General features: G+C 65.1%; 53 protein-coding genes (1 of these 53 only partly in view). 22 read left to right on the top strand and 31 right to left on the bottom strand.

All coding sequences use genetic code 11. From position 1 onward, the window contains the following. The 3 genes in view from VSX60_RS09875 to VSX60_RS09865 are tightly spaced (at most 12 nt apart) and all read left to right on the top strand, a layout consistent with a single transcriptional unit that may run on beyond the window. Positions 1 to 258 carry the 3' portion of an S-adenosylmethionine decarboxylase family protein gene (locus tag VSX60_RS09875; protein ID WP_327623988.1) on the top strand. Its footprint begins 96 nt before the window's first position, so 258 of the gene's 354 nt are visible here — the last part of the coding sequence; its start codon lies beyond the left edge, outside the window; its stop codon occupies positions 256 to 258. A gap of 12 nt (positions 259 to 270) precedes the next feature. Then, on the top strand, positions 271 to 2,019 hold the full coding sequence (locus VSX60_RS09870) for an HAD-IIIC family phosphatase (protein WP_327623987.1): 1,749 nt from the start codon (positions 271 to 273) through the stop codon (positions 2,017 to 2,019). Beyond that, on the top strand, positions 2,016 to 2,312 hold the full coding sequence (locus tag VSX60_RS09865; RefSeq protein WP_327623986.1) for an acyl carrier protein: 297 nt from the start codon (positions 2,016 to 2,018) through the stop codon (positions 2,310 to 2,312). The genes VSX60_RS09870 and VSX60_RS09865 overlap by 4 nt, the downstream gene beginning before the upstream one ends. Positions 2,313 to 2,335: 23 nt before the next feature. Here the strand turns inward: VSX60_RS09865 and VSX60_RS09860 are convergent, their stop codons facing one another. Beyond that, positions 2,336 to 2,938: a TetR/AcrR family transcriptional regulator gene (locus VSX60_RS09860; RefSeq protein ID WP_327623985.1), complete on the bottom strand. Its 603-nt coding sequence runs from the start codon at positions 2,936 to 2,938 to the stop codon at positions 2,336 to 2,338. 197 nt (positions 2,939 to 3,135) lie between these two features. On the opposite strand from VSX60_RS09860, the gene VSX60_RS09855 reads away from it, so the two are divergent. Genes VSX60_RS09855 through VSX60_RS09845 form a run of 3 tightly spaced genes read left to right on the top strand, consistent with a single transcriptional unit; the run spans position 3,136 to position 4,902 of the window. Beyond that, positions 3,136 to 3,690: a carboxymuconolactone decarboxylase family protein gene (locus VSX60_RS09855; protein ID WP_327623983.1), complete on the top strand. Its 555-nt coding sequence runs from the start codon at positions 3,136 to 3,138 to the stop codon at positions 3,688 to 3,690. A 55-nt stretch (positions 3,691 to 3,745) separates the two neighbouring features. Continuing rightward, positions 3,746 to 4,165: a hypothetical protein gene (locus VSX60_RS09850; protein WP_327623982.1), complete on the top strand. Its 420-nt coding sequence runs from the start codon at positions 3,746 to 3,748 to the stop codon at positions 4,163 to 4,165. A 35-nt stretch (positions 4,166 to 4,200) separates the two neighbouring features. Then, positions 4,201 to 4,902, top strand: a complete 702-nt coding sequence (locus VSX60_RS09845; RefSeq protein WP_327623981.1) for a haloacid dehalogenase type II — start codon at positions 4,201 to 4,203, stop codon at positions 4,900 to 4,902. Between the two features lie 33 nt (positions 4,903 to 4,935). On the opposite strand, the gene VSX60_RS09840 is transcribed toward VSX60_RS09845, so the two are convergent. From VSX60_RS09840 to VSX60_RS09795, 10 genes are all read right to left on the bottom strand, one after another. Next, complete coding sequence (locus VSX60_RS09840; protein ID WP_327623980.1) at positions 4,936 to 7,233, bottom strand: bis-aminopropyl spermidine synthase family protein; 2,298 nt, start codon at positions 7,231 to 7,233, stop codon at positions 4,936 to 4,938. Further along, positions 7,230 to 8,684: an AMP-binding protein gene (locus tag VSX60_RS09835; RefSeq protein ID WP_327623979.1), complete on the bottom strand. Its 1,455-nt coding sequence runs from the start codon at positions 8,682 to 8,684 to the stop codon at positions 7,230 to 7,232. Before VSX60_RS09835 ends, VSX60_RS09840 begins: the two co-directional genes overlap by 4 nt. Positions 8,685 to 8,689: 5 nt before the next feature. Continuing rightward, positions 8,690 to 9,910, bottom strand: coding sequence for a DegT/DnrJ/EryC1/StrS family aminotransferase (locus VSX60_RS09830; protein WP_327623978.1), 1,221 nt, complete (start codon positions 9,908 to 9,910; stop codon positions 8,690 to 8,692). Positions 9,911 to 9,960: 50 nt separating this feature from the next. Beyond that, positions 9,961 to 10,812, bottom strand: coding sequence for an ROK family protein (locus VSX60_RS09825; RefSeq protein ID WP_327623977.1), 852 nt, complete (start codon positions 10,810 to 10,812; stop codon positions 9,961 to 9,963). Beyond that, positions 10,809 to 11,849, bottom strand: a complete 1,041-nt coding sequence (locus tag VSX60_RS09820; RefSeq protein WP_327623976.1) for a Gfo/Idh/MocA family protein — start codon at positions 11,847 to 11,849, stop codon at positions 10,809 to 10,811. The genes VSX60_RS09825 and VSX60_RS09820 overlap by 4 nt, the downstream gene beginning before the upstream one ends. 20 nt (positions 11,850 to 11,869) lie before the next feature. Then, entirely contained in the window at positions 11,870 to 13,624 is a 1,755-nt protein-coding gene (gene asnB, locus VSX60_RS09815) for an asparagine synthase (glutamine-hydrolyzing) (protein ID WP_327623975.1), read from the bottom strand. Between the two features lie 6 nt (positions 13,625 to 13,630). Beyond that, on the bottom strand, positions 13,631 to 14,320 hold the full coding sequence (locus VSX60_RS09810; protein ID WP_327623974.1) for a fatty acid desaturase: 690 nt from the start codon (positions 14,318 to 14,320) through the stop codon (positions 13,631 to 13,633). Then, the gene (locus VSX60_RS09805; protein WP_327623973.1) at positions 14,317 to 15,936 is read right to left on the bottom strand and encodes a hypothetical protein; all 1,620 of its coding nucleotides are present in this window, start codon (positions 15,934 to 15,936) and stop codon (positions 14,317 to 14,319) included. Before VSX60_RS09805 ends, VSX60_RS09810 begins: the two co-directional genes overlap by 4 nt. 20 nt (positions 15,937 to 15,956) lie before the next feature. Continuing rightward, positions 15,957 to 16,148 (bottom strand): hypothetical protein, encoded by a 192-nt coding sequence (locus tag VSX60_RS09800; protein ID WP_327623972.1) that lies wholly within the window; start codon positions 16,146 to 16,148, stop codon positions 15,957 to 15,959. 98 nt (positions 16,149 to 16,246) lie between these two features. Then, on the bottom strand, positions 16,247 to 16,450 hold the full coding sequence (locus tag VSX60_RS09795; protein WP_327623971.1) for a hypothetical protein: 204 nt from the start codon (positions 16,448 to 16,450) through the stop codon (positions 16,247 to 16,249). A 192-nt stretch (positions 16,451 to 16,642) separates the two neighbouring features. Between VSX60_RS09795 and VSX60_RS09790 the strand changes: the two genes are divergently transcribed. Continuing rightward, positions 16,643 to 17,509, top strand: coding sequence for a DMT family transporter (locus tag VSX60_RS09790; RefSeq protein WP_327623970.1), 867 nt, complete (start codon positions 16,643 to 16,645; stop codon positions 17,507 to 17,509). 115 nt (positions 17,510 to 17,624) lie between these two features. Here the strand turns inward: VSX60_RS09790 and VSX60_RS09785 are convergent, their stop codons facing one another. The 3 genes from VSX60_RS09785 to VSX60_RS09775 all read right to left on the bottom strand — a co-directional run bounded on the left by VSX60_RS09785 (position 17,625) and on the right by VSX60_RS09775 (position 20,656). Beyond that, positions 17,625 to 19,430 carry a TadE/TadG family type IV pilus assembly protein gene (locus VSX60_RS09785; protein ID WP_327623969.1) on the bottom strand — a complete coding sequence of 602 codons (1,806 nt, stop codon included), beginning with the start codon at positions 19,428 to 19,430 and terminating at the stop codon, positions 17,625 to 17,627. Positions 19,431 to 19,509: 79 nt separating this feature from the next. Continuing rightward, the gene (locus tag VSX60_RS09780; protein ID WP_327623968.1) at positions 19,510 to 20,004 is read right to left on the bottom strand and encodes a TadE/TadG family type IV pilus assembly protein; all 495 of its coding nucleotides are present in this window, start codon (positions 20,002 to 20,004) and stop codon (positions 19,510 to 19,512) included. A gap of 82 nt (positions 20,005 to 20,086) precedes the next feature. Further along, positions 20,087 to 20,656, bottom strand: coding sequence for a TadE/TadG family type IV pilus assembly protein (locus VSX60_RS09775; protein ID WP_327623967.1), 570 nt, complete (start codon positions 20,654 to 20,656; stop codon positions 20,087 to 20,089). Between the two features lie 276 nt (positions 20,657 to 20,932). Between VSX60_RS09775 and VSX60_RS09770 the strand changes: the two genes are divergently transcribed. Beyond that, positions 20,933 to 22,453 carry a phosphomannomutase/phosphoglucomutase gene (locus tag VSX60_RS09770; RefSeq protein ID WP_327623966.1) on the top strand — a complete coding sequence of 507 codons (1,521 nt, stop codon included), beginning with the start codon at positions 20,933 to 20,935 and terminating at the stop codon, positions 22,451 to 22,453. Positions 22,454 to 22,527: 74 nt separating this feature from the next. After that, positions 22,528 to 23,343 carry a 3'(2'),5'-bisphosphate nucleotidase CysQ family protein gene (locus VSX60_RS09765; RefSeq protein WP_327623965.1) on the top strand — a complete coding sequence of 272 codons (816 nt, stop codon included), beginning with the start codon at positions 22,528 to 22,530 and terminating at the stop codon, positions 23,341 to 23,343. Here the strand turns inward: VSX60_RS09765 and VSX60_RS09760 are convergent, their stop codons facing one another. Both VSX60_RS09760 and VSX60_RS09755 read right to left on the bottom strand, forming a co-directional pair. Continuing rightward, entirely contained in the window at positions 23,344 to 24,879 is a 1,536-nt protein-coding gene (locus VSX60_RS09760; RefSeq protein WP_327623964.1) for an undecaprenyl-phosphate glucose phosphotransferase, read from the bottom strand. 211 nt (positions 24,880 to 25,090) lie between these two features. Beyond that, entirely contained in the window at positions 25,091 to 25,651 is a 561-nt protein-coding gene (locus tag VSX60_RS09755; RefSeq protein ID WP_327623963.1) for a polysaccharide biosynthesis/export family protein, read from the bottom strand. Between the two features lie 300 nt (positions 25,652 to 25,951). Between VSX60_RS09755 and VSX60_RS09750 the strand changes: the two genes are divergently transcribed. Further along, complete coding sequence (locus VSX60_RS09750; protein WP_327623962.1) at positions 25,952 to 26,557, top strand: hypothetical protein; 606 nt, start codon at positions 25,952 to 25,954, stop codon at positions 26,555 to 26,557. A 15-nt stretch (positions 26,558 to 26,572) separates the two neighbouring features. Here VSX60_RS09750 and VSX60_RS09745 read toward each other — a convergent pair whose 3' ends face one another. Then, a complete protein-coding gene (locus VSX60_RS09745; protein WP_327623961.1) occupies positions 26,573 to 26,782 on the bottom strand; it encodes a DUF2842 domain-containing protein in 210 nt (69 codons plus the stop codon). 152 nt (positions 26,783 to 26,934) lie between these two features. On the opposite strand from VSX60_RS09745, the gene VSX60_RS09740 reads away from it, so the two are divergent. Both VSX60_RS09740 and VSX60_RS09735 read left to right on the top strand, forming a co-directional pair. Next, entirely contained in the window at positions 26,935 to 28,023 is a 1,089-nt protein-coding gene (locus tag VSX60_RS09740) for a COX15/CtaA family protein (protein ID WP_327623960.1), read from the top strand. 70 nt (positions 28,024 to 28,093) lie between these two features. Next, a complete protein-coding gene (locus tag VSX60_RS09735) occupies positions 28,094 to 29,476 on the top strand; it encodes an HD-GYP domain-containing protein (protein WP_327623959.1) in 1,383 nt (460 codons plus the stop codon). A gap of 25 nt (positions 29,477 to 29,501) precedes the next feature. On the opposite strand, the gene argC is transcribed toward VSX60_RS09735, so the two are convergent. From argC to VSX60_RS09700, 7 genes are all read right to left on the bottom strand, one after another. Next, positions 29,502 to 30,557, bottom strand: a complete 1,056-nt coding sequence (argC, locus tag VSX60_RS09730) for an N-acetyl-gamma-glutamyl-phosphate reductase (RefSeq protein WP_327623957.1) — start codon at positions 30,555 to 30,557, stop codon at positions 29,502 to 29,504. 150 nt (positions 30,558 to 30,707) lie between these two features. Continuing rightward, positions 30,708 to 31,850, bottom strand: coding sequence for a DegT/DnrJ/EryC1/StrS family aminotransferase (locus VSX60_RS09725; RefSeq protein WP_327623956.1), 1,143 nt, complete (start codon positions 31,848 to 31,850; stop codon positions 30,708 to 30,710). 157 nt (positions 31,851 to 32,007) lie between these two features. Further along, on the bottom strand, positions 32,008 to 32,970 hold the full coding sequence (gene speB / locus VSX60_RS09720; RefSeq protein ID WP_327623954.1) for an agmatinase: 963 nt from the start codon (positions 32,968 to 32,970) through the stop codon (positions 32,008 to 32,010). 160 nt (positions 32,971 to 33,130) lie between these two features. Then, a complete protein-coding gene (locus VSX60_RS09715; RefSeq protein ID WP_327623953.1) occupies positions 33,131 to 34,519 on the bottom strand; it encodes an O-antigen ligase family protein in 1,389 nt (462 codons plus the stop codon). 158 nt (positions 34,520 to 34,677) lie between these two features. Continuing rightward, positions 34,678 to 35,154 carry a 30S ribosomal protein S9 gene (gene rpsI / locus VSX60_RS09710; protein ID WP_442873077.1) on the bottom strand — a complete coding sequence of 159 codons (477 nt, stop codon included), beginning with the start codon at positions 35,152 to 35,154 and terminating at the stop codon, positions 34,678 to 34,680. Then, entirely contained in the window at positions 35,154 to 35,618 is a 465-nt protein-coding gene (rplM, locus tag VSX60_RS09705; protein ID WP_327624030.1) for a 50S ribosomal protein L13, read from the bottom strand. Before rplM ends, rpsI begins: the two co-directional genes overlap by 1 nt. 200 nt (positions 35,619 to 35,818) lie before the next feature. Next, positions 35,819 to 36,265 (bottom strand): PaaI family thioesterase, encoded by a 447-nt coding sequence (locus tag VSX60_RS09700; RefSeq protein ID WP_327624029.1) that lies wholly within the window; start codon positions 36,263 to 36,265, stop codon positions 35,819 to 35,821. Between the two features lie 138 nt (positions 36,266 to 36,403). Between VSX60_RS09700 and VSX60_RS09695 the strand changes: the two genes are divergently transcribed. The 6 genes from VSX60_RS09695 (at position 36,404) to VSX60_RS09670 (ending at position 40,453) form a co-directional block, all read left to right on the top strand. Next, positions 36,404 to 37,222 (top strand): enoyl-CoA hydratase, encoded by an 819-nt coding sequence (locus VSX60_RS09695; RefSeq protein ID WP_327623951.1) that lies wholly within the window; start codon positions 36,404 to 36,406, stop codon positions 37,220 to 37,222. After that, entirely contained in the window at positions 37,219 to 37,749 is a 531-nt protein-coding gene (locus tag VSX60_RS09690; protein WP_327623950.1) for a CoA-binding protein, read from the top strand. Before VSX60_RS09695 ends, VSX60_RS09690 begins: the two co-directional genes overlap by 4 nt. 87 nt (positions 37,750 to 37,836) lie before the next feature. Continuing rightward, entirely contained in the window at positions 37,837 to 38,187 is a 351-nt protein-coding gene (locus VSX60_RS09685; RefSeq protein ID WP_327623949.1) for a type II toxin-antitoxin system RelE/ParE family toxin, read from the top strand. Then, positions 38,184 to 38,477: an XRE family transcriptional regulator gene (locus tag VSX60_RS09680; protein ID WP_327623948.1), complete on the top strand. Its 294-nt coding sequence runs from the start codon at positions 38,184 to 38,186 to the stop codon at positions 38,475 to 38,477. Before VSX60_RS09685 ends, VSX60_RS09680 begins: the two co-directional genes overlap by 4 nt. A 207-nt stretch (positions 38,478 to 38,684) precedes the next feature. Continuing rightward, the gene (locus tag VSX60_RS09675) at positions 38,685 to 39,962 is read left to right on the top strand and encodes an O-acetylhomoserine aminocarboxypropyltransferase (RefSeq protein WP_327623947.1); all 1,278 of its coding nucleotides are present in this window, start codon (positions 38,685 to 38,687) and stop codon (positions 39,960 to 39,962) included. Between the two features lie 143 nt (positions 39,963 to 40,105). Further along, a complete protein-coding gene (locus VSX60_RS09670) occupies positions 40,106 to 40,453 on the top strand; it encodes a cupin domain-containing protein (protein ID WP_327623946.1) in 348 nt (115 codons plus the stop codon). 141 nt (positions 40,454 to 40,594) lie between these two features. Here VSX60_RS09670 and VSX60_RS09665 read toward each other — a convergent pair whose 3' ends face one another. Together VSX60_RS09665 and VSX60_RS09660 are read right to left on the bottom strand one after the other, a co-directional pair. Next, entirely contained in the window at positions 40,595 to 41,611 is a 1,017-nt protein-coding gene (locus tag VSX60_RS09665; RefSeq protein WP_327623945.1) for an SOUL family heme-binding protein, read from the bottom strand. Between the two features lie 391 nt (positions 41,612 to 42,002). Next, the gene (locus VSX60_RS09660) at positions 42,003 to 42,806 is read right to left on the bottom strand and encodes a metallophosphoesterase (RefSeq protein WP_327623944.1); all 804 of its coding nucleotides are present in this window, start codon (positions 42,804 to 42,806) and stop codon (positions 42,003 to 42,005) included. Positions 42,807 to 42,948: 142 nt separating this feature from the next. Between VSX60_RS09660 and VSX60_RS09655 the strand changes: the two genes are divergently transcribed. Then, positions 42,949 to 44,556, top strand: coding sequence for a putative bifunctional diguanylate cyclase/phosphodiesterase (locus VSX60_RS09655; protein ID WP_327623943.1), 1,608 nt, complete (start codon positions 42,949 to 42,951; stop codon positions 44,554 to 44,556). A 30-nt stretch (positions 44,557 to 44,586) separates the two neighbouring features. Here the strand turns inward: VSX60_RS09655 and VSX60_RS09650 are convergent, their stop codons facing one another. Beyond that, positions 44,587 to 45,483 carry a LysR family transcriptional regulator gene (locus VSX60_RS09650; RefSeq protein WP_206453460.1) on the bottom strand — a complete coding sequence of 299 codons (897 nt, stop codon included), beginning with the start codon at positions 45,481 to 45,483 and terminating at the stop codon, positions 44,587 to 44,589. 59 nt (positions 45,484 to 45,542) lie between these two features. Continuing rightward, complete coding sequence (gene trxB, locus VSX60_RS09645) at positions 45,543 to 46,514, bottom strand: thioredoxin-disulfide reductase (RefSeq protein ID WP_327623942.1); 972 nt, start codon at positions 46,512 to 46,514, stop codon at positions 45,543 to 45,545. A gap of 257 nt (positions 46,515 to 46,771) precedes the next feature. On the opposite strand from trxB, the gene VSX60_RS09640 reads away from it, so the two are divergent. Together VSX60_RS09640 and VSX60_RS09635 are read left to right on the top strand one after the other, a co-directional pair. After that, positions 46,772 to 48,169, top strand: a complete 1,398-nt coding sequence (locus tag VSX60_RS09640; RefSeq protein ID WP_327624028.1) for a TrkH family potassium uptake protein — start codon at positions 46,772 to 46,774, stop codon at positions 48,167 to 48,169. A 62-nt stretch (positions 48,170 to 48,231) separates the two neighbouring features. Beyond that, complete coding sequence (locus tag VSX60_RS09635) at positions 48,232 to 49,041, top strand: glycosyltransferase family 25 protein (RefSeq protein WP_327623941.1); 810 nt, start codon at positions 48,232 to 48,234, stop codon at positions 49,039 to 49,041. On the opposite strand, the gene VSX60_RS09630 is transcribed toward VSX60_RS09635, so the two are convergent. The 3 genes from VSX60_RS09630 to carB all read right to left on the bottom strand — a co-directional run bounded on the left by VSX60_RS09630 (position 49,005) and on the right by carB (position 54,314). Next, a complete protein-coding gene (locus tag VSX60_RS09630; RefSeq protein ID WP_327623940.1) occupies positions 49,005 to 50,060 on the bottom strand; it encodes a glycosyltransferase family 4 protein in 1,056 nt (351 codons plus the stop codon). The genes VSX60_RS09635 and VSX60_RS09630 overlap by 37 nt on opposite strands. Before the next feature lie 164 nt (positions 50,061 to 50,224). Next, positions 50,225 to 50,698 (bottom strand): transcription elongation factor GreA, encoded by a 474-nt coding sequence (greA, locus tag VSX60_RS09625; protein WP_327623939.1) that lies wholly within the window; start codon positions 50,696 to 50,698, stop codon positions 50,225 to 50,227. A gap of 184 nt (positions 50,699 to 50,882) precedes the next feature. Then, a complete protein-coding gene (carB, locus tag VSX60_RS09620; RefSeq protein ID WP_327623938.1) occupies positions 50,883 to 54,314 on the bottom strand; it encodes a carbamoyl-phosphate synthase large subunit in 3,432 nt (1,143 codons plus the stop codon). Positions 54,315 to 54,882: 568 nt separating this feature from the next. Here carB and VSX60_RS09615 point away from each other — a divergent pair. Then, the coding region (locus VSX60_RS09615) for a pentapeptide repeat-containing protein (protein WP_442873076.1) at positions 54,883 to 56,049 on the top strand (1,167 nt) is incomplete at its 3' end.

The raw sequence follows: 56,049 nt of genomic DNA, 5'->3' as shown, positions 1-56,049 counted from the left end.
GCCGGCGGCGCGACGATCATCGGCGAGCATGCCCAGCGCTATGTCCCGCACGGCATCACGCTGGTGGTGTTCCTGGCCGAGTCGCACATCATGCTGACCACCTGGCCGGAATATAAAATGGTGCTGGTCGACGTGCTCCTGTGCAATCCGGACATGTCCGAGGACGCGACGATCGACGAGATCGCGCGGCTTCTTTGCCCGGACGGGCTGGTCGAGCGCAGCTACGTCACCCGGCAGATCGAGCCGCTCCAGCCGTGACCGCTCACCGCGATGCCGAGGGATAGCCAAGGCTGGTGGTCGTTCGCGCCGACCGCCGAACCGCCCGACGCTGGCGCCATCATCCGCGCGGCCGATGCGGGACGCGGCGCCCTGTCGCGGGTCCTGCGCGAGGAGCGTCATCGTCTCGGCACCGCCCGCGCCGCGAGCCTGCTCCGGGAGGCCGGCGTCGGCGCCGCGCTGCGCCCGGTGCGGCTCTTCCTCGTCACCTCCTACCAGCCGCGCGCCATCGACGACGCGCTGCGGCTTGCCTTCGCGATCGCCGGCTTCGACCTCGAGACCGTCACGGTCGAGGGGCTGGCCGAGGCCGCTGGCCGGGCGCGGGAGGAGATCGGGCAGGGGCGTTTCGATGGCGCCATCCTCTCCATCGCTGCGACCGGCGAAGCCCAGGTTGTCCGGGCCGTTCACGACGAAACCGCGCGGGTCGCGGCCAGCCTCGCCGAAATACTGCAATGTCCGGTCGCGATCATCGGCGAGACCGATGCGGCCGGGACGGGCGACGCCGGCGCGGGCGTCTTTGCCTGTGCGGTCGCGGCGGAACTCGCCGACAACATGCCGCTGTTCGATGAGCGCTTTGCCGCCAGCCTCGGCACCATCCCCTCTCAGAGCGGCGCTGACGCCATCGCCGACACCGCCGCCGGCTTTGCCGCCCGGATCGCGGGCACCGCGCCAAAACTGCTGATCACCGATCTCGACGACACGCTGTGGCGCGGCGTCGCCGGCGAAACCGGCGATCTGGCCTTGCACGCGACTTACGCGGCGGCGCTCGTCGCCCTCGCGGCGCGCGGTCTGGTGCTTGCGGCGGCGAGCCGCAACGATCCCGACGTCGCGCGGGAAGCGCTTGCCGATCTCGCCCATGACGCGCCGTCCGGCGTTCCGCGCTTGTCCGCCCTCGCGGCCGACTGGGCCGACAAGGCGGATCTGGTCGCCGCCCTTCTCGACCAGCTCGCTCTGGCGGCGGAGCACACGCTCCTCATTGACGACGACCCGGTCAATTGCGCGCGGGTCGCGGCGCGGTTTCCGGCGATGGACGTGCGGCGCTTCGCCGACGCGGATGGCTTCGCGGCGATGCTTCTCGCCGATCCGCTGCTGGCCGCCGGAGAACGGCCGGTGCCCTCCGAAACCCGCGCCGCGCACTACCAGCGGCGGGCGGACGTGGAACGCCTGCGCGCGGCCGAGACCGACGTGGCGGCGTTCCTCGAACGCCTCGAAACCCGGCTCACCATCCTGCCGCTCGATGCCGCCAGCCGGGCGCGCGCGGCGGAACTGGCGCGGCGGGTCAACCAGTTCGTGCTCACCGCCGAGCGGCCCAACGAGATCGAACTCAGCCGGCGAAGCAATTCCCTCGATTTTCTGGTGCGGCTCGACGATGTCTTCGGCGCCCACGGCATCGTCGGGCTACTTCTCGCCGATCGGGACGGCGACGCGTTCGTCATCCGCAATCTCTATCTTTCCTGCCGGGCATTGCAGCGGCGCGTCGAGACGGCGATGCTCGCCGTGCTCAGCCGGCGCGCGGCGGCGGCGGGCGCGCGGCACATCGTTGGGACGGTCGAGACGATGGAACGCAACCGCCCGGCGCGGGGCCTCTTCGCCGAGGCCGGGTTCGGCCAAGAGGGTAACCGCTGGGTGCTCGACCTCGACCCGGCGGCCGAGGCGCCTGGCGTGGCGGCTCCCACGGGGCTGACGATCGTCGACGGGGCGCGCGGGATCATGACGGACACGAGCGACGGCGAGGCATCATGACTGAGACGAGGGACGAGGCAATCGTGACGATCATGACCGACAGCGACATCGAATCCCGCGTCGCCGCGATCGTTGCCGAGGTGCTCGGCGTCGATAAGGGGGCGATCACGCCCGCGACCCGCACTGAGGAGGTCGCGGCTTGGGATTCCTTTGCCCTGGTGCGGATCGTCTTCGCGCTGGAGGCCGAATTCGGCATCCGGCTGACCATGGCCGAGATCGAGGCGATCGACGGCGTCCCGGCGCTGGCCCGGGCCGTCGGGATAGATCGTTTGCCCGACGCAGCAGGCCGCTAGAGGACGGCGGCGCGCTGCCGGGATCAATTCGGCCGAAGGCGCAGTTGCTCCAGTGCCCGCGCCATATCCTCGGCGAGGGTAGCCAGTTCGCCCGGATCGGTGCCGCGATGGGCCTCGATCCGGAGCGAGGCGATGTCCAGCTGATAGCGCCGCGCCAGCCGGTCGCAATCGGCATCGGCGGGAAGCTCGCCGCTCGATTTCGCGCGCTCGAAAGTAGCGGCGAACTCCGCCCTTAGCGCATCGAGATAGCGCCGCGCCGCCGCCGCGATCGTGGCTTCCGATGCCGTCGTGTCGAGCAGCGTCTTGACCAGCATGCAGGCGCGGCACTCCGAATCGCCCTCAAGCGTCCCACCCAGCTTCCGCAGATGATCGGCCAGCCCTTGAAGCGGCGAGGCCGCCGCGTCGACCGTCGCCCGGAAGGCGTCTCGGTTCCGGAGGAAATACCGTTCGAGCGCAGAGAGGTAGAGCGCTTCTTTGCTTGAGAAGGCCGCGTAGATGCTGCCCGGCTTCATCGTCAGGGCGGCCTCGAGGTCCTTGAGCGACGTGGCGTGATAGCCCTTCGTCCAGAAAAGGTTCAGCGCCGCATCAAGTGCGGTCTCGCGGTCATAGGGTCGTGCGCGTGTCATGGTTTGCTAGATAAGGCCGTTTTCCGTTCTTGTCGCGGGCTGTCGTGCAGTCATTCATCAAGTTTGAGTGATCGCTCAATTTTCTATTGAGTAATCACTCAAATACCGATTATCTGCAGCGGACCCGATCAAGGGTCCAACGACAGGGCTCTCGTTCCATCCACGGGCACAACGCGATCATGAACCAGGAGATGATGATGACCGACTTCACCTTGCACGACGAGACCACCGCCCCCGACGACAGCAAGCCGCTGCTCGCCAAATCGAAGGCCGCCTTCGGCCGGATCCCGGGGCTGCACGCGGTCATGGCCGAGGCGCCCGGCCTGCTGGAGGCCTACCAGAAGGTCCACGAGCTGTTCGTGAACTCCAGCTTCGACAAGGACGAGCTCACCGTGGTCTGGCAGACGGTCAATGTCGAGAATGCCTGTCACTACTGTGTTCCCGCCCATACGGGCATCGCCAAGAACATGGGCGTGGACGATGCGATCAGCGACGCGCTGCGCAACAAGACGCCCCTGCCGAACGCGCGGCTTGAAGCGCTGCGGGACTTCACGCTCAGCGTCGTGCGCGACCGCGGCAACGTCGACGACAGCAAGGTGCAGGCGTTTCTCGACGCGGGCTTCACCAAGCGAAATATCCTCGAGGTGATCCTCGGCTATTCGCAGAAGGTAATGTCGAACTACACCAACCATCTCGCCGATACGCCGGTGGACAAGCCGATGCAGAAGTTCGCGTGGCCGCAGGCGGCATAATCGAGCCGGGCGGTCGCGCAGGGTGCGCGGCCGCCATTCCAGGAAGGAGACCACCATGGCGCATATGACCGACGCTCGAGGCGCTTTGTTCGCCGATATCTGGCAGTCTTACAGATCGCTGCCCGGATGGGTGCAGATCTGGGTGGGAGTCTGGCTGGCCCCGATCAACATGGTCAGCCTGTTTTTCCTGAGCGAGCCGATGGGCGTCTGGATCGCGCTCCTGGCCAATATCGCGATGCTGCTCAATCTGCCGGTGATCCTGCACGACCGCGGCTTCTCCAAATTGATGGCGTTGCCGCATCTCATTCCGTGGACCTTGCTGGTCCTGCTTCTGATCCTCGCCCGGCCCCAGGCGGTGGGTGTTCATGATGCGTATCTGTGGGTCCTGCTCGCGACCAATGTGGTGTCGTTGGTCTTCGACTATCCGGATGCGATCAAATGGCTGAAGGGTGACCGGAAAGCGGCCGGACGGTAGCCGCCTCGCACCCGTCAAATTGAAAGGAAAACTCCATGCGCGACGACAATCCCGCTTCGATCATCGTGTTCGACGTGAACGAGACGCTTCTCGATATCACCACTCTCGAGCCCCTGTTCGCGCGCCTCTTCGGCGACGGTGCCGTTCTGAGGGAGTGGTTCGCGCAACTCATCCTCTATTCGCAGACGATGACGCTCTCCGGCCTCTACACACCATTCGGCGCGCTGGCGGTCGGGACCTTGCACATGGTCGGGACGATCCGGGGCGTGCCCATTGCGGACGCTGACATCGACGAGTTGACGGAGCGGATGGGCACGATGCCCGCGCATTCCGACGCCCTGCCGGCGCTGAGCCGACTCCGCGATGCAGGCTTCCGTCTGGTGACCCTGACGAATTCGGCAAGCGGGGGCTCTCCCACGCCGCTCGAACGTGCCGGGCTTGGAGAATTCTTCGAACGCTCCTTCAGCGTCGAGGCGGTTCGCAAATTCAAGCCGGCACCCGAAACATATCGTCTGGTAGCAGAGAACTTGGACGTGGAGACCTCGGACCTTTGCCTCGTCGCCTGTCATCTGTGGGATACGATCGGTGCCCAGGCGGCTGGCTGCCGGGGGGCACTGATTACCCGTCCCCACAACGCTATTCTGCCTGCCGCCGAAGTGCCGACCCCTGATCTTGCCGCATCAGACCTGACCAACCTTGCCGATCAGATCGTCCAGCGCTGGCAAGTATCCCGATAGCGCGTCTTGGGAGCCAGCCACGCTCGCACCAACCTACCCGCCGCGGCCCTTCTTGCCGCCGCGCTGGCGCTCGAAGGTTTTCGCGCCGCATTGCGGGCAGCCGGCTTCTTTCAGCGCCTCGATGGTGGTGACAGCCTGATCCGCGCCGACCGGCACCAGCGCAGCGCAGGCCTTGCAGCGATAGCGGCGCAGGCGCGGGCGGATTTCGCCGGTATAGATCGCGCCGTCGAAGCGCTGGCCGGCGAGCGGCGAGGCCGTGCGGCTGGTGGTCGACAACTCGATCAGCTGCCCGACCGAGCCGAGGATCGACGCGCCGCCATAGCGGTTGAAGGACGGGCGCATGCGGAGCACCGCCAGGCCGAGTTCGGTCAGCCGCGCCTGCAGGTCGAGCCGGTCGTTGGGGCCGAGATCGGCATAGGATAAAAACACCGGCAGGCCGGGGCCGGCCGCCAGCGCCTCGATGCCGCGCGCAACGAACAGCGCCATGCCGGGCAGCGTATAGGGCGGGTCGGTCGCCAGCACGTCGAAGCCGCCTTGCAGCGCCTCCGGCATCGGCTCGCGCATGTCGTGGGCGATCCGCTCGAAGGCGAACTCGTGGCGCGTGGCGCCTCGCTCCAGATGGGCAAGGCGGTCGGGGTCGATCTCCAGCACGGTCAGCCGGCGGGGTGGGGCGGAGAGCGCGCCGGCGACGAGGCCGATGGCGATCGACAGGGAATCGTCGTCGCCGATCAGGAGAATGCGCCGGCCGGCGAGAGCGCCCGCCTGATGCATGGCGAAAGCGCGCCGGAGCGCCGTTTCGGCGGTGCAGGGCGCCTGGTCGAGCGTGACGTCCACCTTCGGCCCGTCGGCGAGATGGGCCTCCATCGCCGGCAGCAGCGGCGCGAGGATTGGATCGAGCGTGTCGCCGGCATCGTTCGCCGGACGCTGCGGACGGGGCGAGCGGCCGGGCGCGGCGGGTTCGGGTTGCAGTGCTTCGAGGCCGAGCTGTTCGCGGGCGAAGAGGCGTCCGGAGTCGGACAGCGCGACGCCGTGGCCGCGCTCCAGAAGCTTCAGGGTTTCCAGCTCGCGGCGGATGGCGCTGACGACGGGCAGCGGCATGCGCACCAGCCGCGCCAGATCGCGCAGCGCCAGCGGGCCGTCGCTTGCCACGATGCGCAGAATTGTGGCGACGCCCTCGCGGCCTTCGCGCAAGCTCGTCGCCTTGGCGACATCGGCGAGGAGGTCGCCGGCGGGAGGGTTCGGATCGGCGCGGGGGTGATCGTCACAGGTCATGGGGCCATAGAGCCGAGCGCGGCGTTTCTGTCCATCGCTGCGGCGTGTCTCCGTGTGCCGCAATGGCGAAAAAACCCGTTCCGCCGCGCCGTTTTCGCCCGCGATGAGAACCGCGTGCCGGCCGCACAGCGCGATCTGCGGGCCGCGCAGCCGAGTCTGGAAGACCTGCAGCGCGGCGAGCTTGGCGGCGAGGGCAGGAGGGTCCAATGCACGGAGCGCCGGGGCGAAGCCGGTCGGCGCGTTCGGGCCGGGCATGCTGGCCGCCGCGTAGGGCAGATCCTCGTAGAATTGCGTCGTCTCGGGGTCGAGCGCGCCGTCGGCGAGGAGGTCGCCAACGGCAAGCCGGACCAGCATATGGTCGAGATGTCCGCCGATGCCGGCCGGTGCGAACAGCCGGATATTGCCCGTCGCAGGCTCCGCTGCAACGAGGTCCAGAATGCGCGCCGCGAGGTCGGCGATCTCCCGGCAAAACGTCGGCTCGGCCCGGACGCTTGCCTCCGTCCAGCCGAGCGTGCGGCTGAGCGGCAGGCGGTGGCGGTCCTGCGCGCCGGCAAGGCTCCAGTCGCGGATCTCATAGCCAAGAATGCGTCCGGCCAGCCGGTCCTCCGCCCTGGCGAGCGCGGCACGCGCGGCGGCCGGTGCCCGCAGCCCGCTCTGATAGGCTTGGTCGGAGAAGATGTTGCAGACGACGCGGCGCCGTCCGTCGCCGCGCTGGTGGGCGAGCGTGCCGCCGAGCGACAGCGCCGCGTCGTCGACATGCGGCGATAGGATGAGATCGATGCCGGCGGGAGGGGCCGCTTCGACCGGCGGCGGCAGGATGATGGCGAGGCCGCTTCGGACGAGATCGGCAAGGACGCGATCGGCGCCGGCCTCTGTGTCGGGCAGATCGTCGAGCAGTGTTTCGACCACCAGCTTTGCGGCGAATGCCGTCCTGTCGGGATTTAGCCGCACGATCCGGCCCCCGACGGTCCGCACGCCGTCGGGGGCCGGCGAAAAATGCGGCAGCAGCAGCGCCGTCGCGCCGGGCGGGCTCGGCGCCGCGGCGTCGGTGCCGGTCATTTGATCCCGGCCGGTACGGGGTCATCCGGCAAGCGGGCGTTCGGCTGGCGGTGCTCGGCGGACGGGCACGCGATCCGCCGCGCCTTGCCCGAGACCACCGCCGCTGCGAGCGCCGCGCGATCCGGCTTGCCGGCGGCGGTGCGGGGAAAGCGCTTGAGCGTCGCGATCGCTTGCGGCATCGGCCCGCCCCGCTCGGCGACCGCCGCCGTCAGCTGATCGGGCGCGATCCCATCGCCCTCGCAGACCAACGCCAGATAGTCGCGGTCGGCCGCCGACGGCGCCTGGAGAACGAGGGTGACCGCGTCGCTGACCCCCGGCACGGTGCCGACGGCCTTGGTCAGGCTGTCAGCGTCGATCGTCTGGCCATTGACCTTCAATCGGGCGTCGCGCCGGCCGAGCAGGCGGATCGTCCCGTCCGGCAGGCGGCGGGCGTTGTCGCCGCTCCGCCAGATGGAAAGCGGCCGCTCCGTGTTGGCGAGGACCGCGTGGCCGAGGTCGAGGACGAGTTCGGCAGTCTCGCCGCCGGACGGGCTGAGGACACGAACGCCGTCGAAGGGCCGGCCGATGACGCCTTCGGGCAGCGCCGCCGCGTCTCCGAATGTCGCGCCGGTTTCGCTGCAGCCGTAATTGCGGCCGAGCGGGCAGCCGAACATCGCCGCGAAATTCGCCGACAGGGCATCGGAGACGGGGCCGGCCCCGGCAATCGCTAGCCGCAACGCGGGAGCGGCTGGCGCGTCGCTCCGGCGGGCGGCCGCGACGAGCAGTCGCGCCATCGGGGCGGTGAGGATAATGACCGCGTAGCAACCGGCGAGGAGCGCGCGCGCCAGCCGGCGGGCGTTGAACACCGACGGAACACGGATGATCGCGCCCGACGCGGCCAGCCCCAGCAGCGCGCCGAAGCCGAAGGAATGGCCGATCGGCGCGGCGACGAGCGCGCGGTCGCCCGGCCTGAAACCGTAGCGAGCGCGGTAGCGTGATGCTTCGTCGAGGAGGCTCGTGACGCCGCGGGGCGCAAGCTTCGGCGCGCCGGTCGACCCCGACGTCAGATGGATAATCGCGAGCGAGTCGGCGCCCTCGGGGCGGACGCGTGCTGAGTCGTGTTCGCCGAGCCGCACCAGCCCTTCGCCTTCCCAGCGCCAGTCGGTCTGGTCCATCAACGTTTCGCTTGCCGGACTTGCGCCGATCGGCGCAACCAGTGGGATGGCGCCAACATCCCAGAGGCCGATGATTTTCGATAAGAGCGGCAGTCCGGTGTCTTCGGCGAGGAGCACCGTGGCGCCGGGTTCCAGCCGATGCCCGCGCGTTTCGCCCGCCGCGAATGCCGCCGCCGTCGCGTGTGCCGCCGCTGCCTGAAAGCTGGCGAAGCCGACGACCGCGCCGTCACTCTCCTCAAAACGGGTCTCGCTGAAAGCGTCCGACAATTCCGTGAAGCCGACCTCGGGGCGACCCATCGGGGTTACGCCGGAATGGCGGACCGGGCGGACCCGGCGCCTGCCGGTGCTACGGTTCCGAGCGAGGCGAGTGCCGCCGCGATGTCGGCGAGCAACGCTTCGCCGCCGAGCAACAGCGTGTGCGAGAACCAGATGACCGATTTGGCCGCTGCGTCGGCGACCGGTGTCGGCAAGGCGGCATAGTCGGGCGGCGCGCCGGTAACGCCGGCAAGCCTGCGAAGCGCGCCGGGCGCGAACATTTCAGTCCGGTGTACCGGCGGAAAACAGCGAAACGCCGGAATTCCCATCGCCCGCAATTCGGCTGACAGCGCGCCCGCGTCGCGGCCGCCGAAATCGGCCGGGTCGAACCAGGCCAGCACCATGTAGCGGCCGTGCCGCTCGACATAGGGGCGCGTCGCCAGCGGTCGTAAACCCGCCTCGGCGAGCTGCGTCTCGAAGAACGGCGCCATCAGGTCGCGCCGCGCCATCTCGTCCGGCAGGCGGCGAAGCTGGCCGAGGAGCAGGGCGGTCTGAAACTCGGTCAGGCGCATGTTGGTGGCCGGCATCATATGCCGATAGTCCGTGTCGCCCTTCGGCCGGCCGCAGGAATGCAGCGCGAAGCTCTCGGCCGCGATGTCGGCGCGATTGGTGACCAGCGCGCCGCCTTCGCCGCAGGTCATCAGCTTGCCGGACTGGAAGCTGACGATCGCCGCGTCGCCGATCGCGCCGAGCGCCTGACCGAAGGCGCGGGCGCCATGGGCATGGGCGGCGTCCTCGACGACCGACAGGCCGTGGCGGCGGGCGATCGCCATGATCTCGAGCATTTCCGCCGCCTGACCGGCCATATGCACCGGCACGATGGCGCGGGTGCGCGGCCCGATCGCCGCTTCGATCAGCGCCACGTCGATATTGAGCGTGTCCGGCTCGACATCGACGGGAATCGGCCAGGCGCCGAGTCTGAGGACCGCTGAGGCCGTGGCGATAAAGGTCGTGGCCGGCACGATGACCTCGTCGCCGGCGCCGATTCCGAGGGCGGCGAGCGCGAGTTCCAGCGCCGCCGTGCCATGGGAGACGGCGCGGACATGGTCCACACCCAGAAACTCGGCGAAAGCCGTCTCGAATCGGTCGCCGACATCGCCATTGCCGCGCCACCAGCGCCGCGACCGCAGCACATCGATCATCGCGGCTTCGTCCGCTTCCTCGAAGCGGGGCCAGGCCGGAATGCGGGAGGCGAAATCGGCGTGCATCGATACCTCGAATGTAACTTTAAGTAGTATTATGGAGGTAGCTGCGCGCGTCAAGCGAGTGATCGAAATGCCGCGCGGGCGGCGCCGATGAGCGCGGCATCGACGCCGTGTGGATGCCGGACCGGTGGCGGCAATCCGCCGCTGGTGGTGAACCGTTTGGCGCAGAGATCGAAGAAGGGCGACAGGCCGAGGCCGCCGCAAATGGTGAGCCTGTGTGGATCGAACACCCGGGCGAGGATCGCCAATGCCTCGGCGACAGCATCGGCCGCGCGGTCCAGAACCGGATCGCGGATCGATGCTGGAAGCGCGAAGATGTCGAAGGCTTCCGCATCCGACTTGCCCAGCATGCGGCGCAAGGCCCGGCCGGACGCCGCGGCCTGCAGGCAGCCGACCTCGCCGCAGGCGCAGACGAGACCGCTGGCGGCGGGAACCTTGATATGCCCGACCGCCATCGCCGCGCCGCTTCGGCCGGTCAGGAGGCGGCTGTCGACAACCGCGCCACCGCCGATCCCGGTGCCGATCGCGATGGCGACCGTGGTCTCGCGCGCCGTGTCCGGCGTGCCCATCGGATGCGCGGCGAGGGCGGCGGCCGCCGCGTCGTCGAGGATGCGAATGTCGATTCGGCCCAGAAGATCGGGGGGAAGGATCGCCTCGCCCTCATAAGCTGGACGGTTCGGCCAGCGGACCACCCGACCCGCCGCGTCGCAATGGGGCGCCGCCGCGACGGCGACGCGCTCCGGCCGCCCGGCCGCTTCCCATGCGTCGGCGATCGTGCGGGCACAGTCCGTCGCCCGAGGCGGTGTCGGGATCGTGCCGATCCGACGGCGGATATCGTCGTTCGGGCCGACCAGCGCCGCCCGCAAAAACGTCCCGCCAAGGTCGACGGCGAGGAGTGCGCTCATCGAAGCGCCGTTTCGATCGCATCGCCGAGTCTGGCTGCAAAGGCGAGGTCTGGTTCCTCTCGCCATCCGGCGGCGGCGCGGTGGTGAAATACGTCGAGCATTGCCACGAAACCCTCCACATGAAGAGCCGGCCCGGGCGTGAAATCGTCGATCTCCGGCCCCTTGCCGCGTCGCCGCAGGGTGACGCGCTGATGCGGGGTCCGGCGCTCGATCGAGAAACCGAACAGGCCGTGGAGCCGGCAGGCGCCGTCGTCGCCGATTGCGTCGAGCCGAACCACGTCGCCCGGCGTGTCGTCGAGCCATCGAACCGAGAGATGAACGACGCAGTCCGCGACGCGCAACTCCGCCTCGAACCGGTCGGCGACGCAGGTGACGCTTGGCGAGACCTTAGGCGTTGTTCCGTCGTACCACGCCGCGGGCGCGGCGTGTCCCGTGCGGGATTGGCGCGCGAAACGGATGTCCAGCCCGTCGGTGCGCCAGCCAAGCGCGGCGCCGGCCAGATCGACAAGGTGCGAGCCGAGATCGGCGAAAACGCCGGTCCAGCCGGGCGAGTCCGCCAAGTGCCAGGCGGTCGCCGGGACGCCGCGATGGCGATGCCAGGTCAGGTCGAGACGCCGGAGCGGGCCGATCGTCGCCGCACCGTCCAGCCAGCGTCGGGCGTCGGCGCGGTGGCGGCAGGCGACCCCGGCGGCAAGCGCTGCTCTACCGCGACGGCCGGCGGCTGTCAGGCGCGCCCGGTCGGCGATGCCACGCAGCACCGGTTTTTCCACGAGACAGGCGAGGCCGGCCGAGAGAAACGCTTCCGTGTCGTCGACATGGCAAGGGTTCGGCGAAGCGACGACGATGGCCTCGACCGGCGCCGCCAACAGAGCCTCGCGCGTCGACACCAACACGGCCTCGGGAAACAGGTCTCGGACCGTCGCTTGCGCCGCCGAATCGGGTTCGAGCACCGCCGCGACGGCGATCCGGCCGCCGAGGGCTTCCAGCGCCGGTCGGTAGCAATTGCGCACCACCCAGCCGGCGCCGCAGAAACCCATTCGAAGAGGAGCCGGCGTGCTCACAGGGTCGCCAGCACCGCTTCGGGCCGCCCCGCCATCTCCGCCATGACCTCCCAGAGGTCGGGCGGTTCGCCCTTGGTGAAGACCTGATGGCGGAAGACCTCGAACAGCACTAGATCCGATCTGGCGTCGAAAAGGCCGCCGAATTCGGAGGAGCGGAGAGCGCGATCGGGGATGGCGCGCTCACACAGTCCACGAAACCGTGTGAGGTGACCGCGCGCGGCGTCCGGCATCATCAGCTTCGGTCGTGTGACGATGGCGTGGGCGCGCTCGCCGTAGCGGCGGGCCGCGAAGCGACGCAGGATCGTCTTGCCGGACGCGCCGGGCGGGCCGACGACCACCGAGGGCGGCAGGGTCTCCAGCAGTTGCCCGAGATCGTCGTCGAGATAGGGAACCCGCATTTCGACCGAGGCGGCCATGGAGAGCCGGTCGACCGGCTGCAGATGGCCGCGCTCCAGCGGATCGGCGCGATCGTGGGCAAGAAGGGCATCGCGCAGGCCGCCGCTGCTGTCCGCCGCTCGCAGCGCCTCGATCCGGGTGAGCACGCCGTCGCGCGGCGTCAGCCCGGCCCGGCGCACGCGTCGAAGCGCGGCTTCCATGGTAGCGAGCGACCGTTCCGGTGTCCGGTAAGCCGCATAGCCCCCCATGAGTTCGTCGGCGCCCTCGCCATTCAGGCAGCAGCGAGCCGTGCGGCCGATCCGATGGCAGAGCAGCGCGAAGAGCGGCCCGGCGGCGAGATCGGGTTGTTCCACGGCGCGGAGCGTCGCCGGGATCGCCGCCAGAAACGCGTCGAACGACACAGCGAGGAATTCATGCTCGGCGCCGAGCGATCGGGCAAGCCTTTCGGCGGCGACCGCATCCGGATGATCCGCATTCTCGGCAACGGTGAAGGTCCGTGGCGGGCGACCGGCCAGCTCCGCCACGACCAGCGCCAGTACCGCGGAGTCGAGCCCGCCGGATAGGCTGACGACGATCTCCGTGTCGGCGACGCAATGCCGGCGAACCGCCGCGATCAGAGCGGCTTCGAAGCGTTCGTCCGCTTGCGCTTCCCTTACCCTTGCCGCCGGGGTTGCCGTGGCGGCCCGTGCCGAACCGGCAAAGGTCCGCTGCGGTCCGGTGCGGACGCGGTCCTGCCAGGTCACCGCCATCATGTGACCCGGACGCAGTTCGGTGATGATTTCGAAGAAGGTGGCGCCGTCGATCGGCGTTCCGAGAACCGCGAAATCCGCAAGGGTCGTCAGGTCGAGGCGTGGCGGCTGCGGCAGGACGGCGGCGATCGCTTTCGCCTCGGAGGCAAAGAGAAAGCGGTCGCCGCATGCGTCGCAATGGAAGGCGAGTGGTTTGATGCCGTGTCGGTCGCGAAGCAGCAGCAGGCGATCGGGAAATCTCACGGCGATCGCGAACATGCCGGTGAGCCGATCCGCCGCGGCCTCGCCCCAGGCGACGAAGGCGGCGAGCACGACTTCCGTGTCGCAACGGCCGCGGAAGCGATGGCCGCGCCGGCTCAGCTCCTCGCGGAGTTCGGCCGCGTTGGTGATTTCGCCGTTGAAGACGACGGCGGTGCCGCTTTCGGGGTCCCGCATCGGCTGCGCGCCATGTTCGGCATCGACGATGGCCAAGCGCGCGGCACCGATCGCGACCCTCCCGTGCACGAATTGGCGGCACGCGTCGGGGCCGCGATGGCGCATCGCCGCCAGCAGTTCACGGCAGTCCGGCGCGTCGACGAAGGAGATGCACCCCGCGATCGCGCACATGCCGGGTCAGCCCGTTCGCCGGCAGGCGGCGATCGCCGCCGCGACCTCGCCGAGCGCGGCGCCATAGCCGGGTCCGCCGGGACGCTCGCCCATCCGCCGCGCATGAACGGCGGGCAGGCGATGAAACGGCAAGACCGGATAGCGGTGATGGTCGACATGGTAGTTGTCGTAATTGACCAGATAGCTCCATAGCGCCGGCGCGCGATAGGAGCGGGTGTTTACCGTCAGATCGCGGGACGCCGGATCGCGGCCGAGATGCTCCGGCGCGGTCATCAGGAAGTGCAGCGGCGGCGCGATGAGGAAGGCCGGGACGAGCCATCCGAAGACGAGGAGGCGCGGCGCGAGAATGCCGCCGGTGACGATAAGCCCGACGGCGACATGGCGGTGGTGATGGAGATGGCGGACACGGGTGTCGGTGAAGCTTGCAAGCATCGGCGCGCCGAGCAGCGATCCGGCAAGGCGGTTGGCGGTTTCGCCGCGCAGGAGAATTCCGTGCAGCGCCTCGTGCTGCAATTCCAGGCCATGCGCGAAGATCAGGCCGAGTCCCAGCGTCGCCGCGAACAGCAACGGCCCGTCGCGCGTGCCGATAACCCAAACGAGCGCTATGACCACGGCGAGGAAGCCGACGAGCTTGGCAAGCGACAGCGCATAGGAGGGGGCGAACACGGCCACGGGCGGGTCGGACGGGTTGGTCATGAGGCCACATCCTCGGGCTTCGCTGGCAGCGGGCGCGAGAAGATCGATAGTTGTCGCCGCGCGTAGAACATGGCGGCGAGCGTCATCGGTGCTGCGCCTTGGAACCGGCCGCAATCGACGCTCGTGCGGGGGCGCCCCGCGGCATCGGCCGGCCACGGCTCGACGATCGTCGCGAAGGGCTCGCAGCGCCGGACGACCAGCGATCCGAGCCAGTTGCTCGCCAGGGGACGCTCGCCCCGCAACCGCCAGACGGCGGCGGTGTCGAGATGGGCTGTGAAATCTGGCGCCGGCGGCGTGTCAGCGGCGACCTCGCAGCGCCCGCAGATCGTCAAGAGTCGCTGCCCGACGCTCGACGATCCGTCGAGCATGAGATGGGTCGAAAGGCTCGCGCAATGGGGGCAGGGCACCTTGCTGCGCTTCGACGCTTTGCTCGCGCGTACCCAGACGCCTTCGAGCGCGCCCTTGGCCAAGGCGTCTGCCATAAAGGCGAAGGCCGCCGCGCGCGCGGCCTCATCGCTGCGCGTCGATGCCAGCGTGGCGAGGGCGTCCAGCACCGGTCCGTCCGGGGCGTCGGCTGGGATAGGCGCGTGAGGCAGCCGCGAAAGACGCGGTGGCGGGGACGCTGCCGTGCCGTTGATCGATGCTGGCTTCGGCGCGATGCGCAGCAGGGGGTCGCCGAACAGCACAAACCGATGGCCGGATGCGAGGGCTTGGGGCGCGCGATTGTGGGCAGCGACCGCTTCCCCGATCGGCATGCCGCGCGAGAGCGCGCCGGCCAAAAGGTCGATCGATACCGGTGAGGCGATGACGATCCTGGCCGTCGTCACCAGCGCGCCGAGCGCCGGTGAGGCGGCGAGGCGCAAGCCGGCGCCATAGGTCCGGTCGATGAAGCCGTCGCGGGACGGCCAGCCGACACAGGTGTTCCAGATCATCGCCCGCGCCTCGACGGCGGCGGGATGCAAGGTCGCGTCGGCGAAGGCCGCCGTTTCAGCGGCGACGTGGAGACGGTGACAATGATTGGAGACCCGGCAGGTCGGCATGCGGGGCCTGCCCTCGGCGGCGAAGGCCGCGTCAACCGGGCACAGCACGAGCGGCCCGAGATCGCCGTCGATGCCATCGCCATGGCCGGTCACCGAGACGAGACTGTCGCCCTGGCCGAGCAGCCGGCGCAAATGCGCCTTGTCCGACGCGCGACCGCACAGGGCGAAGTCCGATGTTTCGACGATGCCGATGGGAAGCTGGGGGGACAGGTCGAGGCGAAACGGCGCATCGCCCAAAGGCCTGTGCAACGCCGTCGCGCTCGCGACCGCCTTTGCGCTCAGTTCCTCCAAGGTGCGGCCGACCAGGAAGCCGGCCAATGAGCCGGCTCCCGGTGCTGTCGCCGCGTCCACGATATCGTCGGTCAGATCGTCTGCGAGCGCGACGATCACGTCGCCGTCGTCAAAACGGCGCGGGGCCGACGATGAAAGGCGGCGAAGAATCCGCCCCGTCGCCTTTGCGTAGGCTTCAGCAATCGGTCGCGTGGCGGAGCCGATGGCATGGCAGACGGCGGGGTCGTCCGCGGTAACCTTCTCGCTTCGGACCCGGGGCGCACCGGACGAGAGGACCTGAAGCATCTCGCCATCCACCCCCACTGCTACCAGTGCAGTGAATCGGGGGCCGTCAAGTCGATGCCGGAGCGGGCCAGATCAGCGCGCACGCGCGCAAGTTCCGCCTCCGCCATGTGCAACTTCTCCAGCCCCGTGTGGAATTTTTCCAGCCCGCCGAGATGGGCTTTCTGCAGTTCAGGGGACATGCTTTCGAATGAGCTTGTCGCGTTTCCGGTCATATCGCCATTCCTTCTGCGGATAGATTTCCTGGTGATCGCAAAGGATCGATTCACATCGTATGGTTGTGGTCCAGCCGGTGTGGAGGCGTCTTCGCCGCCTACCAGTGCAGCGAGTCATTCACGCTCAGATCGGCGCCGGAGCGGGCAAGATCGGCGCGCACGCGTGCCAGTTCCGCTTCCGCCTTGTGCAGTTTTTCGAGCCCCTTGTGGAAACGCTCGAGGCCACCGCGATGCGCCTTCCGTTCGTCGGGAGTCAGGTTCTTGCCCTGCGACAGGCTATCGCCTTCTACATAGTTTCCCATGTTCCACTCTCCGTCCGGAGTGCATCTCCTCATGATTGAGGAGATGCAAATAATACACGTTAAAGGTGTATATTCAAGCCGACCGCGTGGCTTCGGCACGGGAACTTTCCTCTCCGCTTCTTCCGCTCTCGCTTTTCAGGGCGCCATGGGTGAAACTATGGGAGACTGGCTTATTCTCCTGCCGAGCGATTCATGCGCAAGCCGAGCGGCGTTCTTGCCGGTATCATCCTCACCATTCTGTCCGGCCTTGCGCTCGCCACCATGGATACGGGAGCGAAGTACCTGACCGGGCGGTTGCCGGTGCTGGAGGTCGTCTGGGCACGCTACTTCTTCCACGCCGTGCTGATGACCGCGTGGCTGGCCAAGACCCGGGGGACGACCTTTCTGAAAACCCGGCGCCCGCTGTTGCAACTGGCGCGCGGCGGGGCGCTGCTCGGCGCCACCATCACAATGTATTTCGGGCTCTCCAAGGTGCCGCTGGCTGACGCCACCGCCGTGATGTTCTTCGCGCCGGTGCTTGTGACGGTGCTATCGGTTGTTTTCCTGGGAGAAAGGATCGGCCTTCCGCGGATCGCGGCGGTGCTAGCCGGTTTTGGCGGCGTCCTGTTGATCGTCCGTCCGGGCTTTGCCGATACTGATCCCTATCTGCTGCTGCCGCTTGGGGCCGCCGTGATCGTCTCGCTCTATTATTTGCTGACCCGCGCTCTGTCCGGGCCAGAAGAGAACGCGGCGACGCTTTTTCACACCACGGCGGTTGGGGCGGTCGTTCTGAGTTTCGCCGTTCTGATCGTCTGGGAAACGCCCTCGACGACGGAATTCGCTCTCATGCTCGGGATCGGCGCGCTCGGCGCGCTTGGGCATTTCTGCCTTGTTCAGGGCTTCGCCTACGCCTCCGCGTCGACGCTGACGCCGTTCCTTTACGCCCAGGTTCTGTTTGCCGGCATCTACAGCGTGGTGCTGATCGGCGATCCGTTAAGGCCGAACCTCGTCATCGGCGCGGCGATCCTGATCGCCAGCGGCCTGACCATCTGGTGGCGGGAAAACCGCCGACCAAGATGACGCGGCGCCAGGAGACGCCGGGCGCCTCCACCTATGCAATCGTCTGGCGGGTCTTCTTCCAGTTCGGCGAGGAAGGTTATCCCTCCGGCCGATCAATATCGCGACGTGTCGACGCTCAGCGCGAGAGGCGCAGGCTCGAAACCTCATCCGTGATCGCCCCGAAGGCGGCAACCAGCTGCTCCTTGTTCTGCGCGTCGTAATAGAGCTTGGTGGTCGGATCTTTCAGGCCATAGGAGGCGCAGCCTTCCAGAAGCGTCTTCACCTTGCTGCCGTCCTGTACGTCGAAGGCGATGGTGAAAATCACGACGCCGTCGGTTCCGTCCGGCCGGCGCCCGTCATTCTTGGCGTTGGCGCAGACCTTTTCGGTCATCTCGTTCATGGCCTCGACATAGCGGCTGTCATCGGCCTTCTTGATCGTTCGTGTGGTGGCGTCGAACATCCGTCCGGGCTGAGGCGATCCACTGCTCCAGACTTCCCCGTAGCCATAGGCGCCCCAGCGGGATCTGTTGGCGTTGGAAGCGCCCCCATAGGTGTTTTCGCCGTCCGTCATCACCACGAGGACCTTGAGGTTGTCCTTGGCGTCCTTCGCTCGACCCTCGGTGAAGGGCGCGCCCGGCGACAGCACGCGCCAACCCCAGGCGATGCCCTCCGGGATATTGGTCATCTCGGTCGGCTGCATCTTGTCGAGCGCGGCATCGACAGTGGACTGATCCGCGCTCAACGGCGTGATGGGAGTCGTGCTGCAGCCCAGATTCGGACCGCGTCCACTCCCTCCTCCACGCGTGGGAGCGGTGGATTCCAGATATTTGTTCATATCGCGTTGCCAGGCAACAGATTGCGCCGCGCCGGCGGACTTCCCGTCGCTGTCGTCCGCCAGGTAGTCGTTCTTCCAACCCGTAAAGCCCCACCAGTCGTATTCGTCCGGCGCGAACATGGGAACGAACAGGCTGGCGCCCGCGAGCGGCGCGTCGTCGGTCACAGCCAAGCCCTCCGGACGCGACTCGACGCATCCTTCCCATCCCTCGGGGAAACGCTTGGGGCCGGGGACGTATTTGCCCTTCTCCTTGACAAGTTCCCGCGCGTTCTCGAACAGCCACTGGCGGGTCAGCACTTGGCCGTCCGATTTTCGACGCCACTGCAGGCCGACCTTCTCCGCGAGCGGTGCGCCGGACTTGCCGTTCTTCGCCTCGGTCCAGCTTGCCCAGTCGAAGTTCTCGTGATGAATCGGAGATTCGCCAAACCGGTCCATCCACGGCGCGTTGATATTGGCCGGGCCGACGTTGACCGAACCGGAAAACGGCACCACACCCATCATCACCGGCGGCTTGCCAAATGCGGTGGCGTTCACCTTCATCAATGCGGCGGTGAGGTCCTTCGCGGCGCTCTTGAGGGTGTCGATCTTCTTGGCTCCGCCGACGCTCGAGCCCATCGATCCCGAATTGTCGAGCACCAGCGCCATCTCGATCGACAGGTTCTCCAGGACGACCTCGCTCGTACTGGCAATCGGGAAATTGCGCCAGTCGACCTTTTCGTTCGTCACGAATGCTAGAAGATCGCCGAACCAGGTAGGCTGCTGCCGCGTCGCCGAGACCTTCAGAACCCTGTCGCCGCCGACCAGTTGAACCCCGTCGTAGCTGAACTGGGTGTAGCCGCGCGAATCTTCGCCCGCATTGTGGAAGAAATAGCCTTCGGCAACCTTGGCCAGGAAGCCTGGATCCTCCGATTGGGCGTATTCCTTGGCGGCGGCCAAAGCCGCGGTGTCAGCCGACTGCTGCAAATTGCGTTCGGCGCCGTAAATCGTGCTGAGATCGACGGCTGCCGCCATTGTAGCGGCCAGGATCGGCAGCGTCAGCCCGAACATCATCGCAACGTTGCCACGACGGTCCGACCACAGGGCAAGAGAAGTGAATCGCGTCCGCATCGTACTTCCTGTCGTATTTATTCGATCAGAAAACGTCAGTATCGTCAGAGGTATTCAAGTTTTTATAAACTAAATATATTCAATTTTCCCATTTCACGGATTTACTTAGGCGGGGTCTGAAAGTGTAAGTCTTGCTGAATGTTATGTTGGAAAAGGAATTGGTGTAATCGAGGAGGGGTGCGTAGGCATAGGAGACATCCGCAACGATCAGATAACTCGCCGTACCGAAAAACAGCTCCGGCGCTACCGGGTAGGACGCGCCGGCCGCCAGCCCGCTGCCCGAGTTCGCCTGCGACCAGTCGACCGTGCCCTGGCCCTTGTCGTCGACTTGAACAGCGGTCACGACGATCTTCAGGGCGTCGGGTGAAAACGGAGCCATCACGGCGCTCGAAATACTAAAGATATTGCCCATCGCGGTCGGGTTCATCATCCGGTTGCGCGCCACGAGATTGCCGACCGTCTCCGCCGTCGTCTCGACCTTGCGACTGGCCTCAAGTGCCTTCGATGCCTCGAAGCCGCCGAGGTACAGCAACAACATCACCGGAAGGATTAAGGCGAATTCGACGGCAGCCATGCCGCTGCGCTCACGCGCGAAGCGGCTGAACAGGGTCGTTGCCCGGGGGCATATGCTGGATGGATTCGTCCGCATCATTTCCTCAGGAGCAGTTGGATTTGCTGCTCTTCAATTCGCCGAAGGGTTCGTTCATGAAAGCCGTGATCGAGAAGAGAATATCGTTGCCGTTGGTGTCGGACGCGATTTCGTGAAGAAACGACGCGATCCACGGCCATTCGTAGAACGCGCGCAGCACGGTGATCGAGTTGGCGCTGCCCGGATCGAAACAGAAATTCGTGTCGTCGACATTTTTCAGCCGCAGGGGAACGTCGGTCGGGATGTCACCGAATGTGGGGAATGTACGAAGGTCGATCTTGAGCTTGTCGCAAGACAGCATGAAGTCGACCTTGTCGCAGATCTTGGTGCGGAACACCTTCTCGTCGATATCCGATTGCTGGATCTGACCGGTCAGGACCTGTCGCGCGACGCCGTCGACCGCGGTGTCGAGCAACATGCCGGCCGCGGAAATCGCAAAGGTCTCGATAATCGCGAACATCAGCATGAAGAATGGCGCGGCGACCATGGCGAATTCCACAGCCGTCGCGCCGGATTGGTCGCGCGAAAACACAAAGCGTTTCCGGATCATGGCCGTAAAGGCGTGCCGATACGTCATGTCGCGAAGATCTCCATTAAAGTTCAGTCGCTCACTATCGGCGTGTTTTGTTACTTTTCTCTGATTTTCGTTGAACAAATGTCACGGGATGCGAACAACGTGATCGATTCGAGAGTGCCTTGCCTTTATGGCGCCGGCTGGTAGAGCTTGCTGGCGAGTCCGCGACAACACGGCGCCCGATCGTGATGCTTGCGGATCGGACCCGTGACGGTCGCTGCCAAGCCTCGTATCGGCGCCGGATGGTCGCCTCTTACTGTCGATCAGCCGAAGGTTTCCATGTTTCCCAAGCCCGTCGCCGTCGCCGCGCCCAACAGTCTCGAATTCGAAACCCGGCCTCTGGTGAAGCCCACCGGCTTTCGCGAATATGATGCGCGCTGGTGGCTCGGTCGGCCCGGTGATCCCAAGGCTCCCGAGCTGAACCTCATGGGCGTGACTGCGCTGGGGCTGGGATTGGCGAGGCTGATCGCCGAGCGCGGCATTGCGCGCGATATCGTCGTCGGCCATGACTTCCGCGAATACAGCCTGGCGATCAAGACCGCGCTGACGGCCGGTCTGCTGGCCGGCGGCGCCAAGGTGCACGACATTGGCCTGGCGCTGTCGCCAATGGCCTATTTCGCCCAGTTCGCGCTGGACTGCCAATCGGTCGCCATGGTGACTGCGTCGCATAACGAAAATGGCTGGACCGGGGTGAAGATGGGCTGCGAGCGCCCGTTGACCTTCGGTCCGGACGAGATGGCGCGGCTGCGCGACATCGTTCTCTCCGGAGATTTCAAGGGCGAGGGTGGCGGTTCCTATCGATATGTCGAGAACTTTCCTTCGCGCTATGCCGACGATCTCGTCGAGGGGCATGCGATCAAACGCAAACTGAAGGTCGTCGCGGCCTGCGGCAACGGCACGGCCGGCCCCTTCGCGCCGGACGTCTTGCGGCGGATCGGCTGCGAGGTGATCGAACTCGACACCAACCTCGATCATTCCTTCCCGCGCTACAATCCGAATCCGGAGGACATGGAGATGCTTCATGCGATCCGCGACGCGGTGCTGGAGCACGGCGCTGATGTCGGCTTCGGCTTCGACGGCGACGGCGACCGTTGCGGCATTGTCGATAATGAAGGCCGCGAGATCTTCGCCGACAAGATCGGCGTGATGCTGGCGCGCGATCTGTCCTCGATCTACCCGAACGCGCAATTCGTTGTCGATGTGAAGTCGACCGGCCTGTTCATGACCGATCCGGTTCTGAACGAGCGGGGGGCCAGGACCGACTACTGGAAAACCGGCCATTCCTACATCAAGCGGCGGGTGAACGAGCTGTCGGCGATCGCCGGCTTCGAGAAATCCGGCCATTTCTTCTTCAACACGCCGATCGGCCGCGGCTATGACGACGGCTTGATGACCGCGATTGCCGTCGCCGAAATGCTCGATCGCAATCCGGAGAAATCGATGGCTGATCTTTATCGCGATCTGCCGCTGACCTACGGCTCGCCCACCATGTCGCCGCATTGCCCCGACGAGGTGAAATACGGCGTCATCGACCGCGTCGTTGCCGAGATCGTCGCGATGCACGCGTCCGGGGAACCGCTCGCCGGCCAGCCGATCGCCGATGTTGTCACGGTCAATGGCGTTCGGGTGACGGCGGAAGATGGCACCTGGGGTCTCGTCCGCGCCTCGTCCAACAAGCCGGAACTCGTCGTCGTGGTCGAGAGCCCGGTGTCGGAGGCGCGCAAGCGCGAGATGTTCGAGGCGTTGGACACGATCCTGCGGCGAAACGGAGAGGTCGGTGCCTATAACCAGACGCTTTGAAATGCCGTCGCGCACGGTGCGCCGGGGGGCGTTCGTGCGGGTGACATCGCTTTGCGGCAGGCACGGGGCGTAAGGTGACAACAGCCAGCGTTGATACAGCTCTTCTCGTCGCCGCGGTCCGCGCCGGCATGGCCGCGATTGTGGCACGGGGGGCGGATCCGAAGGGCGTCGACTACAAGGACGACGCATCCCCGGTGACCGACGCCGATCGGGCGGCCGAGCATGCCATCACCGGGCTGATTGAAGCCGCCTGTTCCGTTCCCATCGTCGCTGAGGAGCGCTTCGCGGCGGGTGAGATTCCGTCCGTCGGGCGGAACTTCCTGCTGGTCGATCCCCTCGACGGCACTAGGAGCTATATCGCGGGCAAACCCGACTACACCGTCAATGTCGCGCTGATCGAGGACGGGATGCCGGTCTTCGGCTGTGTCGGCGTCCCGGCGACCGGCGAGATCTATTATGGCGGGAGGGACCGGCCCGCGATGGTCGAGCGGGACGGAGCCATGCTGCCGCTGCGGGGCCGCCAACCCGGTCGGCGGCTGGATGTCGTCGCCAGCCGCGATCATCTGTCCGAGGCGACGCGGCGCTACATCGCCGGACTCGACCTCGGCGAGAGGCGGTCTGTCGGCTCGTCGCTGAAATTCTGTTTGCTGGCGGAGGGGGGCGCCGATCTCTATCCGTGCCTCGGCCGCACCATGCAGTGGGATTCGGCGGCGGGGGACGCTGTGCTGCGCGCCGCCGGCGGCCTGACCGCCACGCTGGACGGGGCGCCCCTTCGCTACGGCCGCACCGGATTGCCGGACGAGGACATCTTCGCCAATCCGCATTTCATCGCCGTCGCCGACCCGGGCGTTCTCGAGCGACCGGGTGTCGTTCGGCGCGGGGGCTCCTGATCAATAGGCGCCTTCGGTCTTCAAAAGGCTGATCGGCGTCATCATCAGGATGTAGAGGTCGAGCAGGATCGACCAGTTCTCGATATAGTAGAGATCGTGCTCGAAGCGCTTCTGCAGCTTGTCGGGCTGGTCGATCTCGCCGCGCCACCCCTTGATCTGCGCCCAGCCGGTGATCCCGGGCTTCACCTTGTGCCGGCCGAAATAGCCCTCGACGATCTCGACGAAGGTCTCGTTTCCGCTGGAAATCGCGTGGACCGCGTGCGGGCGCGGCCCGACCAGCGATAGGTCGCCGCGCAGAACGTTGATCAGCTGCGGCAGCTCGTCGATCGATGTCCTGCGGATGAACCGTCCGACCCGCGTTACCCGCTTGTCGTTCTTGGTGACGATCTGCTTGGCGAGCGGATCGGACATTTCATGGAAGAGCGATCGGAACTTGAAGATTTCGACGATCTGATTGTTGAAGCCGTGGCGCTTCTGGCGGAACAGGACTGGCCCCTTCGAATTCAGTTTGATGGCGATGGCGGTGGCCAGGAAAACCGGCGAGAGAGCGATCAGCGCGAGCGTGGCGAAGCACAGGTCGAAGACGCGTTTGGCGATCCAGTCCCAGTCAGCCAGTGGGCGGTCGAAGATGTCGATCAGCGGCACTTGGCCAACGAAGGAATAGGTGCGCGGGCGAAACCGCAGCTGCGCCGAGTGCGCCGACAGGCGGATGTCCAGTGGCAGGACCCACAATTGCTTGAGCAGCGACAAGACGCGCTGCTCGGCCGAAAGCGGTAGCGTGACGATCAGCATGTCGATCCGCGTCAGCCGGGCGAATTCGACCAGTTCGGTCACGGTACCGAGCTTGGGATAACCGGCTACGATCGGCGGCGACCGGTCGTTGTCGCGGTCGTCGAAGATACCGCAGATGCGGATGTCGCTGTCCGGCTGGATTTCCAGGTTGCGGATCAGCATCTCGGCTTCCTTGCCGCCTCCGACGATGACAGCGCGGCGCTCCATGCGGCCATTGCGGGCCCAGCGGCGGATGTTGGCGCGCAGCACCAGCCGCGCCAGGACAAGGCTGCCAGAGCCCGCGACGAACCAGGTTCCGAACCAGAAGCGGGAATAGGCCGCGTCGTTATAGAGAAAGAACAGCACGACGCTGAGCAGGGAGAGCGCCGCGCCCCAAGCCGCGATGACACGCCAGAGCTGTATGAAGCGGCCCTTGAGGATGCTGAGTTCGTAGCCGTCCGCAAGGTTGATCGCGACGATACCGATGGCCGCCCCGGCAAAAGACAAGACTATGTAGGAAAGCCGGAGAGGGCTGGAAAGGCCGACATACTGGACAAAGACCAGCAGTCCGACGCTGGCGAGGAGGAGGAATTCGACTCCCCGCCAGATGCCGGACAACATCCGCGGCGTAATGAAGTCGTCCTGATACTGTCTGGCGGCACGCGCCGCCAAGGCGTTGATCTCGACGGGAGTGGTCGAGGCCGGTGACGGAAACGCCCGCACGATTTCACGGTCGAACGGCAGACCGCTCTCGAAATTTGCCATCCTGTCTCGCTTCCCGCTCGGTCGGCCCGCGCCCCAACACAGGCGCTCCCTCGAGCCGGCGACTATAGTGCGAAAGGGCTAAGATTTGCTTGAGCAGGTCCAGGGCATTCGAGTGAAGGGGCGGGTACGCGTGACTTTCATCCCGCTTCTCGTGACGGGTCGGACAGGCCCGACCCGCATGACATGTCCGGCGAAGTCGTTGACCGATGCTCTAGAACCACCGCTCACGAATGTAGAGCGTGTCGCCGGGCAGGATCGGATCGGAGGTCAGCACCCGGCCGGTGAGGACGCGGCCGCCGACCTGCCGGGTGATGTCGACCGATTCCTGCTCGCCGCGCGGGGTGAAGCCCCCGGCGATGGCCACCGCCTTCTGGACGGTCATGCCGGGAACATAGGTGTATTGGCCACCGGTGGTCACTTCGCCCATGATGAAGAACGGACGGTACTGTTCCACCTGCACGGTGATGTCGGGATCCTTGAGATAGCCGTCGCGCAGGTGATTGGCCAGCTCTCGCTCAAGCTGTTTGGTGGTGCGACCGCGTGCCGGCACCGATCCCACCAGCGGAAAGGCGACATAGCCGGCCTTGTCGACCGGATAGGTGCTGGTGAGCCCAGTCTGTTCGAACACCGTGACCCGCACCACGTCGCCGCTGTCGAGGTGGTAGGGCTCGTTCAGTGCCGCGTGAAAGGCCGGCGGCACGGGCTTGTAGGACGCGCAGCCGGCAAGCAGCGCGAGCGTTGTGGCGATCAGTGCCAGCGTCGGTTTGTGCATGGCTGCTTTTCCCGTGGCGATCCCATGCCGGCGGGCAGGGCGGCATCTTGTCCGATGTTATAAGCCCGTTAGGGTTAATCGTCGGTAAAGCCGCCGGCGGGTTTCAGCACAGCGCGGGCCTCGCGCCTTAACCACGCGGTTACCGGGGCAGGTCAGGATGCGATCGATGCCGTCCGTGCGGAGTAAAATGTTGGGCCGATTTCCGCCATTGTCTTTTTCGGGACCGCGATGCCATCATCTCGCGACGGATGACGCCGAATTCCCTGTGTTACACGGCGGTCAGTCGGGGTGTGCGAGGCGATGAGCGAGGCGCGAACCGGGACGGGCGAGGTGGTCACGGCGGGCGAACTTGTCGCCGGAATTCGTCACGGCGCGATCCGTCGACTGGTCGTGCTGTCGACCTGGAACGACCAACAGCATATCGGCGGCGTCGAGATCGTCCGGCGTCTGACCGCCAGCGGGCTCACATCCGTGCTGATCGATCTGACCCGCGAGGATCGCGTTGCCGCGGCGATGGGCCTGCGGCCCGATTGCGAGGGCTTCGCCGCCCTTGCGGAGGGGCTTTCCTCGCTCACCGACGTCATTCACCGCGATCACTTCACCCGCGCCCATGTGGTTCCCTCCGCCGGTTACGACATGCGGTTGGCGGACGGGGCGAAGTTGGCGGATCTACGACTGTTCCTGGCCGCCTTCGCCGAAGCCTACGAATGCACGGTGACCGAATACGATAGGGACGCGATCGATCGCCTGCCGGTCATCCTCGATGAGGAAACCGCTCTCGTCATCGCCGGGCCGCCGGGCGTGGACGCCCGCTCGGACGATCTCGTCGATGCGCTGCGCGCGATCGGCGTCGAGGATCTGCTGTTCATGGAGTCGAGCCGCCTGGCGACGGGGGCAGCCGGATAGGCGGACGAACCGGCGCTATCGGCGCGGCGCCGATTCCATCCATTTGATGACGAGCATCGCCGGAACCACCCAGAGAATCCCGCTGAAAAGGAAATAGGCGAGGTGGATCCAGCCGCTCGACTCCGCCAGGTAGAGGCTGGCAAAAGCGGTGGCAACGATAGCGTAGACGACGACGAGCGTGATCAGGATGACCGCCCCGACGAGCTTCTTGATCCTGACCGGCATGTCGGGCCTTTCCACATTGCGGCCCGATAACGAGAGGCGGGTTCTCGGGCGAACGGGTTCTCTATGGCCGTTTCGGCCGCGTATTTCCAGCCGGGCAGCTGCGACCTTGCCGCTCTTGATTGCGCCGGACTTTCGGTGCAATGGCATGCGGCATGACGATCCTGGCCCACTCCGATAGCGCGCCGTTCGCGGCGAACCCGACCACGCGCCACCGGGCGGCCATCCGTCTCTGGCTTTATGCGGTCGCGGCGCTGGTCTTTGCGCTGGTCGTGGTCGGCGGCGCCACGCGTCTCACCGAGTCCGGCCTGTCCATCACCGAATGGAAGCCGATCCACGGGATCATTCCGCCTCTCTCGGCGGCGGAATGGCAGGAAGAATTCGAGCTCTACAAGCGCATACCCCAGTATCAGGAAATCAATCGGGGCATGAGCCTCGATGCCTTCAAGACGATCTTCTGGTGGGAGTGGGCGCATCGCTTCCTGGCCAGGGCGGTCGGCTTCGTCTTTGCGATACCGCTCGCCTTCTTCTGGCTGAGTGGCCGCATCGAGCCGTTCCTGAAACCGAGGCTCCTGGGCATTCTCGGTCTTGGCGCGCTGCAAGGCGGCGTTGGCTGGTGGATGGTGGCCTCGGGCCTCAGCGTCAGGACCGATGTCAGCCAGTACCGGCTGGCGACGCATCTGATCATCGCCTGCTTGATCTTCGCGGCAACGATCTGGGTGGCGCGAGGCCTCGCTCCGAAACGCTACGAGGCGCCGCCGTCGCGCGCCTCCGCGACGGTCGCAGGTATCATCCTGGTGGCTGCCTTGGCGCAGATCTACCTGGGTGCGCTGGTGGCGGGGCTGAATGCCGGTTTCACCTTCAATACCTGGCCGCTGATGGACGGCGCGCTGGTGCCGGACGGTCTTTTCGTCATGCAGCCAGCATGGCGCAATTTCTTCGAGAACGTCATGACCGTGCAGTTCATCCACCGGATGGGCGCCTATGTCCTTCTCGTGATCGTCGCGCTCCACGCCATCGCCGCGTACGCGCAGGCGCCGGGGACGCGCCATGCCAGACGCGCCGTCGCGCTGTTCGTTTTGGTGCTGGCGCAAGTCGCCATTGGCGTTGTGACGCTGCTCCTCGCCGTGCCGATCAGCTGGGGTTTGATCCACCAGGCCGGCGGCATGGTGGTTCTGGCCACCGCGGTCGTCCATGCGCGGGCGTTGAAGGGCGAATATCAAGCGCTGGCGCTATCAGATTGATATGGTTCACTTCGCGGAGCGTTAACCCCCCGCGTGCCAAGGTTCATCAAGGTGATTGAGGTGGACCCTGATGGATCTCGGGATACAGTCGAATGGAGGTCAGCTTTCCAAGGCTGAACTGGTCAGTGCGCTGAGCTACGCGCTCGACCTGACCGAAGGCCAGCCGGAAGGCCACGGCATCCGTTGCTGTTGGATCGGGATGAATGTAGGGCAAGAACTCGGCCTGTCCGACGCCGAGATGAGCGATCTCTATTACACGCTTCTGCTCAAGGACATTGGCTGCAGCAGCAATGCGGCGCGCATCTGCCAGCTGTTTTTGACCGACGATATCGCGTTCAAGCGCGGCATCAAGATCGTCGATGACAGCCTGCCGCAGGTGCTTCGCTTCGTTCTCCAGCATACCGGGTTGAAGGCCAACCTCGCCGAGCGGTTCCGGGCGATGGTGGCTGCGCTGGCCCAGGGTGAGAAAGTCGGTCGCGAACTGATCGAAACGCGCTGTCATCGCGGTGCGGACATCGTGCGGCAGATGCGGTTTTCCGAAGCCGTTGCGACCGGGATTCTCCATCTCGACGAGCACTGGGACGGGAAGGGGCAACCCAGAGGTCTCACCGGCACCGGGATTTCCCTGTTCGGACGGATCGCCCTGCTGGCTCAGGTGGTCGACGTGTTCCATACCAGCGCCGATGCGGATTTCGCCCTGAAAGAGGTGGAAAAGCGCAGCGGACGCTGGTTCGATCCCGATCTTGTCGCCGCATTCGGGACAGTTGCGGCGCGGAAATCCTTTTGGTCGACCCTGGCTTCGCCACGGCTGGACGCGACGGTGATCGCCTTGGCCCCCCGGCACGACACGGAATTCGTCGATGAGGATTTCCTCGACAGCGTCGCCGAGGCATTCGCCCAGGTCGTCGATTCCAAGAGCCCGTTCACACACGGTCACAGCGAGCGGGTGGCGCTGTTCACCGATCTTATCGCCGTTGAGCTCGGCCTCGATGCCGAGCACAGACGCTATCTCAAACGGGCGGCGCTGCTGCATGACATCGGCAAGCTGAGTGTGTCGAACCAGGTGCTGGACAAGCCTGGAAAGCTGGACGACGAGGAATGGATCGCCATCAAGCGCCATCCTGCCTTCAGCGAAGAAATCCTTGCCCGCGTCAGCGTGTTTCAGGATCTTGCCCGGATCTCCGGCGCTCATCACGAGCGTCTGGACGGCAAGGGCTATCCGCGCGGCTTGAAGGGCGACGCAATCTGCTTCGATACCCGCATCCTGACGACCGCCGACATCTTCGACGCGATGACGGCTGACCGGCCCTATCGCAAGGCGATGCCGGTATCGATAGCGCTGGATATCATGCGGGCCGATGTCGGGACGGCGATCGACGCGCGCTGTTTTCAGGCGCTGGAGGCGGTCGTCGCAAGCTTCGAGGGCGCCGTCGGGAGCCCTCAGCCAGACTGAGACGAGCGCTTTGGCGCAAAAGACCTTAAGGAAATAGAGGAAGCTGCGCGATGCCCGTCGTCTCCTCGATCCCGTAAGCGACATTGAAGTTCTGGATGGCCTGTCCCGCTGATCCCTTCACCAGATTGTCGAGGGTCGAGATCACGATCGCCCGCCCGGGAATGCGGTCCGGCACGACGTTGACGACCACGTAGTTCGAGCCGCGCACCATTTGCGTCTGCGGCAGGACACCTTCGTCGGCTACCGTCACGAAGGTCTCGCTAGCATAGGTTTCGACGAGGCGCTGACGCAGATCGCGGGCGGTCGCCCCATCCGTCAACCGGACGTAGCTCGTGCAGAGCTCCCCCCGGCTCATCGGGATGAGATGCGGCGTGAAATTGACCCGAAGATCGGCGATGCCGGCGGCGGCGCCGATTTCCTGCTCGATCTCGGCCATATGCCGATGCTTGCCGACAGCGTAAGGGGACAGGCCTTCACCGGCCTCGCAGAACAGCGTGTTCTCCTTCAGGCTCCGCCCAGCGCCCGAAACGCCCGACTTGGCGTCGATGACGATGTCGGACACGTCGATCATCGCCGCCTTGGCCAGCGGCACCAGTGCCAGGAGCACCGCCGTCGGATAGCAGCCGGGGCAGGCGATCAGCCGGGCCTCGCGAAGGGCGTCGCGATTGAGTTCGGTCAGACCGTAGACCGCCTCGCCCTGAATGTCGGTCGCCATGTGGTCGAGCCCGTACCACTCCTTGTAGACAGCCGGGTCGCGCAGCCGGAAATCGGCCGACATGTCGATGATCTTCGTCTTCGGGTGCTTTTCGAAGATGTCCTTGGTGATCGCCTGGGTCGTCCCGTGGGGCAGACCGCAGAACACAGCATCCACCTCGTTCCAGGGGGCGTCCTCGATGGTCACCAGATCGGGCAGATCGATATGCGACAGATGCCGGAAGACCTCCCGCATCGGCTTGCCGGCGTGACTGTTGGCCGTCAGGACGGCGATTTCCATCGCCGGATGACGGGCGGCCAGGCGCACCAGATCCGCGCCGGTATAGCCACTCGCGCCGAGCACTCCGATCCTGATCTTGTCGGCCATCCTGACTCACCTCGATGTTTTCACGCCCGTTCGCGCGGGCGGAACCGCCCACGTCGTTTGTCTCGACGGTTTAGCTGAATTCCTGATCACGTCCAGACCGCGAGCCGGCGTGACGGTTCGACGAGGTTGGCGCTTTGCTCGCGAACAGGCTCACACGGCGAGCGCCGCCGCCAGTTTTTCGACGATGAAGTCTTGCGTGTCTTCGGCCAGATAGGCGTGCATGGGCAGGCTGATGACGTCCCGAGACAAGGCGTCCGAGACCTTCAGTTCGCGGCCGACGACGGGAAAGGACCGGTAGGCCGTCTGGCGATGCAGCGGTTTGGGATAGTAGATCGCCGTCGGCACGCCGGCCTCGCGCAGGCTTGCCGCCACCGTCGCCCGGTCGGTGTCGTCAGGCAGGCGAATGGTATATTGCGCCCAGGTCGAGGTGGCGTCGCGCAGTAGCCTCTGCGGTGTGACGATGTTGGAGAGTTTCTGCGCATAGCGCGCCGCGATCCGTCCGCGGGCGGCGATCTCATCGGGAAATATGGCCAGTTTTTCCAACAGGATCGCTGCCTGAAGCGTATCCATCCGGCCGTTCATGCCGATGCGGATATTGTCGTATTTGTCCTCGAAATTCTGGCCATGGACACGCAGCGACGCCATGATCGCGGCAAGCTCCTCGTCGTCGGTCTGGACGGCGCCGCCATCGCCGTAGCAACCGAGCGGTTTGGCCGGGAAGAAGCTGGTCGACACGACATGCGACCAGTGGCTCGACAGTTCTCCGTCGATCGTCGCGCCGTAGCCTTGCGCCGCATCGGATATGAGCTTCAGCCCGTGGGCGTCGGCGATATCCCGGATGGCCGGATAGTCCGCCGGCTGGCCGAACAGATCCACCGCGATGATCGCCTTCGGGACGAGGTCGCCCGCCGCTTTCGCCTCGGCGATGGCGGCCTCGAGGCTCGCCGGGTCCATGTTGAAGGTCTCAGGATCGACATCGACGAAATACGGCGTCGCGCCGAACCAGGCGACGACCTCGGCGGTCGAGGCAAAGGTGAAGCTCGGACAGAACACCGCATCGCCGGGCCGGATGCCCCAAGCCATCAACGGCAGCGCCAGCGCGTCGGTGCCGGAGGCGCAGGACAGCGTGTGCGTCATCTGGCCGAAGCGCGACAACGCCGCCTCCAGTTCGCGAATCTCCGGACCCATGACGAAGGCGCCGTGATCGAGCACCGAGGCCATGCGGCGGTCGATCTTATCGCGAATCCTGTCGCGCTGGGTGGCGAGGTCGATGAAGGGGATGCTCTGGGTCATGGGCCTGATCTGAAAAGGAACCGCCCGTCGGCCGGGCGTGTGCGGTGTTGGTCGAAAAGTCGGTCACTGGCCATTCAAAATTCATGTCAGCGTCTTACGCGGGGCTTCATATGGCGATGAAAATTCGGCGAAGCCATGGCCGACGCCGACGCCGGGGTCATCCCGCGTGCTGTTCCGCCAGGTTGCCGAGGACGTACATGGCGACGGTGGCGCCGGCAATCGCCGTGACGTCGCCATGATCATAGGGGGGCGACACTTCGACGACGTCGGCGCCGACGATCGGAAGGTTCTTCAGATGATGGAGGACGGCGAGCATCTTGGCGCTCGACGGTCCGCCTGCGACGGGGGTGCCGGTTCCCGGCGCGAAGGCCGCGTCGAGGCAGTCGATGTCGAATGTCAGATAGGCTTTCGCCCCCCGCGTCCGCTGGTAAATGCGCTCGGCGATGGCCGCGCTCGTCATCTCCTCGACCGCGTCGCCATAAAGGATGTCGATACCGCAATCCTCGGGCGCGTGGGTGCGGATCCCAACCTGAATCGACGTTGCCGGATCGATGAGATCCGCCTCCACTGCCGCTTTGACGAAGGAGCCGTGATCGACGCGCGGCGCGCCGTCGGAGCCGGTGGCGACCGGCCAGGTATCCTGATGGGCGTCGAATTGGATCAGCGACAGTTTGCCGTGGCGGGCGACATGGGCCTGAAGCAGCGGAAAGGTGATCGAGTGATCGCCGCCCAGCGTCAACAGGAAGCCGGTCTTCTCAAGCAGCGAAGCGGCTTCCGTTCGGATCGCCGCGTGGGCGGTTTCCGGCAGGCGGTAATCGAGGCGGCAGTCACCATAGTCGACGACGCGCATCGTGTCGAACAGGTCGCGATGGAACGGATATTGCGGATCGTTGTCGAAGATCGACGAAGCGCGTCTGAGTGCCTGCGGGCCGAAGCGGGCGCCGGGCCTATTCGAGACCGCCGCGTCGAAGGGCACGCCCCAGACGGTCACGTCCGTCGCCTCGACCGCCTTGGTGAACCGCCGCCGCATGAAAGACAGCGCGCCGGCATAGGTCGGGTCGCCGGCGGCGCCGGTCCAATCGTTACCCGCGAATGCGTGGTCGATGCTGTCGCCGGCCATTCGTTGGTTTCTCCGCTTGCCTGAGGGTGGCGCTTGCGCCCGCCGTCGCAGGATGTTCACTCGGCTGGCGATATGGGGTCGCGGCCGGCGATTTCGAGCCCGAAGGCGCGAGAGCTCTCAGCCTGACAAAGAGCTCTTGCCCACGGAATGCTGCATAGCTTCAGGGGTCGGCGGTCATCCGACTGGTGAAGCGAAGGCCGACCACGGCGATCCAGGCCAGCAGCCAGGCCTGCTTTTCCCGGTCGAAGAAGAAGCTCTCCAACGCCGCGTTGAGCAGCATGAAACCCAGCACCATGACGAAGAAATCGGCCAGGCGCCGGTTTTCGACGTCCGGCTGGCATCGCGCATAGTCGACAAGCGGAAAAACCAGAATGACGAGGAGAACGATGGCGACCGCCGGCCAGCCGAGCTGCAACACGGCGTCGAGGTAGCTGTTGTGGGCGTTGGCCGCGCCGCGCATGTCCCAATCCAGCTCGAACGGCTTCTCGGCGAATTCGACATAGGAGGTCGTCCAGAAATTCTCGTAGCCATGCCCGGTCCAGGGCAGGGGGGCGGCGAGATCGAGCGCGAATTGCCAAAGATCGGTACGGCCCGTGAAGGTCGTTCCCGGGATCAGACTATGCAGGATATCGCCGAAGAACGGCACGATCACAGCGCCAAGAGTCAATGCCAGCATCCCGGCCACCGCCAGGAAAAGGGCGAGCGCCGTTCGTCCACGCCCCAGCAGGACAGGGCCAAGAAGCGCCATCGCGGCGATCAGCGGCACCAGAGCCAGCGAGGTCTTCGAGCCGGTCTTGAAGAGGAAGACCAGCCCGAGCACCGTCAGGGCGGCGCCGACCAGGGGCCGGCCGCTGCGCACGACGTAAATGCCGGCGAAGACGATCACCGCCATCACCGGTCCGGTGATGTTCTTGTGCGCGTAGATGCCGCGCCACAGGCCGGCATGCTCGGCTTCCACCTCGGCGGCCGTATGGATGGCGCGGTCGGGGATCATGATCACGCCGGCATAGCTCAGTGCGAGCACCGCGCCGCAGGCGAGGATCAGCGCCGTGCGAAAGCCGCGCGCGTCGGGTGGCAACGTCAATACCCCGGTGGCCGCCAGCATCGTGGAGAAGGTGAACAGCATGGCCCGCACGCCGGTCGAGGGCCACCCGGCGCCCCACAGCGATAATGGCAACGGCAGCAGCAGGAGCAGCCACCACGGATTGAGCAGGTGCTTGAGGATGCGCGGATCGGTGACCACGACATGCGTGCCGAGAACGAAGGCGGCGAGCAGCGAATAGCCGACGCGATTGAGGATCACGCCGTCGCCCGTGGCGATATTGGTGGGAAACGGATTGAAGGAAACCAGCAATGCCGTCAGCACAGCCGCCGCGGCCAATACGCGGACCAGACGGAGGAGATCGGCCCTTGTGCCTTGCCGTTGGTGGCGAGAAACGACCGGCTCGAAGCTGGTTTGTATCGACACGGTGCCTTTCCGATCCCACTCTTCGACAGACGCGGCCCTGACGGGCGCGATGCCGTTTGTTTCCAGAGTGTTATCGGTCAATGGGGCGCCCCCGCCAAATCCTTCGTTAAGAGTTGGTTAAGCATAAAATTTAGCGCAATCTTTACGCTTTCGCCGCTCCGACCAACGAAAAAGCCGCCGGGGCGAACCCGGCGGCTTTGCTGATGCGAGGGGCGACGCGCGGTCGCCGGAGCGCTTGATCAGCGCTTGGAGAACTGGAACGACCGGCGGGCCTTGGCCTTGCCGTACTTCTTGCGCTCGACCACGCGCGAGTCACGGGTCAGGAAGCCGCCCTTCTTCAGGACCGAGCGCAAGCCCGGCTCGTAACAGGTCAGCGCCTTGGAAATGCCGTGGCGCACCGCGCCGGCCTGCCCCGAAAGACCGCCGCCGGCGACCGTGGCGACGATGTCGAACTGACCGTCGCGGGCAGCCGCGACGATCGGCTGGCGCAGCACCATCTGCAGCACCGGACGGGCGAAATAGGTGGCGAAATCACGCTCGTTGATCGTGATCTTGCCGGTGCCGGGCTTGATCCAGACGCGGGCGACCGCGTCCTTGCGCTTGCCGGTGGCGTAGGCGCGGCCGAACTGGTCGAGCTTTTGAACGTAAACCGGCGCTTCGGGCTGAACCGAGGCTTCGGCCGAGCCGAGTTCTTCGAGCGAAGAGAGCTGGGACATTATGCGGCCCTCGTGTTTTTGGAGTTCATTGCCGCGACGTCGAGCGTCTCGGGGTTCTGCGCGACGTGCGGGTGTTCGGCACCGGCATAAACGCGCAGGTTCTTCAACTGCTGGCGCCCGAGCGGGCCGCGCGGCAGCATGCGTTCGATCGCCTTTTCGACGACGCGCTCGGGAAAGCGGCCCTCGAGGATCTCGCGCGCCTTGCGCTCCTTGATGCCGCCGGGATAGCCGGTGTGCCAGTAATACGTCTTGTTGGCGTATTTTTTGCCGGTCAGGACGATCTTGTCGGCATTGACGATGATGATGTTGTCGCCATCGTCCACATGCGGGGTGAAGGTCGGTTTATGCTTGCCACGAAGGCGAAGCGCGACGATGGAAGCGAGGCGGCCGACGACGAGCCCTTCGGCGTCGATCAGAATCCACTTCTTCTCCACCGTCTCGGACTTCTGCGAGAAGGTTTTCATGGGTTGCCCCTGGGTGTTGGTGAGCATCGAGGCAAACCTTCGCAGGTCGCCCTAAGAAAAGAGCGACCCACGGCCGCTCCTCATGCGGCGTGACATACGGCGCGATGACGTCGCTGTCAACGCGAAAACGTACCGACCGATGATCCCGTATGCCCTGATAGGCAGGGGATCAAGCGTTAGTGGTATTATGTTACCGTGTCTTATTTGCGTTCCGTCCCGGCCTGGCGCGGCGGAATCGAATAGGTGGCGACCGCATGGGCCAGAACGTCGTTGCCGTCCGCGTCTTGGCTTTCATTGGTCATCGCGACCTCGACCACGGCGAGGCGCTGGCCGAGCTTGAGAATGCGGGCGCTGCCGATCAGCGGGCCGGGCTTCGGCTTGCGCAGGAAATTGATCGAGAGATTCGTCGTGACCGCGTGGGCGACCGGGCCGATATGAGCGAGAACCGCCACATAGGCCGCGACATCGGCAAGCGTGAACAGCGTCGGGCCGGACACGGTGCCGCCGGGGCGAAGGTGGCGATCGTCGGCAAGCAGCCGCATCGTCAGCTGGCCGGGCTCCAGCGCGACGATCGAAAAGCCGCCGTCACGGCCGCCGAGCTGCGGAAACTCGCTTTCAAGGAACGTATCAAGCGCCTCGATTGTCATGATCGGTTGCAACCGGCGTCTCCCATCGGGTGTCGTTCGCTTGTCGGTCCTTCCGATGGCACGAAGCGGCGCCATGATCTAGATAGGGCCGGGGCATCGGCCGGCTGACGCCCCTTCCTGTGAACAAGAGGACCGGGCATGGCAGACATTTTCGAACTCAATGATACGCGAACCCATCCGGTGGACGTCCAGCGCGCGCCGGGGCTCACTCGGATCGTGTTGTCGAGCCCGCCGGCCAACGCCCTGTCGATGGCGATGATGGAGGCGATCCTGTCGGCCCTGCGGGACGCGGCGGAGGACAAATCCAACCGCGTCGTGGTCATCGCCGCCGAGGGCAAGATCTTTTCGGCCGGGCACGATTTGAAGGAACTGACCGCCAGGCGCGGCGACGCCGATCGCGGCCGCGCCTTCTTCGCGACGACCATGCACAAATGCTCCGAGCTGATGCAGGCGATCGTCCGCCATCCGACGCCGGTGATCGCCGAGGTGGGCGGACTCGCGACGGCGGCCGGCTGCCAGCTCGTTGCCTCCTGCGATCTCGCCATCGCCTCGGAGGAGGCGCATTTCTGTACGCCGGGCGTCAATATCGGCCTGTTCTGCTCGACGCCCATGGTGGCGCTGTCGCGCAATCTGACCCGCAAGCACGCCATGGAAATGCTGCTCACCGGCGAGACGATCGACGCGCGCACTGCCCGCGAATTCGGCCTGATCAACCGGGTCGTGCCGCCGGAATATCTCGGCACCATCGTCGGCAAATACGCCACCACCATCGCCTCGAAATCGCCGGTGACGGTGAAGATCGGCAAGGAGGCCTTCTACAAGCAGGCCGAGATGGGGCTCGCCGACGCCTACGACTACGCCGCCGCCGTCATGACCGAGAACATGCTGGCCAAGGACGCCGAAGAGGGGATCGGGGCGTTTCTGGAAAAGCGCAAACCGGAATGGACCGGCGAATGAGCGCCGCCCCGCTCACCTATCCCGACGCGACGATCCGCGACATTCTCGACCGCGTGAAGACCATCGCGCTGGTCGGCGCCAGCGCCAAGTCCGTGCGGCCGTCCTATTTCGTGCTGAAATATCTGCTGGCCAAGGGTTACCGCGTCATTCCGGTCAATCCGGGCCTGGCCGGTCAGGATCTTCTCGGCCAGCGCTGCTACGCCGATCTGAAGAGCATTCCAGAGCCGATCGACATGGTCGATATCTTTCGCGGCGCCGACGCGGTGCCGGGGATCGTCGACGAAGCTCTGGCGCTCGATCCGAAGCCCAAGGTGATCTGGATGCAGCTCGGCATCCGCCATGAGGACGCGGCGGCGAAGGCGGAAGCCGCCGGGCTCACCGTCGTCATGGACCGCTGCCCGAAGATCGAATATGCGCGCCTGTCCGGCGAGATCGGCTGGAACGGCATCAATTCGCGGGTGATCTCGTCGAAAAAGCCGGTGATGGGCAAGGGCTACCAGAGCTTTGGGCTGAACCCGCGGCGGTAGCGGGGGAGGGGGCCCAAAGCGAATGATCGGCCCTTCTCACAATTCCGATTGCCACAGAGTGGATGTATTATATATGGTGCAATAAATGTGATTGAGCGAAAACGACTGTCGGCACGTTTTGCCACCTCGGAAGCGGGACGCAGCTTCGTCCGGGAGTGGTTGCTCTCGCTCGGTGCGCAAGACCGCAAGGCTATCGGCGACGACATCCGCACGGCCGAGTTCGGGTGGCCGGTCGGAATGCCATTGTGTCGATCGATCAACGGCCGCAAGGGTCTTTGGGAAATCAGGAGCAGTCTGCCCGGCGGACGGATCGCTCGCGTGTTCTTCTGTGTCCACGACGGCAGCCTTGTGTTGCTGCACGGTTTCATCAAGAAAACACAGAAGACGCCGTGGCACGAATTGGACGTTGCCGAAAGAAGAATGAGAGGATTGCAATGAGCACGCGGATCGAACGTATCCATGTCGGCGAGAGCTTTGAGGACTTCCTCGCCGAGCAGGGAACACTCGAAGAGACGACCGAGCGGGCGGTCAAGCGCGTCCTGGCTTTCCAGCTTGCCGCTGCCATGAAGGAGCAGCACCTTTCAAAGGTCGAAATGGCCAAACGCCTGGAGACCTCCCGCTCCCAGCTCGACCGGCTGCTCGATCCCGACAACGAGAACGTCACTTTGGCCGCCCTTTCGAGTGCTGCCAAGGCAGTGGGACGATCGCTGCGGCTAGAGCTGGTGTGATTCCGGGATGCGCGAGGCCACCGCGCCTCGAGGCCGCGCCCGAAATGCCGTCCCGCCGCTGCATCGCAGAACAATATCCCCGCTCGCGCCGAAAAACGGGTTGATGGTTTCTCGTCGCCTGTCGCGCGCCGTGCTAAGCCGTCGGCGGCATGATGCCGGGAACCGGCCGCAGAGTGGCCGTCGGCGAGATACGCAGGGAGCAAAAGAATGAGCGGACCGGGGTTCGAGACACTATCCATCCATGCCGGCGCCCAGCCGGATCCGTCGACGGGCGCCCGCGCGACCCCGATCTACCAGACCACCTCCTTCGTCTTCGACGATGTCGACCATGCCGCCTCGCTGTTCGGGCTGCAGCAGTTCGGCAATATCTATACGCGCATCATGAACCCGACCCAGGCCGTGCTCGAGGAGCGCGTCGCCGCGCTCGAAGGCGGCACCGCGGCCTTGGCGGTGGCGTCGGGCCATGCCGCACAGCTCATCGTCTTCCAGGCGCTGATGCGGCCCGGCGACGAGTTCGTCGCCTCGCGCAAGCTCTATGGCGGCTCGATCAACCAGTTCGGCCACGCCTTCAAGTCGTTCGACTGGCGGGTGAAATGGGCAGACCCGGACGACGTGTCGAGCTTCGAGGCGGCGATTACCGACAAGACCCGCGCGATCTTCATGGAATCCTTCGCCAATCCAGCTGGCGCCGTGGTCGACATCGCGGCGGTCGCGGCGATCGCCCAGAAGCACGGCATCCCGTTGATCGTCGACAACACCATGGCGACGCCATATCTGTGCCGACCGATCGAACACGGGGCCGACATCGTCATCCATTCGCTGACCAAATTCATGGGCGGCCACGGCAATTCGATGGGCGGTGCCATCGTCGACGCCGGCACCTTCGACTGGTCTGCGAGCGACCGCTATCCGATGCTGTCGCAGCCGCGAGAAGAGTATAACGGTATCGTCCTGCACGAGACCTTCGGCAATTTCGCCTTCGCCATCGCCTGCCGCGTGCTGGGCCTGCGCGATCTCGGCCCGGCGATCTCGCCGTTCAACGCCTTCATGCTCCTGACCGGCATCGAGACGCTGCCGCTGAGGATGCAGCGCCATTGCGACAACGCGCTCAAGGTCGCTCAGCACCTCAAAGGCCACGACAAGGTCAGCTGGGTGTCCTATGCGGGTCTCGAAGACGATCCGAACCACGCCATGATGAAAAAATACGCGCCCAACGGGGCAGGGGCCGTCTTCACCTTCGGGCTCAAGGGCGGCTTCGAGGCGGGCGTGACCTTCGTCGAGGCGCTGGAGCTGTTTTCTCATCTCGCCAATATCGGCGACACACGCTCGCTGGTGATCCACCCGGCCTCGACCACTCACAAGCAGCTCGCCGACGCGCAGAAAATCGCCGCCGGCGCCGGGCCGGACGTGGTGCGGTTGTCGATCGGCATCGAGACCGTTGCCGACATCATCGCCGATCTCGATCAGGCGCTGGCCAAGACCTGACGCCTTCGCCGGTTTCGACCTCAGACCTGAAACGGTCGCCCATGAGGCGGCCGTTTTGGCTTTCTCGCCGATGACGGAACGACGGCCGCCGCCGCGCATTTCTGCCGGTCCGATAGTCTTTTCTTCCTGCTGAAAGATCCGAAATGGCCGAACATTTCCTGAAATTCGACAAGGACGGCATTGCCGTCGAGACCGGTGCGCCGGCCAAGGAAAAGATCAAGAGCGGCCGCCCCACCAACAAGACCTGGAACATCGAGGACGATGGCAACGGCCTTTACGCCGGCATCTGGGAATCGACTGCCGGCGAGTGGGAGATCGACTATACCGAGTGGGAGTTCCTGCACATTCTCGAAGGCGTCTCGGTCTTGACCGAGGAGGGCTGCGAGCCAGTCAAGCTCGTCGCCGGTGACAGCTTCGTCATCCGCCCCGGCTTCAAGGGCCGTTGGAAGGTCGTCGAGCCGACCAAAAAGCACTACGTCATCAAGGTCTGAGATCGCACCGGTACGGGACTCGATACATCAAGAAGGGTCCGCTGGTATCGCGGACCCTTTTGTTTTTCCTGCGGCAGCCGGAGCGCGATTTTACGCCCTCCGCCGTCCCGCAGCCGGCAAGAAATGCCGGCCATACATGCCTCAGCGTTCGATCTCGATCAGGATTTCGTTGCGCTTCATGAAGCCAGGGGTCCAGGGCGGATTATAGAAGGCGTATTCGGGATCGCTCTTCTGCTTCAGATTGTTGTCCGCGAGATAATTGTAGAGGCTCATCAGGTGCTTGCTGGCGAGCGTTGCATTGAAATTACCGGAAAAGCGGATCGCCGCGATGCGTCGCGCCTGAACTTCCTTGATCGCCACGTCGCTGTTGCCGGGCTCAGGGAGGCTGGCCAGAGTGAATTTCTTCGGCATGACGAAGCGCACGGCCCAGCCCTTGGTCCGGCCATCGCCTTCGGCCAACTGCTGGGTCACGGGGGTCGTCATCTTGATCTTCTTGCCGGGGCGGCTGCGGGCGAAAATGTAGTCGGCGAGCGTCTGGAAGCCCATGCGGCGCGCCTTCTCATGATAGCCGCTCTTGACGGTCTCGGCGACGATCATCGCATCGTAGTCGCGGATTTCGATCGCCCCGTCCTCGCGGACCACGTCGTAGTCCGGTTCCTCGGTGTGCTCCTGTACCTTCTTGGTGACGAAATACGCCGTGCCGACGACCGCGACGGCACCGCCTACCACGAGAAGCGCGGTCAGTTCCGGCCGGTCACGCAGGTAGTCGATCCCGCGCTGGGGCTGGTTTCCGCCGCGAAAGCCCGGAAGGCGGGCCAGGCGAAGGTCGGGAAGATGCTGGCGAAAATCACTCAGATAGCCGCGGGCGTTGTCGATTCCCTCACCGGCGTCATCGCGAAGCGACCGGATGTGGCGGCGGGCCTCCGAGCCCGACGGCATCGAAAGGCCGGTCAGAAAGTCCGGCATGTAGCGCGACAGGCCCGTCGGCTCGGTGTGGAACGGCAAGTGCCGAGAAATCGATCGGCGCACACGCTCGGCCCGCGACGGCCGGGGATCGAAACGGTCGACGACCCGCCCCTCGAGCTCTTCAATGCGCTCGCCGACATCGCTGAGGGCATCGGCAATGCGATCATAGGCGGTGGGCTTGTCGCGGAACATGGGCTGGGACTCCTGCGGTCGTCTGTTGGTCTGCGCCGACACTGGCTCCGGGCACTTAGGTCATGCCGATCGGGCGGTGGCGCAAGAGTATTCGTTGCGATAACGCCACCATGCGCGGTTGGTTGCGTCTGCTAACGACTTTGCCGCGCGCGGGCGTGGCTCCCGGCCGAATTGCCGGCGAGAACACGTCGGGCTGGATCATTTATTTTTGGCAAGGGCGCAACCAAACCGGAGCTGACGCATTAGCAGGACATCGGGTTTTTCATGACCTGATACTCCAGCCATAATTCGGGCGGCCTCGTGCCGCCCATTTTTTTTGCCTGCGGACATCCCCGGCGGTTGAGTGTCGACCGCCAGAGATATCGGCGGGACGGGCGCCGATGCGACCACATCAGAAGCGATCGGCTGCGGGCTCCGGAGCATCCAGGACTGTGCCAAGTCCTCGGTCAAGGCGGACCGGTTCAACCGCCGCAAAGCCACCCGCTCCGGTGGCGGCGAAAAATTCGAGTTGTTCGCTGTTCCGATCGATGACTACGGCCGAGAGCCGGCCGGTGAAAACGGCGCCGGTGTCCATCGAGATGCGGTTCTCCGTAACCACCGGACGGCCGCCCTTTTGGGGCTGATGGCCATGCACGACGACGTGGCTGAGCCGTCCGATATGGTCGAGGAAGGGCGCGCGGATCCATAGGCAGTCGTGCGCATCCTGCCGGTCGATCGGTCGACGCGGATCGATTCCGGCATGGACGAAGGCGAAGCTGCCGTCGACCGCGATCGTCGCGGCGTCGGACAGGAGTTCCAAATGCTCCGGCCGGTCCCGCAGGATCCGTCTTCGGATGGCGTCGAGGTCGCGTTCCGTGGCTGCGCCATAGGAAGCGAGAGTGGCTGCGCCGCCCTGGTCCAGCCAATTGTCGATCGCGTCGCGGTCGAGTTCACCTTTAAGAAATTGCAGCAACCACCAGTCGTGATTGCCTATAAGAAGCCGGGAATTCGGATGGGTTGCGATCGCTTCGACGACGAGATCGAGGGCGCCGCGACTGGCCGGCCCCCTGTCGACGATATCGCCGAGGAAGATGATCTCCATGGGTGTCTTCCGGCTCTCCGCGACCGTGTCGAGCCCCTGAAGAAGCGTCGAAAGCAGCCCGGCCGCGCCATGTACGTCGCCGATGGCCGCGATCAGGGATGGATGTGGCGACATGGCGGAAACTCCGTTTGCCTGGAGAGCTATGTTTTTCCTGAGGCGTTAATTCGCTCGAAAGCAGAACAACCTAAATTGGTATCACTCCACCCCGGATTGCGGATAAGGCTCTGTCAACTCTTCGAGACACTGGATCGCGGACGTGTTCTTTTTCAAACCGCTGAACAATTTCCGCCTGAATCCGTTGGAGCGGACCTATACTCTTTGCGGACTCGGGCTGGGCACCCTGTTCGCCGTCACCGGACTTTTGATCGATATGCAGGTGCGTCGCTGGCAGGGGCTCGCACCCGGCGTTGGTGCAACCTTCACGGCGACGGCGATGCACATCATGGCGCTGTCGTCGCCGCTCGTGATCGGGCGGATCTTTCTGGGAATTGGCCGCCACCAGAGCAAGCTGGAGGATCGCCTGTGGCAAATGCATCAGACCGAGGCGTTGATGCGCGAGCAGGCCCATTGCGACTCCGTGACGGGCCTGTTCAATCGCTCGTATCTCACCAGCCGGCTGGAGGAGGGAATAGCGAGCCGGCTGTGGCAAAAGCGCGGCGCGCTCGTCTACATGCTCGACCTCGACAAGTTTAAAAAGATCAACGACACCTTCGGTCATCGCGCCGGCGACGTGGTCCTGATCGAAGTCGGCCGACGACTGCGCGAGCTCTGTCTTGATGACGATATTCCGGTGCGTCTCGGCGGCGACGAATTCCTCGTCGTACACTTTCCCCAACCTGGCGAGGACGCCGAGGACTTTGCAAAAACCCTCATCGCGTGCGTCGGGCAGACCATCGACTTCGAGAATGTGCCGCTGACGCCCGGACTCAGCATCGGCATCGCCCGTGTCGGCGACGATGGCCGGACCTGGTCCGACGTCATGCGCTCGGCTGATATCGCGCTCTACCGGGCCAAGTCGAAATATGCCAACGCGTTCGAGATCTACCGGCCCGAGATGCGTCAGGCCAAGGACGCGGAGGCCGAACTGGTCGGCGAGATGAAGCGTGGCCTCGACCGGAATGAATTCGTGCTGCAATTTCAGCCGATCATCGCGGCGCGCGACGGCGCCATTCGCAGTTTCGAGGCGCTTGTCCGTTGGAACCATCCGCGCCGGGGTCAGTTGGCGCCCGCCGAATTCATCCCGGCGGCGGAGAGTTCCGGGCTGATCTTCCACTTGGGCAACCGCGTGCTCGTCGACGCGTGCACGGCGGCGGCCAGCTGGGCGACGCCGATCGGCGTCGCGGTGAATCTGTCGCCGATCCAATTTCAGGATGGGCAATTGGCATCTCGGGTGCGGGAGGTGTTGGAAGAGAGCGGCCTTGCCCCAGGTCGCCTGGATCTCGAAGTGACGGAATCACTCCTGCTTGATCCGACACCGACCGTCATTCGCATGATCGCCGAACTCCGCGAAATCGGCGTCAAGATCACCATGGACGATTTTGGAACGGGATTTTCCAGCCTCGGAAATCTCAGGCAGTTTCGATTCGACCGCCTCAAGATCGATCGCTCCTTCACCCAGGAACTGGCATCGGGCGAAGAAACGGCCGAGATCGTGCGCACCATCGTCCGTATGGCGGCGACGCTGCGCATGGAGACGGTGCTCGAAGGGGTCGAGAACGAGCGTCAGGAGGTCTTCGCCAAGCTCGAGGGACTCGATGAAGTGCAGGGGTTCTTCTATGCGAAGCCGATGAACGGCGACGCTGTCCACCGCTTCCTGGCCGAACGCGCTGAGGGAGCACGAGTGGCCGGCGGAAGCGCCGCCTGAACTGTCAGCCGGCGTATCGGAACCGCGGCCTCAAAAGGCCCAGGTGCGCGCCTTCGAGATCAGGAAGTCACGGAATACCTTGAGCTTCGCCGCATTGCGCATCTGCTCGGGGTAGCAAAGATAGGTGTCGAAAGTCGGCATCTCCATCTCCGGCAGAACCTGCACGAGCTTGGCTCGCTTGTCGATCATGTAGTCCGGCAGCAGCGCCACGCCGATGCCGCTCTCGATGGCCGAGCGGATGGCGATCAGATTGTTGATCTGCAGGATCGGGTGGCGCACCTTGCCCTCGGGAAGGCCGACCGTTTCGAGCGTGTTCAGATTGCGCAAATAGTTCGGAGCCGGCTCGCCGAAGGTGATGATCCGGTGCTTGTCGAGATCCTCGATCGTTTCCAGCGGACCGAAGCGCGCCAGATAGGACGGCGCCGCATAGACGTGAAGATGCACGGTGAACAGGCGGCGCTGGATCAGGTCCGGCTGCTGTGGCTGTCTGAGGCGGATCGCCGCGTCCGCCTTGCGCATCGTCAGGTCGATCTCCTCGTTATCGAAGACCAGCTGCAGCTCGAGTTCGGGGTAAAGCTCGAGAAATTCCTTCGAGCGCTCCGTCAGCCAGCCGGAGCCGAGGCCGACCGTGGTGGTCACGCGCAGCTTGCCGGTTGGCTTCTCGCGGGTTTCGGTGAGCTGCATGCGGACCTGTTCCAGCCGCTTGAGAACCTCATTGGCGGTCTGGAACAGCAGTTCGCCCTGTTCGGACAGCACCAGGCCGCGAGCGTGCCGATGAAACAGCGGCGCGCCGATCTCCTGCTCCAGGGCGGCGACCTGCCGGCTGATCGCCGACTGGCTGAGGTTGAGAGCGTCGGCGGCGTGGGTAAACGAGCCGGCTTCCGCGGCTGCGTGAAAAATCCGCAGTTTGTCCCAGTCGAGCGCCATGGGGTGTCATCTCCAGACGGCTTTGGAGCGGGGCGTTCCAAGACGCCCGCCCGCTGCCGCTATTCCGCCGCTTGGCGTTGGTTGTCGAGCGCCTGGGCGGCGAGCCATTTCTCGGCTTCCAGTGCTGCCATGCAACCGAGGCCGGCCGCGGTCACCGCTTGGCGATAGACGTCGTCGGCGACGTCGCCCGCCGCATAGATGCCCGGCATCGAGGTCTGCGTCGTGCCGGGTTCCACCCAGAGATAGCCGGACGGCTTCTGTTTCAATTTTCCGACGAACAATTCGACCGCCGGCGCGTGGCCGATGGCGACAAACACGCCGTCGGTCGCCCGTTCGCTGACCTCGCCGCTCACGCGGTTTTTCAGGCGAACGCCATTGACCGATTTCAGCGGCTTGACGACCCCCAAGATCTCCTCGACCTCGGTGTCCCAGACGATTTCGACATTGTCGGCGGCAAACAGGCGGTTCTGCAGAATGCGCTCGGATCGCAATTCGTTCCGGCGATGCACCAGCGTAACCGACTTCGCGATATGCGACAGATAGAGCGCTTCCTCGACGGCCGTGTTGCCGCCGCCGACAACGACGACGTCCTTGCCGCGGTAGAAGAACCCGTCGCAGGTGGCGCAGGCCGAGACGCCGAATCCCTGAAAGGTCGTCTCGCTTTCCAGGCCGAGCCATTTGGCCTGGGCGCCGGTGGCGATGATCAGCGCGTCGCAGGTGTAGACCGCGCCCGAATCGCCGGTCAGTCGAAACGGCCGCCGGTCGAGATCGGCCTCGACAATGACGTCGCTGGCGATCTCCGCTCCGACATTGAGCGCCTGGCTCTTCATCTGCTCCATCATCCACGGACCCTGGACGGGTTCGGCATAGCCCGGATAGTTCTCTACATCGGTCGTGATGGTCAGCTGGCCGCCCTCCTGAAGGCCGGCGACGAGCAGCGGCTTCATCATGGCGCGTGCCGCGTAGATCGCGGCGGTGTATCCAGCAGGACCAGATCCGACGATCAGAATGTCCACATGGCGTTCGGTCATGACGGCCTCGCTCGATTGGCGTCTGGCAGATGGCATCGCAAGTCGGCCCGTTCAATAGACGAGGGGGTGCGGTGCTGCAACACAAGGCGTCCGAGAGCTGTTGACGGCGGCATGGAGCGTTGCACCGATTGCCGATCCGGGGGCGAGAGGATATGAAAGCCCGCTGTTTCATGGCCCTTTAGCGCTGGCCTGTATTTTCCCGGAGCCGTTCCATTTTCAGGACCATCGCCCACGTCACCTCGATTTTCGGGCTCGCACTGGCGGCGGCGATGATCATTCCGGCACTGGTGGACCTTGCCGACGAGAACGAGGAATGGCGGGTTTTCATCGGCTCCAGCCTGCTGGTCGGCATGGTCAGCGTGCTCGTCGCCGTGGCGACGCGCGGCGAACGCCCCAAATTCACTCAACGACTCGGCTTCTTGCTTGTCACGACCGTCTGGCTGGTGGCGGTTCTCGTCGGCTCGCTGCCGATCTATTTCTCGGAGGTCAATGTCACCTTCGCCGGTGCCTTCTTCGAGTCCATGTCGGGGCTGACGACGACCGGTTCGACGGTGATCTCCGGCCTCGACGCGCTGTCGCCGGGCATCTTGATGTGGCGGTCGCTGCTGCAATGGCTCGGCGGCATCGGCATCGTCGGCATGGTGCTCTTGATCCTGCCCTCGCTGCAGGCCGGTGGACTGGCGTTGTTCCACATGGAAAGTTCGGACAAGTCGGACAAGGTCCTGCCTCGGATCAACCAGCTGGTCGGCGGACTGGTCACGGCCTATGTCGTCCTGACTACCCTTTGCGCGATAACCTACACCGCTCTCGGGATGAGCTTCTTCGACGCAGTCAATCACGCCATGACGACCGTGGCGACCGCCGGCTTTTCGACGCATGATGGTTCGATCGGGTATTTCGAAGACAAGCGCATCCTGCTCGCCGCCATAGTGTTCATGATCCTCGGGGCATTGCCTTTCGTGATCTACATAAGGGCGTTCCTGCCGAGACGCTTCCAGCTATGGCGCGACCCCCAGATCGCCGTCTTCCTGATGATCTGCCTGGTGCTCAGTCTGGCCATGGCAGTGACGCGCCGGGTCGTGAACGACACGCCCTTCGGCGAAGCGCTACTGTCCTCGGCGTTCAATCTGGTCTCGATCATCACCACCACGGGGTATGCGTCCGAGGACTATACGCTGTGGTCGAATGCTGCGATCGGCTTGTTCTTTCTGGCCACCTTCCTCGGCGGCTGCGCCGGGTCGACGACCGGCGGCATCAAGGCCAACCGGCTGGTCATCCTTTATCTGCTGGTCCGCTCGAGCTTTCGCCGGCTGGTCCGGCCGCATGCGATCATTCGCTTGAAATACGGCAATGACGACATCTCGCCGCAGACCATCCAGACGGTCACGATCTTCTTCTTCCTGTTTTTCGGCGCGCTGTTGATGGGCACGGTGCTGTTGACGATGTTCGGCCTCGATATCGTCACCGCCTTTACCGGATCGTTGACGGCGCTGGCCAATGTCGGTCCCGCCTTCGGCCAGATCATCGGCCCGGCGGGCAATTTCGGCTCGCTCCCTGATCCGGTATTGTGGATCCTGTCGATCGGCATGCTGCTCGGCCGGCTGGAACTGGTGACCGTTCTCATCCTGCTGTTTCCGTCGGTCTGGCTGGATTGACGGTCGGGTGCGCCGCTTTGGCTGCCGGGCCGTCCCTCGATCGAAACTGACCGCGAGCCCGCATGCGCATCGTCTATATCAATCTCGACAGGGCCACCGACCGGCGTGCTTTCATGGAAGAGCAGAGCGCCGCGCTCGAACTGCGCTTCGAGCGTTTTCCGGCCGTTCGGGCCGACGCTATCTCGGACGAGACCGCGCATACCCTCGGGCAAGGCTGGGAGCGGCCGCTGTCTAAGCCGGAGCTGGCCTGCTTCCTGTCCCACCAGACGCTGTGGTCCGAACTGGCTTGCGCCAAGGAGCCCATGCTGGTCCTGGAGGACGACGTGGTGCTCTCCGGCCGACTTGCCGCCGCGTTGCCGAGATTGGCCGAATTGACCGATGTCGATCTGATCAATCTGGAGAGCTTCGACCGCAAGCGCTTCGTTGCGCGGAACGGGCGTGCGCTCGGCGATGTCTCCATCGTCCGGGTTCATCGCGACAAATCAGGATCGGCCGCCTATCTGCTGTGGCCGAGCGGCGCGCAGAAGCTGCTGGCGCGCGCCCGGCTCGGGGCCGCGCCGGTGGATGCCTTCATCCATTCGCTGAAACGCCTCGTCTCCTATCAGGTGGAGCCGGCGCTCGCGATGCAGCTGCACATCCTGAAGGCGAGGGGCATCGAACCGCCGATCCCGATCGGTTCGACCATTCAGACCTCCCGGCAACGGCTTGCGGTCACACCCGAAAATTTGCCCTTCCACCTCCGCCGCCTGACGACACAGGTGAAGCTGGCGGGAGACCATGTCATGCGCCTGTTCGGCCGGCGGTACCGGCGAACGCGGGTCGACGATGGCGATTTTCAGCCACGGTCCGCGGCGGACCAGAGCCGTTCATAAACACGCTGGATTTCCGCGGCCTCGCGCGCCAGGGGAAATTTCGCCCTGACATGGGCGAGCGCCGAAGCGCCGGCGCGCGCCAAAGCCTCGGGGTCGGATAGATACGCCTCGACCGCCGCCGTGAGAGCCGCGACATCGCCGACCTGAACGATGTGTCCGGTCTCGCCCTCGATGATCATGTCCCGGAACGCGCCGGCGTCGCTGGCGACGACCGCGGCGCCGGACGCCATCGCTTCCAGCGGAGTCAGGCCGAAGCCTTCGTTGCGCGGCGGCGCGACGTAAAGATCGAAGGCCCGGAACCACGCCGTCACATCCTCGACCTCGCCGAGGAAGCGGATGCGTTCGTTGAGCCCGGCGGCCTCGACGCGGCGCCGCAGATCGGCGTCGAACCCCGCGTGCTCCGCCGTGGCGCGGCCGGTGACGATGGCTGTCCATTCGGGATGGCGCGGCAAGAGGGCGATCATCGCGTCGATGAACAGGTCGGTGCCCTTCTGGTGGCGGATGCGTCCGGAGCAACCGATCAGTTGCCGTCCGGCGAGACCGAGCGCGGCCTTCTGCGTCTCGCGCGACGGCGCCGGATGAAAGCGGTCAAGATCGATGCCGTGCAGGACGATCTCGGCCGGGACCGTGAGGTAGCCGGCGCTCCTGCCGCTCGTCGCGATCACCGCGTCCATGCGCCGGATGAGCCCGCGCGTCCAGCCGGTGTGGTGGCGTTGCGCGGCGGAGGTGAAGACGAGCCGCAGCGGCATCCGCAGGATGTCGCGCAGCACGATGCCGGCCAGCATCTCCACGTTGCGCCGGGCATGCCAAATGCGGAACGGCCGTCCTGTCGGACGCGACCAGAGGCCGGGCATGTCGTGAAGACGCAACTTCGGCAGGTGGTCCGGCAAACCCGGTCCGAGCGCCGCGATTCCGAGCGAGCGTGCCTGGAGGGGGACGAGCTGGACGATCGTCGAGGTCACGCCGGACAGCCGGCGTTTGAAGTTCGGCGCGATGACCGCGATGTCTCGAACGTTCATCTGGGCGACTCCGTCACGGTGCGTCTGGTCACTGCGGCCAGCTCAGGCGACGGCGAAGAGCAGGGGGACCGTTTCAACACCGCCAACCTCGCCCATACGCTCGCACATACCCCATCCCCTTTTCCCTTGGGGACAGGGTGTGCTGTCTTGGAGGTCCTTTGCGCCTACGCCCAGCTGACCTGAAGGATCTCGTAGGATCTTGCGCCGCCCGGCGCCGCGACCTCGACGGTGTCGCCCTCGCCCTTGCCGATCAAGGCGCGGGCGATCGGCGAGGAGATCGAGATGCGTCCCATCTTCACGTCGGCTTCCTGGTCGCCGACGATCTGATAGACCTTCTCCGCCTCGGTATCCTCGTCGACGAGCTTGACCGTCGCGCCGAACTTCACCTTGTCGCCGGACAGCTTCTTGACGTCGATGACCTCGGCGCGGGCGGTCAGGTCCTCCAACTCGAAGATGCGCCCCTCGTTGAGGCTCTGGGACTCCTTGGCGGCATGGTACTCGGCGTTTTCAGACAGGTCCCCGTGTGCGCGCGCCTCGGAGATCGCCTGGATGATCCGTGGCCGCTCTTCCTGTTGGCGACGGCGAAGCTCCTCCCGTAGCGCATCAAACCCGTGGGTCGTCATCGGGACCTTTTCCATGGCCTCCACCTTTCCCATGCGCGGGCGTGCCGCGACATCGTCTTTTCGTTGGTTGCCGGCAGGCCGAGGCCCGACGCCGGAGCACAATAATAAACCGGCCCCGAACGGCAGCGACCGTTCGGAACCAGCGAGACAATCCGGACTGCGACAGTGCCTGGTGCCCTGTCCGAAGGGCGCGTTTTAGTCAGGCAGCCGTAAAGTACGATTGCAACGGCCGAACTTCAAGATTGCCGGTCCGGAGCGCGGCGATCGCTTCGGCGGCGGCACTCATCCCCGCCAAGGTCGTGTAGTACGGCACCTTGTGGATCAGGGCCGCGCGGCGCAGCGAGCGCGAATCGGACAGCGCCTTGGCGCCCTCCGTGGTGTTGAGGACGAGCTGCACCTGACGGTTGCGAATCGCGTCCTCGATATGCGGGCGACCCTCCAGGACCTTGTTGATCTTCTCGGCGGCGATCCCGTTATCGATGAGGAAGCGCTGGGTGCCGCCCGTCGCGATCACTTTGAAGCCGAGGTCGTAGAGCCGGCGGACGGGCGCGAGGGCCCGCTGCTTGTCCCCGTCACGAACCGAGATGAACACCGTACCGTCGCGCGGCAAGTCGACGCCGGCGCCGAGCTGCGACTTTGCGAAGGCGACGGCGAAGTCGTAATCGAGACCCATGACCTCGCCGGTGGAGCGCATCTCCGGGCCGAGCAGCGTGTCGACGCCGGGGAAGCGGGCGAACGGGAACACCGCCTCCTTGACCGCGATGTGCTTCAGTCCGCGCGGGTCGGGTGCGCCACCATAGGCCGCGAAGGCCGTATCGAGGGTTTCGCCGGCCATGATCCGCGCCGCCACCTTGGCGATCGGCGAGCCGATGGTCTTGGCGACGAAGGGCACGGTACGCGAGGCGCGGGGATTGACCTCCAGGACATAGATGTCGTCGCCCTTGATCGCGAACTGGACGTTCATCAGGCCGCCGACCTTGAGCGCCAGCGCCATGTCGCGGGTCTGGCGGGCCAATTCGTCGGTAATCGCCGTCGACAGCGAGCGGACCGGCAGCGAACAGGCCGAGTCGCCGGAATGGATGCCGGCTTCCTCGATATGCTCCATGATCCCGGCGACATAGGTGGATGTGCCGTCCGACAGGCAATCGACATCCACCTCGATCGCGTCCTTGAGATAGGAGTCGATCAGCACCGGCGATTTGCCCGAGACGACCACGGCATGGGTGATGTAGCGCTCGAACTGCGGCTCGTTGCGGACGATCTCCATCGCCCGGCCGCCGAGCACGTAGGACGGCCGGATGACCACCGGATAGCCGATTTCTGCGACGATCTTGCGCGCCTCCTCGACCGAGCGGGCAATGCCGTTGCGGGGCTGACGCAGATCGAGATCGGTGAGCAGCTTTTGAAAGCGGTCGCGATCCTCGGCGAGGTCGATCGCATCCGGCGAGGTGCCTAGGATCGGAATGCCGGCCTTTTCGAGGGCGTCGGCGAGCTTCAGCGGCGTCTGGCCGCCGAACTGTACGATGACCCCGTGCAACGTTCCCCGGGCTTGTTCGACCTTCAGGATCTCCAGTACGTCCTCGGCCGTCAGCGGCTCGAAATACAGCCGGTCCGACGTGTCGTAGTCGGTCGAGACGGTCTCGGGATTGCAGTTGATCATGATCGCCTCGAAGCCCGCGTCCTTGAGGGCGAAGGCGGCGTGGCAGCAGCAATAATCGAACTCGATGCCCTGGCCGATCCGGTTCGGGCCGCCGCCGAGGATGACCACCTTCTTCGCGTCGCTGACCTCGGCCTCGGACCGCGGCGCGCCGGCGAAGGGCCGCTCATAGGTCGAGTACATGTAGGGCGTTGGGGAGGCGAATTCGGCCGCGCAGGTGTCGATCCGTTTGTAAACCGGATGGATATCGAGCCGGTCCCGCAAGGCGGCAACATCCGCCTCATCCTGACCGACGAGCTTCGCCAGCCGGGCATCGGAAAAGCCGACCGACTTCAAAAACCGCAGATTGTCGGCGTCCTTGGGCAGGCCGTGCTCGCGAACCCGCGCCTCGAGGTCGACGATCGCCTTGATGCGGGCGATGAACCACGGGTCGATCTTGCAGGATTGGTGGACCTGCTCCGGACTGGTGCCCATGCGCAGCGCCTGGGCGACCATCAGAAGGCGATCCGGCGTCGGCGTGCCGAGCGCGGCGCGGATCGCGTTCTTGTCGTCGCCTTCGCCGATGCCCGGAATCTCGATCTCGTCGAGCCCGTCGAGCCCGGTCTCCAGACCCCTCAGCGCCTTCTGCAGCGATTCCTCAAAGGTCCGGCCGATCGCCATGACCTCGCCGACCGACTTCATCGCCGTGGTCAGATACGGTTCGGCGCCGGGGAATTTTTCGAAGGCGAAACGCGGGATCTTGGTCACGACATAGTCGATCGAGGGCTCGAACGAGGCCGGCGTCGCGCCGCCGGTGATGTCGTTGTCGAGTTCGTCGAGCGTGTAGCCGACGGCAAGCTTCGCCGCGACCCGGGCGATCGGAAAGCCGGTCGCCTTGGAAGCCAGCGCCGAGGAGCGGGAGACGCGCGGGTTCATCTCGATGACGACGAGGCGGCCGTCCTCCGGGTTCACCGCGAACTGCACGTTCGAGCCGCCGGTCTCGACCCCGATCTCGCGCAACACCGCGATCGAGGCGTTGCGCATGATTTGGTATTCCTTGTCGGTCAGCGTCAGCGCCGGCGCGACGGTGATCGAATCCCCGGTATGGACGCCCATCGGGTCGATGTTCTCGATCGAGCAGATGATGATGCAATTGTCCGCCTTGTCGCGAACCACCTCCATCTCGTACTCTTTCCAGCCGAGCACGCTCTCCTCGACCAGCACCTCGGTGGTCGGCGAGGCGTCGAGCCCGCCCTCGACGATCTCGAAGAATTCCGAGCGGTTGTAGGCGATGCCGCCGCCGGTTCCGCCGAGAGTGAAGGACGGGCGGATGATCGCCGGCAGACCGACCGTGTCGAGTGCCTCGGCGGCGGCGGCCAGCGCCCGTGTCATGTAGCGCTGCTTGCGATCGGCTTCGCCAAGCTGCCACGCGTCCTCGAGCGCGGTCAGCGCCGCGTCCCGCTCGGCCGGATCGGAGATCGCGTGGACGATCTCGGCTTTTTTGTCGTCATGGACGCGGCGATCGGCGGCCTTGGCGTCGGTGGCGTTGGCCAGGACCGAGCGCGGCGTCTCCAGGCCGATTTTCGCCATCGCCTGGCGGAAGAGGGCGCGATCCTCCGCCTTGTCGATGGCGTTGGCGTCGGCGCCGATCATCTCGACACCGTATTTCTCCAGGACGCCCATGCGCCGCAGCGAGAGCGCCGTGTTCAGCGCCGTCTGCCCGCCCATCGTCGGCAGGATCGCGTCCGGCCGCTCCTTGGCGATGATCTTGGCGACCACCTCCGGCGTGATCGGCTCGATATAGGTGGCGTCGGCGAGATCGGGGTCGGTCATGATCGTCGCGGGGTTCGAATTGACCAGGACGATCCGGTAACCTTCCTCCTTCAGCGCCTTGCAGGCCTGGGTGCCGGAATAGTCGAATTCGCAGGCCTGGCCGATGATGATCGGGCCCGCACCGATGATGAGGATGGTGTGGATGTCGGTGCGTTTCGGCATGGGAGGCTGTCGTCCGGTTTGGTTGCGCGCCAAGATTCCGCCCGCATCAGGGATGCGGCCGGTTGCGGCGGGTTCTGTCGAGGCTGAGGCCGGCTTATAGGCAAGAGGCGGGCAGGGGGGAAGGGGTTACGGACGAGCTTTTCGTGGGAATGTCATGCCGGTCCCACGCGCGATGGAATGCCGGAGGCCTTCCCCCGGCTTGCTTGTGAAGCGGAAACCGCTCGTTATAGTCGTGCCGGCGGGGACGATGGCTGATGGCGAGTGGGAGTGAAACTTGGCGCCGCTCGGGACGCGCGTAAAGCATCTGGGCAGGAATGTCCTCAAGCGGCTGGTGACCCGCATGAGTTCCGCCTTCGGATGGGTGACGGTGCTCTACACGTCGCATCGACGATCCACCGAGGCGCGGCGTCAGCGGCTTTCCACCGATCCCGCGCTGCTATCCCAGGACCTCGTCGCGCAAGAAAGCGCCGTCAACACGGCTGCCTCCCGCGTTCGCGGCACCTGGGTCACCTATCTGGTTCTTTGGACCTATCTCGTCATCGCCGTCGGATCGATCACGCATCGCCAGTTGTTTCTGGCTGAGGGCATCAAATTGCCGGTGCTCGACGTCGACTTGCCGCTGGTCGGTTTCTTCTGGGTGGCGCCGGGGCTGTTTATCATCATGCATCTCTACCTGCTCCTGCAGCTGCGCGGCTTGCTGGAGCGGGTGTCGATTTACGAAACGATCCTGTGCCAGGTGGCGACAGGAGCCGTTGAGAGGGCGCGGCTGCGGCAGCGGCTCGATCCGTATATCGTTCTGCAAGCGGTGGCCGGGAGTGAAGAGGGTCTGCACGACCGGATCTATGTCGGCGTCCTGCGCTTCATCGTCTGGCTGACGGTGGTCTTCGCGCCGCTCGGCCTCCTGTTCTTCGTCCAGATTCGATTCCTGCCCTATCACGATGAGGCGGCGACTTGGGCGCACCGCGTGTTCATCGCCCTTGATCTACTCTGCCTATGGCTGATCTGGCGCCCCGCGCTCAGGGCGAAGAGTTCGAACGCTTTGATGTCGCTCGCACGATCAGGCTTCGCTGTGACCGCCAGTCTTGCCGGCGTGTTCCTGTCCGTCCTGGTCTTTATCTTTCCGGGCGAAGCGATCGAAGGGTACCAGGCTTCGATCTTGTCCAGATTCGTAGTCGGCACCTGGGACCAGAATTTTAGGCCGACATCGGCCGGCTGGGTCCTGACCCATATCGTTCTGAGCGTCGACGACGATTTCATCGACGACGATGAGATCGCAAAGCTTGATGCACGGGATAAAGAAAACCCAACAAAAAAATTCCCTTCAGGAACAATAATTCGTTCGTATTTTTCAGGAGCAATAGTTCGCTCCTCAGGAGCAATAGTTCGCTCGTTTCCCGATCGCGATTTTCGCGGTGCGGTACTTGCATCTATCGACCTTCGTCGGACGAATTTTGCTAAAGCGAAGTTGCAGGGGGCGTCGCTTGATTTGGCGCAGCTGCAGGGGGCGACGCTAGTCACGACGGAGTTGCAGGGGGCGTCGCTATCCGGGGCGCGGCTGCAGGGGGCTTCGCTGGAGTGGGCGAAATTGCAGGGGGCGTCGCTGGTCGGGGCGCAGTTGCAGGGGGCGTCGCTGGCCCATGGGCAACTGCAAGGGGCGACGCTGGTCACGACGGAGTTGCAGGGGGCGTCGCTATCCGGGGCGCGGCTGCAGGGGGCTTCGCTGGAGCGGGCGAAA

Origin of the sequence: Aurantimonas sp. A3-2-R12 (assembly GCF_036016755.1) — a bacterium.
Classification (GTDB): domain Bacteria; phylum Pseudomonadota; class Alphaproteobacteria; order Rhizobiales; family Rhizobiaceae; genus Aurantimonas; species Aurantimonas coralicida_A.
This window is presented reverse-complemented; position numbering and strand designations above follow the sequence as displayed.

Coding starts and splice junctions, on each gene's coding strand:
- VSX60_RS09805 (WP_327623973.1), bottom strand. CDS start 15,936: ATGCTTCAGGTCCTCTCGTCCGGTGCGCCCCGGGTCCGAAGCGAGAAG.
- VSX60_RS09690 (WP_327623950.1), top strand. CDS start 37,219: ATGAGCGCCGCCCCGCTCACCTATCCCGACGCGACGATCCGCGACATT.
- VSX60_RS09670 (WP_327623946.1), top strand. CDS start 40,106: ATGGCCGAACATTTCCTGAAATTCGACAAGGACGGCATTGCCGTCGAG.
- rplM (WP_327624030.1), bottom strand. CDS start 35,618: ATGAAAACCTTCTCGCAGAAGTCCGAGACGGTGGAGAAGAAGTGGATT.
- VSX60_RS09825 (WP_327623977.1), bottom strand. CDS start 10,812: ATGAGCGCACTCCTCGCCGTCGACCTTGGCGGGACGTTTTTGCGGGCG.
- VSX60_RS09840 (WP_327623980.1), bottom strand. CDS start 7,233: ATGACCGGCACCGACGCCGCGGCGCCGAGCCCGCCCGGCGCGACGGCG.
- VSX60_RS09755 (WP_327623963.1), bottom strand. CDS start 25,651: ATGCACAAACCGACGCTGGCACTGATCGCCACAACGCTCGCGCTGCTT.
- VSX60_RS09845 (WP_327623981.1), top strand. CDS start 4,201: ATGCGCGACGACAATCCCGCTTCGATCATCGTGTTCGACGTGAACGAG.
- VSX60_RS09850 (WP_327623982.1), top strand. CDS start 3,746: ATGGCGCATATGACCGACGCTCGAGGCGCTTTGTTCGCCGATATCTGG.
- argC (WP_327623957.1), bottom strand. CDS start 30,557: ATGGCCGACAAGATCAGGATCGGAGTGCTCGGCGCGAGTGGCTATACC.
- VSX60_RS09740 (WP_327623960.1), top strand. CDS start 26,935: ATGACGATCCTGGCCCACTCCGATAGCGCGCCGTTCGCGGCGAACCCG.
- VSX60_RS09810 (WP_327623974.1), bottom strand. CDS start 14,320: ATGACCAACCCGTCCGACCCGCCCGTGGCCGTGTTCGCCCCCTCCTAT.
- speB (WP_327623954.1), bottom strand. CDS start 32,970: ATGGCCGGCGACAGCATCGACCACGCATTCGCGGGTAACGATTGGACC.
- VSX60_RS09785 (WP_327623969.1), bottom strand. CDS start 19,430: ATGCGGACGCGATTCACTTCTCTTGCCCTGTGGTCGGACCGTCGTGGC.
- carB (WP_327623938.1), bottom strand. CDS start 54,314: ATGCCGAAACGCACCGACATCCACACCATCCTCATCATCGGTGCGGGC.
- VSX60_RS09820 (WP_327623976.1), bottom strand. CDS start 11,849: ATGGGTTTCTGCGGCGCCGGCTGGGTGGTGCGCAATTGCTACCGACCG.
- VSX60_RS09775 (WP_327623967.1), bottom strand. CDS start 20,656: ATGACGTATCGGCACGCCTTTACGGCCATGATCCGGAAACGCTTTGTG.
- VSX60_RS09800 (WP_327623972.1), bottom strand. CDS start 16,148: ATGACCGGAAACGCGACAAGCTCATTCGAAAGCATGTCCCCTGAACTG.
- VSX60_RS09650 (WP_206453460.1), bottom strand. CDS start 45,483: ATGGCGCTCGACTGGGACAAACTGCGGATTTTTCACGCAGCCGCGGAA.
- greA (WP_327623939.1), bottom strand. CDS start 50,698: ATGGAAAAGGTCCCGATGACGACCCACGGGTTTGATGCGCTACGGGAG.
- VSX60_RS09700 (WP_327624029.1), bottom strand. CDS start 36,265: ATGACAATCGAGGCGCTTGATACGTTCCTTGAAAGCGAGTTTCCGCAG.
- asnB (WP_327623975.1), bottom strand. CDS start 13,624: ATGTGCGCGATCGCGGGGTGCATCTCCTTCGTCGACGCGCCGGACTGC.
- VSX60_RS09835 (WP_327623979.1), bottom strand. CDS start 8,684: ATGGGTCGCCCCGAGGTCGGCTTCACGGAATTGTCGGACGCTTTCAGC.
- VSX60_RS09790 (WP_327623970.1), top strand. CDS start 16,643: ATGCGCAAGCCGAGCGGCGTTCTTGCCGGTATCATCCTCACCATTCTG.
- VSX60_RS09665 (WP_327623945.1), bottom strand. CDS start 41,611: ATGTTCCGCGACAAGCCCACCGCCTATGATCGCATTGCCGATGCCCTC.
- VSX60_RS09795 (WP_327623971.1), bottom strand. CDS start 16,450: ATGGGAAACTATGTAGAAGGCGATAGCCTGTCGCAGGGCAAGAACCTG.
- VSX60_RS09865 (WP_327623986.1), top strand. CDS start 2,016: ATGACTGAGACGAGGGACGAGGCAATCGTGACGATCATGACCGACAGC.
- trxB (WP_327623942.1), bottom strand. CDS start 46,514: ATGACCGAACGCCATGTGGACATTCTGATCGTCGGATCTGGTCCTGCT.
- VSX60_RS09780 (WP_327623968.1), bottom strand. CDS start 20,004: ATGGCTGCCGTCGAATTCGCCTTAATCCTTCCGGTGATGTTGTTGCTG.
- VSX60_RS09675 (WP_327623947.1), top strand. CDS start 38,685: ATGAGCGGACCGGGGTTCGAGACACTATCCATCCATGCCGGCGCCCAG.
- VSX60_RS09860 (WP_327623985.1), bottom strand. CDS start 2,938: ATGACACGCGCACGACCCTATGACCGCGAGACCGCACTTGATGCGGCG.
- VSX60_RS09695 (WP_327623951.1), top strand. CDS start 36,404: ATGGCAGACATTTTCGAACTCAATGATACGCGAACCCATCCGGTGGAC.
- VSX60_RS09830 (WP_327623978.1), bottom strand. CDS start 9,910: ATGCACGCCGATTTCGCCTCCCGCATTCCGGCCTGGCCCCGCTTCGAG.
- VSX60_RS09855 (WP_327623983.1), top strand. CDS start 3,136: ATGACCGACTTCACCTTGCACGACGAGACCACCGCCCCCGACGACAGC.
- VSX60_RS09660 (WP_327623944.1), bottom strand. CDS start 42,806: ATGTCGCCACATCCATCCCTGATCGCGGCCATCGGCGACGTACATGGC.
- VSX60_RS09680 (WP_327623948.1), top strand. CDS start 38,184: ATGAGCACGCGGATCGAACGTATCCATGTCGGCGAGAGCTTTGAGGAC.
- VSX60_RS09635 (WP_327623941.1), top strand. CDS start 48,232: ATGCGCATCGTCTATATCAATCTCGACAGGGCCACCGACCGGCGTGCT.
- VSX60_RS09725 (WP_327623956.1), bottom strand. CDS start 31,850: ATGACCCAGAGCATCCCCTTCATCGACCTCGCCACCCAGCGCGACAGG.
- VSX60_RS09760 (WP_327623964.1), bottom strand. CDS start 24,879: ATGGCAAATTTCGAGAGCGGTCTGCCGTTCGACCGTGAAATCGTGCGG.
- VSX60_RS09750 (WP_327623962.1), top strand. CDS start 25,952: ATGAGCGAGGCGCGAACCGGGACGGGCGAGGTGGTCACGGCGGGCGAA.
- VSX60_RS09745 (WP_327623961.1), bottom strand. CDS start 26,782: ATGCCGGTCAGGATCAAGAAGCTCGTCGGGGCGGTCATCCTGATCACG.
- rpsI (WP_442873077.1), bottom strand. CDS start 35,154: ATGTCCCAGCTCTCTTCGCTCGAAGAACTCGGCTCGGCCGAAGCCTCG.
- VSX60_RS09735 (WP_327623959.1), top strand. CDS start 28,094: ATGGATCTCGGGATACAGTCGAATGGAGGTCAGCTTTCCAAGGCTGAA.
- VSX60_RS09770 (WP_327623966.1), top strand. CDS start 20,933: ATGTTTCCCAAGCCCGTCGCCGTCGCCGCGCCCAACAGTCTCGAATTC.
- VSX60_RS09630 (WP_327623940.1), bottom strand. CDS start 50,060: ATGAACGTTCGAGACATCGCGGTCATCGCGCCGAACTTCAAACGCCGG.
- VSX60_RS09870 (WP_327623987.1), top strand. CDS start 271: ATGCCGAGGGATAGCCAAGGCTGGTGGTCGTTCGCGCCGACCGCCGAA.